Source organism: Paracoccaceae bacterium (genome assembly GCA_012103375.1).
Taxonomy (GTDB): domain Bacteria; phylum Pseudomonadota; class Alphaproteobacteria; order Rhodobacterales; family Rhodobacteraceae; genus WLWX01.
In genome coordinates this window covers 954670-1012340 of record WLWX01000001.1, presented here as the reverse complement: position 1 = coordinate 1012340, position 57671 = coordinate 954670, and the positions used below count along the sequence as shown (strand labels likewise).

General features: G+C 61.5%; 50 protein-coding genes and 10 pseudogenes (2 of these 60 only partly in view). 32 read left to right on the top strand and 28 right to left on the bottom strand.

What is annotated here, in order from left to right:
• Positions 1 to 118 (top strand): annotated as a pseudogene (locus tag GKR99_05315) (MFS transporter); it begins 1026 nt to the left of the window's first position.
• Between the two features lie 52 nt (positions 119 to 170).
• Here the strand turns inward: GKR99_05315 and GKR99_05310 are convergent.
• The 3 genes and pseudogenes from GKR99_05310 to GKR99_05300 form a co-directional block, all read right to left on the bottom strand.
• Entirely contained in the window at positions 171 to 404 is a 234-nt protein-coding gene (locus GKR99_05310) for a DUF2798 domain-containing protein (GenBank protein NKB26991.1), read from the bottom strand.
• Positions 405 to 539: 135 nt separating this feature from the next.
• A pseudogene (locus GKR99_05305) lies at positions 540 to 1201 on the bottom strand (WYL domain-containing protein).
• Positions 1202 to 1206: 5 nt separating this feature from the next.
• Positions 1207 to 1515, bottom strand: a pseudogene (locus GKR99_05300) (VOC family protein).
• 373 nt (positions 1516 to 1888) lie between these two features.
• Between GKR99_05300 and GKR99_05295 the strand changes: the two are divergent.
• From GKR99_05295 to GKR99_05280, 4 genes are all read left to right on the top strand, one after another.
• Positions 1889 to 2560 carry a 50S ribosomal protein L25/general stress protein Ctc gene (locus tag GKR99_05295; protein ID NKB26990.1) on the top strand — a complete coding sequence of 224 codons (672 nt, stop codon included), beginning with the start codon at positions 1889 to 1891 and terminating at the stop codon, positions 2558 to 2560.
• 132 nt (positions 2561 to 2692) lie between these two features.
• Positions 2693 to 3379 carry an aminoacyl-tRNA hydrolase gene (locus GKR99_05290; protein NKB26989.1) on the top strand — a complete coding sequence of 229 codons (687 nt, stop codon included), beginning with the start codon at positions 2693 to 2695 and terminating at the stop codon, positions 3377 to 3379.
• Positions 3376 to 4386, top strand: coding sequence for a DUF2332 family protein (locus GKR99_05285; protein ID NKB26988.1), 1011 nt, complete (start codon positions 3376 to 3378; stop codon positions 4384 to 4386). The genes GKR99_05290 and GKR99_05285 overlap by 4 nt, the downstream gene beginning before the upstream one ends.
• Entirely contained in the window at positions 4383 to 4751 is a 369-nt protein-coding gene (locus GKR99_05280) for a DUF2237 family protein (protein NKB26987.1), read from the top strand. The genes GKR99_05285 and GKR99_05280 overlap by 4 nt, the downstream gene beginning before the upstream one ends.
• A 55-nt stretch (positions 4752 to 4806) precedes the next feature.
• Here the strand turns inward: GKR99_05280 and GKR99_05275 are convergent, their stop codons facing one another.
• From GKR99_05275 to GKR99_05250, 6 genes are all read right to left on the bottom strand, one after another.
• Complete coding sequence (locus GKR99_05275) at positions 4807 to 5496, bottom strand: ATP phosphoribosyltransferase (GenBank protein NKB26986.1); 690 nt, start codon at positions 5494 to 5496, stop codon at positions 4807 to 4809.
• Positions 5493 to 6569 (bottom strand): ATP phosphoribosyltransferase regulatory subunit, encoded by a 1077-nt coding sequence (locus GKR99_05270; GenBank protein NKB26985.1) that lies wholly within the window; start codon positions 6567 to 6569, stop codon positions 5493 to 5495. The genes GKR99_05275 and GKR99_05270 overlap by 4 nt, the downstream gene beginning before the upstream one ends.
• 98 nt (positions 6570 to 6667) lie before the next feature.
• Positions 6668 to 8272: a histidine--tRNA ligase gene (locus GKR99_05265; GenBank protein ID NKB26984.1), complete on the bottom strand. Its 1605-nt coding sequence runs from the start codon at positions 8270 to 8272 to the stop codon at positions 6668 to 6670.
• An 89-nt stretch (positions 8273 to 8361) separates the two neighbouring features.
• A complete protein-coding gene (locus tag GKR99_05260; protein NKB26983.1) occupies positions 8362 to 9192 on the bottom strand; it encodes a hypothetical protein in 831 nt (276 codons plus the stop codon).
• Between the two features lie 37 nt (positions 9193 to 9229).
• Positions 9230 to 10063, bottom strand: coding sequence for a hypothetical protein (locus GKR99_05255; GenBank protein NKB26982.1), 834 nt, complete (start codon positions 10061 to 10063; stop codon positions 9230 to 9232).
• Between the two features lie 72 nt (positions 10064 to 10135).
• Positions 10136 to 10930 (bottom strand): hypothetical protein, encoded by a 795-nt coding sequence (locus GKR99_05250; protein NKB26981.1) that lies wholly within the window; start codon positions 10928 to 10930, stop codon positions 10136 to 10138.
• Between the two features lie 117 nt (positions 10931 to 11047).
• Here GKR99_05250 and GKR99_05245 point away from each other — a divergent pair, with 117 nt between their 5' ends.
• A complete protein-coding gene (locus GKR99_05245) occupies positions 11048 to 11251 on the top strand; it encodes a SlyX protein (protein NKB26980.1) in 204 nt (67 codons plus the stop codon).
• Between the two features lie 133 nt (positions 11252 to 11384).
• On the opposite strand, the gene dnaE is transcribed toward GKR99_05245, so the two are convergent.
• Complete coding sequence (gene dnaE / locus GKR99_05240; protein ID NKB26979.1) at positions 11385 to 14858, bottom strand: DNA polymerase III subunit alpha; 3474 nt, start codon at positions 14856 to 14858, stop codon at positions 11385 to 11387.
• A 343-nt stretch (positions 14859 to 15201) separates the two neighbouring features.
• Positions 15202 to 15573, bottom strand: a complete 372-nt coding sequence (locus GKR99_05235) for a glyoxalase (protein ID NKB26978.1) — start codon at positions 15571 to 15573, stop codon at positions 15202 to 15204.
• A gap of 165 nt (positions 15574 to 15738) precedes the next feature.
• Between GKR99_05235 and xdhA the strand changes: the two genes are divergently transcribed.
• The 6 genes from xdhA to GKR99_05205 all read left to right on the top strand — a co-directional run bounded on the left by xdhA (position 15739) and on the right by GKR99_05205 (position 23977).
• Positions 15739 to 17859, top strand: a complete 2121-nt coding sequence (gene xdhA / locus GKR99_05230; GenBank protein ID NKB26977.1) for a xanthine dehydrogenase small subunit — start codon at positions 15739 to 15741, stop codon at positions 17857 to 17859.
• Positions 17856 to 20279 (top strand): xanthine dehydrogenase molybdopterin binding subunit, encoded by a 2424-nt coding sequence (xdhB, locus tag GKR99_05225; GenBank protein NKB26976.1) that lies wholly within the window; start codon positions 17856 to 17858, stop codon positions 20277 to 20279. Before xdhA ends, xdhB begins: the two co-directional genes overlap by 4 nt.
• Entirely contained in the window at positions 20276 to 21031 is a 756-nt protein-coding gene (gene xdhC, locus GKR99_05220; protein ID NKB26975.1) for a xanthine dehydrogenase accessory protein XdhC, read from the top strand. The genes xdhB and xdhC overlap by 4 nt, the downstream gene beginning before the upstream one ends.
• Before the next feature lie 292 nt (positions 21032 to 21323).
• The gene (locus tag GKR99_05215; protein ID NKB26974.1) at positions 21324 to 22259 is read left to right on the top strand and encodes an aldo/keto reductase; all 936 of its coding nucleotides are present in this window, start codon (positions 21324 to 21326) and stop codon (positions 22257 to 22259) included.
• Between the two features lie 3 nt (positions 22260 to 22262).
• Positions 22263 to 23333 (top strand): FAD-dependent oxidoreductase, encoded by a 1071-nt coding sequence (locus GKR99_05210; protein NKB26973.1) that lies wholly within the window; start codon positions 22263 to 22265, stop codon positions 23331 to 23333.
• A gap of 5 nt (positions 23334 to 23338) precedes the next feature.
• Positions 23339 to 23977 carry a DUF938 domain-containing protein gene (locus GKR99_05205; GenBank protein NKB26972.1) on the top strand — a complete coding sequence of 213 codons (639 nt, stop codon included), beginning with the start codon at positions 23339 to 23341 and terminating at the stop codon, positions 23975 to 23977.
• Between the two features lie 132 nt (positions 23978 to 24109).
• Here GKR99_05205 and dacB read toward each other — a convergent pair whose 3' ends face one another.
• Positions 24110 to 25588, bottom strand: a complete 1479-nt coding sequence (gene dacB, locus GKR99_05200) for a D-alanyl-D-alanine carboxypeptidase/D-alanyl-D-alanine-endopeptidase (protein ID NKB26971.1) — start codon at positions 25586 to 25588, stop codon at positions 24110 to 24112.
• A 158-nt stretch (positions 25589 to 25746) separates the two neighbouring features.
• On the bottom strand, positions 25747 to 26397 hold the full coding sequence (locus GKR99_05195) for a nicotinate-nucleotide adenylyltransferase (protein NKB26970.1): 651 nt from the start codon (positions 26395 to 26397) through the stop codon (positions 25747 to 25749).
• A gap of 83 nt (positions 26398 to 26480) precedes the next feature.
• On the opposite strand from GKR99_05195, the gene GKR99_05190 reads away from it, so the two are divergent.
• The 7 genes and pseudogenes from GKR99_05190 (at position 26481) to GKR99_05160 (ending at position 33528) form a co-directional block, all read left to right on the top strand.
• The gene (locus GKR99_05190) at positions 26481 to 28493 is read left to right on the top strand and encodes an EAL domain-containing protein (GenBank protein ID NKB26969.1); all 2013 of its coding nucleotides are present in this window, start codon (positions 26481 to 26483) and stop codon (positions 28491 to 28493) included.
• 51 nt (positions 28494 to 28544) lie between these two features.
• Positions 28545 to 29183, top strand: coding sequence for a nitrile hydratase subunit alpha (gene nthA / locus GKR99_05185; GenBank protein NKB26968.1), 639 nt, complete (start codon positions 28545 to 28547; stop codon positions 29181 to 29183).
• Entirely contained in the window at positions 29183 to 29827 is a 645-nt protein-coding gene (gene nthB / locus GKR99_05180) for a nitrile hydratase subunit beta (protein ID NKB26967.1), read from the top strand. Before nthA ends, nthB begins: the two co-directional genes overlap by 1 nt.
• Positions 29814 to 30134, top strand: coding sequence for a hypothetical protein (locus GKR99_05175; GenBank protein ID NKB26966.1), 321 nt, complete (start codon positions 29814 to 29816; stop codon positions 30132 to 30134). The genes nthB and GKR99_05175 overlap by 14 nt, the downstream gene beginning before the upstream one ends.
• Positions 30135 to 30285: 151 nt before the next feature.
• Positions 30286 to 30846 (top strand): hypothetical protein, encoded by a 561-nt coding sequence (locus GKR99_05170; GenBank protein ID NKB26965.1) that lies wholly within the window; start codon positions 30286 to 30288, stop codon positions 30844 to 30846.
• A 134-nt stretch (positions 30847 to 30980) separates the two neighbouring features.
• On the top strand, positions 30981 to 32474 hold the full coding sequence (ettA, locus tag GKR99_05165) for an energy-dependent translational throttle protein EttA (GenBank protein NKB26964.1): 1494 nt from the start codon (positions 30981 to 30983) through the stop codon (positions 32472 to 32474).
• 95 nt (positions 32475 to 32569) lie between these two features.
• Positions 32570 to 33528: pseudogene (locus GKR99_05160) on the top strand (IS630 family transposase).
• A gap of 88 nt (positions 33529 to 33616) precedes the next feature.
• On the opposite strand, the gene GKR99_05155 reads toward GKR99_05160, so the two are convergent.
• A complete protein-coding gene (locus tag GKR99_05155) occupies positions 33617 to 33802 on the bottom strand; it encodes a hypothetical protein (protein ID NKB26963.1) in 186 nt (61 codons plus the stop codon).
• Here GKR99_05155 and GKR99_05150 point away from each other — a divergent pair.
• Together GKR99_05150 and GKR99_05145 are read left to right on the top strand one after the other, a co-directional pair.
• Positions 33734 to 33913: pseudogene (locus GKR99_05150) on the top strand (energy-dependent translational throttle protein EttA). The gene GKR99_05155 and the pseudogene GKR99_05150 sit on opposite strands and share 69 nt — an antisense overlap.
• A 380-nt stretch (positions 33914 to 34293) precedes the next feature.
• Positions 34294 to 35130 (top strand): hypothetical protein, encoded by an 837-nt coding sequence (locus tag GKR99_05145; GenBank protein ID NKB26962.1) that lies wholly within the window; start codon positions 34294 to 34296, stop codon positions 35128 to 35130.
• Positions 35131 to 35289: 159 nt separating this feature from the next.
• Here GKR99_05145 and GKR99_05140 read toward each other — a convergent pair whose 3' ends face one another.
• On the bottom strand, positions 35290 to 35736 hold the full coding sequence (locus GKR99_05140; GenBank protein NKB26961.1) for a hypothetical protein: 447 nt from the start codon (positions 35734 to 35736) through the stop codon (positions 35290 to 35292).
• 196 nt (positions 35737 to 35932) lie between these two features.
• On the opposite strand from GKR99_05140, the gene GKR99_05135 reads away from it, so the two are divergent.
• The 3 genes from GKR99_05135 (at position 35933) to GKR99_05125 (ending at position 36892) form a co-directional block, all read left to right on the top strand.
• The gene (locus tag GKR99_05135; protein ID NKB26960.1) at positions 35933 to 36142 is read left to right on the top strand and encodes a cold-shock protein; all 210 of its coding nucleotides are present in this window, start codon (positions 35933 to 35935) and stop codon (positions 36140 to 36142) included.
• A 96-nt stretch (positions 36143 to 36238) separates the two neighbouring features.
• Complete coding sequence (locus GKR99_05130; protein ID NKB26959.1) at positions 36239 to 36484, top strand: hypothetical protein; 246 nt, start codon at positions 36239 to 36241, stop codon at positions 36482 to 36484.
• A 111-nt stretch (positions 36485 to 36595) separates the two neighbouring features.
• Entirely contained in the window at positions 36596 to 36892 is a 297-nt protein-coding gene (locus GKR99_05125) for a hypothetical protein (GenBank protein NKB26958.1), read from the top strand.
• Positions 36893 to 36920: 28 nt separating this feature from the next.
• On the opposite strand, the gene GKR99_05120 is transcribed toward GKR99_05125, so the two are convergent.
• On the bottom strand, positions 36921 to 37541 hold the full coding sequence (locus tag GKR99_05120; protein NKB26957.1) for an SOS response-associated peptidase: 621 nt from the start codon (positions 37539 to 37541) through the stop codon (positions 36921 to 36923).
• Between the two features lie 93 nt (positions 37542 to 37634).
• On the opposite strand from GKR99_05120, the gene GKR99_05115 reads away from it, so the two are divergent.
• Both GKR99_05115 and GKR99_05110 read left to right on the top strand, forming a co-directional pair.
• Positions 37635 to 38966, top strand: a complete 1332-nt coding sequence (locus tag GKR99_05115; GenBank protein ID NKB26956.1) for a nucleotide sugar dehydrogenase — start codon at positions 37635 to 37637, stop codon at positions 38964 to 38966.
• A gap of 108 nt (positions 38967 to 39074) precedes the next feature.
• Positions 39075 to 40033: pseudogene (locus tag GKR99_05110) on the top strand (IS630 family transposase).
• A gap of 417 nt (positions 40034 to 40450) precedes the next feature.
• Here GKR99_05110 and galE read toward each other — a convergent pair.
• The 9 genes and pseudogenes from galE to GKR99_05065 all read right to left on the bottom strand — a co-directional run bounded on the left by galE (position 40451) and on the right by GKR99_05065 (position 49899).
• On the bottom strand, positions 40451 to 41461 hold the full coding sequence (gene galE / locus GKR99_05105; GenBank protein NKB26955.1) for a UDP-glucose 4-epimerase GalE: 1011 nt from the start codon (positions 41459 to 41461) through the stop codon (positions 40451 to 40453).
• Between the two features lie 65 nt (positions 41462 to 41526).
• Positions 41527 to 42854: pseudogene (locus GKR99_05100) on the bottom strand (FAD-dependent oxidoreductase).
• Positions 42855 to 42861: 7 nt separating this feature from the next.
• Positions 42862 to 43092: a hypothetical protein gene (locus tag GKR99_05095; GenBank protein NKB26954.1), complete on the bottom strand. Its 231-nt coding sequence runs from the start codon at positions 43090 to 43092 to the stop codon at positions 42862 to 42864.
• A gap of 20 nt (positions 43093 to 43112) precedes the next feature.
• On the bottom strand, positions 43113 to 44264 hold the full coding sequence (locus GKR99_05090) for a Rieske 2Fe-2S domain-containing protein (GenBank protein NKB26953.1): 1152 nt from the start codon (positions 44262 to 44264) through the stop codon (positions 43113 to 43115).
• Between the two features lie 185 nt (positions 44265 to 44449).
• The gene (locus GKR99_05085; protein NKB26952.1) at positions 44450 to 45175 is read right to left on the bottom strand and encodes an SDR family NAD(P)-dependent oxidoreductase; all 726 of its coding nucleotides are present in this window, start codon (positions 45173 to 45175) and stop codon (positions 44450 to 44452) included.
• A complete protein-coding gene (locus tag GKR99_05080) occupies positions 45172 to 46707 on the bottom strand; it encodes an AAA family ATPase (GenBank protein NKB26951.1) in 1536 nt (511 codons plus the stop codon). Before GKR99_05080 ends, GKR99_05085 begins: the two co-directional genes overlap by 4 nt.
• A gap of 41 nt (positions 46708 to 46748) precedes the next feature.
• Complete coding sequence (locus GKR99_05075) at positions 46749 to 46919, bottom strand: hypothetical protein (protein NKB26950.1); 171 nt, start codon at positions 46917 to 46919, stop codon at positions 46749 to 46751.
• Positions 46920 to 47074: 155 nt separating this feature from the next.
• Positions 47075 to 48349 (bottom strand): crotonyl-CoA carboxylase/reductase, encoded by a 1275-nt coding sequence (ccrA, locus tag GKR99_05070; GenBank protein NKB26949.1) that lies wholly within the window; start codon positions 48347 to 48349, stop codon positions 47075 to 47077.
• A 185-nt stretch (positions 48350 to 48534) separates the two neighbouring features.
• The gene (locus tag GKR99_05065; GenBank protein NKB26948.1) at positions 48535 to 49899 is read right to left on the bottom strand and encodes a glycerol-3-phosphate acyltransferase; all 1365 of its coding nucleotides are present in this window, start codon (positions 49897 to 49899) and stop codon (positions 48535 to 48537) included.
• Positions 49900 to 50073: 174 nt separating this feature from the next.
• Between GKR99_05065 and GKR99_05060 the strand changes: the two are divergent.
• The 4 genes and pseudogenes from GKR99_05060 to deoD all read left to right on the top strand — a co-directional run bounded on the left by GKR99_05060 (position 50074) and on the right by deoD (position 53699).
• Positions 50074 to 51111 (top strand): annotated as a pseudogene (locus GKR99_05060) (protein meaA).
• Positions 51112 to 51372: 261 nt separating this feature from the next.
• A pseudogene (locus GKR99_05055) lies at positions 51373 to 52479 on the top strand (hypothetical protein).
• Positions 52480 to 52592: 113 nt separating this feature from the next.
• Positions 52593 to 52979 carry an H-NS histone family protein gene (locus GKR99_05050; GenBank protein NKB26947.1) on the top strand — a complete coding sequence of 129 codons (387 nt, stop codon included), beginning with the start codon at positions 52593 to 52595 and terminating at the stop codon, positions 52977 to 52979.
• A 15-nt stretch (positions 52980 to 52994) separates the two neighbouring features.
• The gene (gene deoD / locus GKR99_05045; GenBank protein ID NKB26946.1) at positions 52995 to 53699 is read left to right on the top strand and encodes a purine-nucleoside phosphorylase; all 705 of its coding nucleotides are present in this window, start codon (positions 52995 to 52997) and stop codon (positions 53697 to 53699) included.
• Between the two features lie 58 nt (positions 53700 to 53757).
• On the opposite strand, the gene GKR99_05040 is transcribed toward deoD, so the two are convergent.
• The 3 genes from GKR99_05040 to GKR99_05030 are packed head-to-tail and all read right to left on the bottom strand — an operon-like array spanning position 53758 to position 56818.
• Complete coding sequence (locus GKR99_05040) at positions 53758 to 54600, bottom strand: DUF1989 domain-containing protein (GenBank protein ID NKB26945.1); 843 nt, start codon at positions 54598 to 54600, stop codon at positions 53758 to 53760.
• Between the two features lie 12 nt (positions 54601 to 54612).
• Positions 54613 to 55392 (bottom strand): succinate dehydrogenase iron-sulfur subunit, encoded by a 780-nt coding sequence (sdhB, locus tag GKR99_05035; GenBank protein ID NKB26944.1) that lies wholly within the window; start codon positions 55390 to 55392, stop codon positions 54613 to 54615.
• A 28-nt stretch (positions 55393 to 55420) separates the two neighbouring features.
• The gene (locus GKR99_05030; GenBank protein ID NKB26943.1) at positions 55421 to 56818 is read right to left on the bottom strand and encodes a glycosyltransferase; all 1398 of its coding nucleotides are present in this window, start codon (positions 56816 to 56818) and stop codon (positions 55421 to 55423) included.
• 319 nt (positions 56819 to 57137) lie between these two features.
• Between GKR99_05030 and GKR99_05025 the strand changes: the two are divergent.
• Together GKR99_05025 and GKR99_05020 are read left to right on the top strand one after the other, a co-directional pair.
• Positions 57138 to 57617: pseudogene (locus GKR99_05025) on the top strand (IS5/IS1182 family transposase).
• A gap of 32 nt (positions 57618 to 57649) precedes the next feature.
• Positions 57650 to 57671 carry the 5' portion of an integrase gene (locus tag GKR99_05020; GenBank protein ID NKB26942.1) on the top strand. The gene runs 116 nt beyond the window's last position, so 22 of the gene's 138 nt are visible here — the first part of the coding sequence; the start codon lies at positions 57650 to 57652; the stop codon falls past the right edge of the window.

The following is a 57671-nucleotide window of genomic DNA, read 5'->3' as shown; positions in this document are numbered from 1 at the left end:
GCTGCTGGGGCTGACGGCCGAACTGTTTTCGCTGCGGCTTTCGTTTCTGATCGTAGCCGCGATCCTGCTGTCGTGCATCGTCTGGTCCGGGCGACTGGGGCGATCAGGGCGCGCATAATTTTCCGCCCGCACCCCGTGCATGCCCCATGCGCCGCTGACCAGCTTGCCTGCTACTCGGACCGCGTACAGGACATAACACCCTGGGTCACGATCGGCCGCAGCACGACCAATGCAGGAAACGCGATCAGCCAGGCCCAAAGCCAGGTGGTCACCCAGATGCCACCGAAACCGTCGACAAATCCCAATGCCCGCCAGGTGGCGAACCCCGACACCAGCAATGACATCCCGCCCGAGACCAGAAACGCCACCACATAGGGTGCGCACCATTTTGGAATAAATCGCATCAACCGTCCTGACCTGCTGGTGCCATACATTTTGCATACGTTGTGCCGACGCTTTGCCGACAAGGTCAACCACCATGTCTTTTCGCCAAAAATACTCCCGCCGGAGGCTCCGCTGGTTGACCCAAAGCGCGGTCGTCAGCCGTGGTCCTTGGAGTCATAAAAGTCGCTCAGCCGCTTGCCACGTTCGGGCCGGAACTTGCCGACCGCCTCCATCGCGGCGATCCGGTCCACGCGGAATATGCGGAAGTCGTCGCGCAGCTCGCACCAGCCGACCAGCGTCCAGACCTTGCCCCAGAACCACAGGCCCAGCGGGCGGATGATGCGCGTCGTCTCGGCCCCTTCCAAGGCGTCGTATCGGATTGACAGCCGGTCCAGCGCCTCAACCGCGGTATCGAGGGCATCCAAGCGCGCGCGCGTCGTGTCATCCATCGCGTTCCAGGTAAATGCATGGATCTGCACGGTTTTCGCCTGATTGCGCACGGCGTCGGGCAGCACCGCGTCAAACTTGATCAGCGCCTCCTCCGCCGCTTTGGCCATATCCAGCCCGCCCAGGCCTTGATCAGCCGCGCGCCCGCCACCAGCGAGGTGATCTCGGCCCGTGTAAACATCAGCGGTGGCATCTCATAGCCCGAGCGCAGCAGGTATCCCACGCCAGCCTCCCCCTCGACCGGGACGCCGGAACCGATCAGGTCGGCCATGTCGCGATAAATCGTGCGTTCGGACACCTCGAGGTCTTCGGACAGGCGCCGCGCGGTGACCAGCCGCCCGCCCCGAAGGGCCTGAACGATCTGGAACAGGCGATCCGCCCCGGCGGGATGGTGATCGGGTCGGACAGAACTTTGCCGCCGGCGGTGGTCAAGCGGTCCATCGTGGCCTCCAGAGTATCGGGCACCAGCAAATGGATGGTCGGGCCGTCCGACGACGGTTTGCCGGGATAAAGATGGCCTGCCGTGCCGCTGTCATCGCTGGGCAGGAACGAGATCGGGTTCGGGCCCGTGTCGTCGATTGTCAGCTCATAAGTGAAGACATCGCTGTAAAACGCCATGGCGCGATCCATGTCGGTAACGGGAATTTCCGTCCAGACAACGGCACTTGCGGGTTTGAAAGACATCGGATGGTTCCTTTTGATTCGGTTTCGATGCCCTGTCTTCGCACAGGCCCCCTGACAGCATTCTGTCAGGAGGATTGGCCAAAGTGCAAATTTGGACCAAAGCGCTGTCAGCCCCGCACCCCGGTGCCGTGAACGCGCGGCACATTGTCGGATCCCCCGATCGGCCAAGATTGCGCCTGTGGTCAATCCGACACGACGGACGCGTCCTTGATCGCTTCTCTGCGGGGCATTTCCTTGGCTTGCGCAATCGGTTCATTCCGATCCTGCGGCCTGCTGCGATTCCCCCTTCCCATCACGGCGATTCCCCCGTATAGCCGCCGCTTCATCGGGGCACACACCCTTGGAGGGTGCCCCTTCATCAAGGAGACGACCCATGGCCGGAAAGATCCCGGATCTTAACGCCACGGTACGCACGGGGACAGGCAAGGGGGCCGCCCGGCAAGCCAGACGCGAAGGCTTGGTACCTGGTATCATCTATGGCGGCGGAGCTGATCCGCAGCCGATCAATATTCCCTTCAACTACCTGCTGAACCACCTGCGCAAGGGCCGCTTTCTGGCCACGCTGTGGAACATGAAGGTCGAAGGTCAGGACGACGTGCGCGTCATCTGCCGCAACGTCGAACGTGACGTGGTCAAGGACCTGCCGACGCATATCGACTTCATGCGCCTGCGCCAGACCTCGCGCGTGAACATCTTCGTTCAGGTCGAATTCATCAACCACGAAGAATGCCCCGGCCTGAAAAAAGGCGGCGTGTTGGTTGTCGTACGCTCGGAAGTCGAGCTGAACGTTCAGGCCAACAATATCCCCGAAAACATCACCGTCGATCTGACGGGTATGGACTTCGGCGATGTTGCCACAATCTCGAACGTGGATCTGACCGAGGGCGTGAAGCCGGTGATCGACCGCGACTTTGCCATCGCCAACGTTTCGGCACCGTCGGTCGTGCTGTCTGACGACGATGAAGACGGCGAAGAGGGTGGTGAGGACGCTGACGGCGAAGCCACCGAAGACTCCGGTGACGACGCAGGCGGCGCGGACGAATAAGTCCGCCATATTCGCAGCAAAGCTGGGGGGCTGTCGGCCCCCCAGACCCCCCCGAGAGTATTTTTGGCGAAAAGACGGGCCGGGGATCCGGCCTGCTGGTTTGTTGCGCCGAAATATCCTATCTGATGCCTCATGAGACTTTTCGTTGGCCTTGGGAATCCCGGGGCAAAATACGCCCAGAACCGTCATAACATCGGCTTCATGGCCGTTGATCGGATCGCTGCGGATCACGGGTTTGCGCCCTGGCGCGGGAAGTTTCAGGGCAGCCTGTGCGAAGGTGTTCTGGCAGGCGAGAAGGTTCTGTTGCTGAAGCCTGAAACATTCATGAATGTGTCCGGGCAATCGGTGGGCGAGGCGATGCGGTTTTACAAGCTGACCGCCGCCGACATCACCGTGTTTCACGACGAGCTTGACCTTGCGCCCGGCAAATGCCGCGTCAAGACCGGCGGCGGGCATGCGGGGCACAACGGATTACGCTCGCTCCACCAGCATATCGGGCCTGACTACAATCGGGTGCGGCTGGGCATCGGTCATCCGGGTCACAAGGATCGCGTGGCTGCTTATGTGCTGCATGATTTCGCCCGCGCTGATCAGGATTGGCTGGATGATCTGTTGCGTGGGATTTCGGACGGTGCGGCGGCGCTGGCGTCGGGCGATACGGGGCGATTCCAGAACGCGGTGGCCTTGCGTGTTGCGCCACCGCGGTCGTCGACCTCACCCAAATCCGCGACAACCCCGGCAAAGCCGGCAACACAAACCGAGGCCCCTGCCCCGGACACCCGCAACCCGCTGCAAAAGCTGGCGGACCTGTTCCGGTGAGCATTCTGCCCGAAGCATTCGAGGCGCAAGCGCAGGCATGTGCCGAACTCGGCTCTCCATTCATGGCGCGGCTGTGTGGCGTGCTGCCTGATCTGCTTGAGGGGACGGCGCTGGGGGCGCGGCTGCGGGTGTGGCCGGGCGATGTAGGGCCGGGCGGAGACTCGCTGCCGTTGCGGGTGGCGGGCGCGCTGCATGCGCTGAAACTGGACGGTGATGCGGGGCTTGGGGCGATTTATCCGCCCCAGAATCCCGGCGATACGGGCTTCGCGGACGGAATTGCGACGGCGCTGGAGGTTCACGCAGAGGCAATTAACGTTTTCATCGACCGTCCACCGCAAACCAACGAGGTGCGCCGGTCCGCATTTCTGATCGCGGCGGCCAGCGTGGTCACGTCTCGATTTGGATTGCCACTGCGGCTGTCGGAACTTGGGGCCAGCGCGGGGCTGAACCTGAACTTTGATCGTTACGGGCTGGCCGCCAATGGCTGGGCGCGCGGCGCGTCCGACCCTGTCGTGACGCTGACGCCGGATTGGACGGGCGGGCCGCCGCCCGAGGCCAAGATCGCGGTGGCCGAGCGGCGCGGCGCGGATCTGACGCCGCTTGATCCCGTGGCCGACCGGCAGCGGTTGCTGGCTTATCTGTGGCCGGATCAGCCGGAACGCCTGTCGCTGACCCGTGCAGCACTGGCGCTGCCGCCTGCCCCGGTGGATGCGGCAGATGCGGGCGACTGGCTGGGGGCGCGGCTGGACGCTGTGCCGGGGCGGGCGCACCTGATTTTTCACACGGTTGCCTGGCAGTATTTCCCAGCAGCGGTGCAGGCGCGCCTGACCACAGCGATTGAAGCGGCAGGGGCGCAGGCAACTGCGGATGCGCCACTGGCGGTTGCGTCGATGGAAAACGATGGCGGTGACGGGGCCGCGCTGAACCTGCGTCTGTGGCCGGGGGATGAGGCATTGCACCTTGGCCGGGGCGATTTTCACGGGCGCTGGATCAGGTGGGCGCTGTGAAACCTGACCCGTCATTGAATGTTCTGGGCGACGCCTTGCAGCCCTGTTCAACCGCGCCGCTGACCGGGTTCTTTCGCGATGGCAGTTGCAATACCTGCGCCGAGGATCAGGGGTCGCATACATTCTGTGCGGTGATGACGGCCGAGTTTCTGGCCTTTTCCAAATATGTCGGCAACGACCTGTCGACGCCGCGCCCCGAATTCGGCTTTGCGGGCCTGAACCCCGGCGATCAGTGGTGCCTTTGCGCCGCGCGGTTTGCCCAGGCGGCGGATGAGGGTTGCGCGCCGAAAGTATCGCTGGAGGTGACGCACCAGCGCGCGTTGGAGGTGGTTCCGTTGGCAGTTCTGCGCGCGCACGCGCATTAAGGCCAACCCCGATTGATCCCGCACAGTCCGGTGCGGGATAACCAAGGCCCTCCCCTCAGACGTTCAGCCCGCTGCGCACCTTGGTCCATGTGGCCGTAATGTCGTCCGGCCATGGGGCAATCCCTGATCGGAACAGCGTCGCCTGGCTGCGCAGGATCGGCGCGTCGGACAGGATTTTCAGGTGGTTGGCGCGCAGCGTTTCACCGGTTGAGGTGATATCGGCCACCGCCTCGGCGGTTTCGTTTGCGATGGTGCCTTCGGTCGCCCCCTGGCTGTCCACAAGGCGATAGTCGGCGACGCCGGCAAGGCTGAGGTACTCACGCACCAACCGGTGGTATTTGGTCGCGATCCGCAGGCGGTGGCCGTGGGCGGCGCGGAAGGCGGCGGCGGCAGCGTCCAAATCGTCCAGCGTGTCAACATCGACCCAGGCACCGGGCACCGCGATGATCAGGTCTGCCTGTCCGAACCCAAGAGGCGCGACCTCCTCAACCATCCGGGCCCAGCCTGCCAGCTTTTCGCGCACCATGTCGGTGCCGGTGACGCCCAGTTGGATGCGGCCTGCGGCAAGCTCTCGTGGGATTTCCCCGGCGCTGAGCAGGACCGGTTCGATCCCGTCGGCATCTGCACGCGCGGCATATTCGCGGTCGCTGCCGCTGCGGCCCATGTCCAGACCACGGGCCGAGAACCAGTCGAAGGATTTCTCCATCAACCGGCCCTTGGACGGGATGCCGATCTTCAGGCTCATGGCGCGACCTCCAGCACCTGAGCGGGGCGGATGACGCCGCCGACGGCGGGAATGGTGCCTCCCTGGCCCAGCGCGCGGGTCAGCGCGTCATAGCGTCCGCCTGACGCTATGGGCGGCAGATCGGGGCGGGTTGTGGCGTAGAAGCCAAAGACGAATCCGTCGTAATATTCCAGGCTGGTGCGGCCATAGCTGCCTTCAAAATCAATGTCCGACAGATCCAGCCCCCGGTTGCCCAGCGCTGTCAGGCGGGCCTGAAACTGGTCCAGCGTCGGCTGGATCGCGGGCAGGTCAACGGCAATGTCACGCAGCGGGTCCAGCGCATCCGCCAGCGGCACGCGGATTTCCAGCAGGGCGTTCAGCAGATCAACCTCGGACCCCAGCGGAGGGATGTTGGCGTCTTCGCGCAGGGCGTCGATGCGGGCCAAAACCTCGGCCCGGCTGCGCAACCCGATATCAGGTGGCGCACCGGCAAATGGGTCAGCGGCGGCCAGCAGCGCGGCGCGGGCGGGCGGGACCGGGGTTTTCCCGGCATAGCGGTTCAGCAGGGCGCGGAACCGGGCCGGGCGCCAGATGTGGCGCAGCAGGGCGGCCTTGCGCCGGTCGGTGGTTTTCAGCCCGCGCACGGCAGCGTTCAGAAGCCCGATGTCGCCGGTTGCGGCGCGCAGGGACAGTGGGGAAAGGATCTCGGCGAACAGGGCAAAAACCTCGGCATCTGCCGCCGCCGGATCGGCGCGGTCGAACAGCTCGAACCCGGCCTGAATGAATTCGGCGGGGCGGTCGGGGTCATCTTCCTGACGGCGAAATACCTCGCCCGCGTAGGTGTATCGTGCCGGTTCCGCGCCGCCTGCCATGTGGCGCTGCACGACCGGGACGGTGAAGTCGGGGCGCAGCATCACCTCGCCCCGGAACGGGTCGGCGGTTGTGAAGGCGCGGGCGCGGATGTCTTCGCCGTAAAGGTCCAGCAACGTGTCAGCAGGTTGCAGGATCTCCGCCTCGACCGGGACGGCGCCTGCGGCTTCGAACCGCGCGCGCAGGCGGGCGGCTTCAGCGAGGATTTCGGCCTTGGAGGTCATAAGACGGCGCGTTCAGCGCGCAACTTTGGCCAAGCGCGGCACGCGACCTGCCCGAGGGGTGGGTCGGTCGCGTGTCGCGCGTTGCGCGCTCCGGTCTGTCATTCTCCCAGCATCTTTCGTACCGCTGGAACCAGATCGGCGCGCGGCACCTCGATCTGCGCGGGCTGGTCTTTCCATTCTTCGTGCGTCGCAGTCTCGGCGATCTTCGCGCCCAGGATCAGGTCTTTCAGTTGCACGACGTCGCGGTCCGCCTCATCCCCGCCCTGGATGATGGCAATGGGCGAGGCGCGTTTGTCAGCGTATTTCAACTGGTTACCGAAGTTCTTGGGGTTGCCGAGGTAAACTTCGGCGCGGATGCCCGCGCCGCGCAAATCCGAAGCCATAGCCTGATAATCCGCCATCCGGTCGCGATCCATGACGGTGATGACAACCGGGCCAGTTGCCACCGTGTCGAGGCGCCCTTTCGCATCAAGCGCGGCCAGCAGCCGGTCAACGCCGATGGAGACGCCGGTGGCCGGAACCGCCTGCCCGGTGAACCGCTTGACGAGGTCGTCATAACGCCCCCCGCCCGCGACCGAGCCGAACTGACGCGGGCGACCCTTTTCGTCGGTGATCTCGAAGGTGAGCTCGGCTTCGTAGACCGGGCCGGTGTAATAGCCGAGGCCGCGCACGACGGAGGGGTCGATGACGATGCGGTCGGGGCCGTAACCTTGGGCTGCGAGGAGGTCGGCGATTTGTTCGAGTTCGTTGACGCCTTCTAGGCCCACTGAGTTCTGGTCCACCAAGTTTCTTAACGATGCACAAATATGTTTGTTGTAAGCGCGTCCTGACTCTTGGTCAGAAATGCTGCCAGATGCAAAAGCACCAACTCTTCTTAGCTCCATATCCCACTCTGCTGGGGTTTTCCCCTCGTACCCTTCGAGAGTGAACATTGATGAGCTAACAATTCCTTCCTTAGCGCCAACGAATGCTAGAATTCGATTGACTTGTTCGGGCGCCAAGTTGGCTCCCTCTGTGTAATCACCGCTTTCATCCTTACGACCTTTTCGTAGTAGGGCCATTACACCCTCCGGCCCCAGCCGATCCAGCTTATCAATCGCGCGCAGGACGATGCCGCGTTTTTCGGCGAACTCCTCGGTGTCCGGCAGGCCCGCGACCTCCATCACTCCGTTCAGAACCTTCCGGTTGTTTACCCGGATGATGTAATCGCCGCGCTCGATCCCGACCGCTTCCAGCGTGTCGGCCATCATGGCGCAGATCTCGGCGTCCGCTGCCACGGTCGGGGTGCCCACCGTATCCGCATCACATTGATAGAACTGGCGGAACCTGCCCGGGCCGGGTTTCTCGTTGCGCCAGACAGGGCCCATCGCATAGCGGCGATAGGGGGTCGGCAATTCATTTCTGTGCTGGGCATAGACGCGGGCCAGCGGCGCGGTCAGATCATAGCGCAGCGCCAGCCAGTCGGCATCCTCTTGCCAGGCGAACACCCCCTCATTCGGGCGGTCCACATCGGGCAGGAATTTGCCCAACGCCTCGACCGTTTCAACAGCCGAACTTTCCAGCGCGTCGAAGCCATAGCGGTGATACACCTCGGCGATTTTGGCCAGCATCGCGTTGCGGGCCGCAACCTCGGGGCCGAAATAATCGCGGAACCCTTTGGGCGGGGCGGCCTTGGGGCGGGGCTGTTTCTTGTCTTTGGCCATGGGGCGCCTCCGGGCGGTCGGGTCGGGCGGATGGGTCGCGCGGGGGATAGCGGATGGGGTGAAAGGGGGCAAGCGCGCAGCGATGTCGGTCAGCCGAACGGCACCGGGTTCTTTTCCAGCCCTATCAGACGCCGCAGGCCCAGACGCATTCGGCGGCGCAGCGGCACCGGCCCGTCCGGGCCTTCAGGTCCGCCGCCAAGCATCCGGGGGACTGGTGCATCTTTCAGTTCGGGAAAGGCATCCAGCCGATCGTGCCGGATCGAACTCTGCGCCCAGTCGGCGGTGTGTTCCTGCGCCACCAGATGCCCCTGAATGGCGGGCGCGGGCGTTACCTGCAACGGTGCAAGCCGTCTGAACAACGCGGATTTCGGGTTGAACAACAGCTGATCGACCGGATCCACAAACGTTGGCGAATGCGCAACCAGCATCCGCGCGGCGGCTTGCGTCAGGATGTAGGCGGCCGCCCCGGTGTGGCGCGTGCGCAGACGGGCCAGCCTGCGATTGCCGACGCCAAGTGGCTTGGGCTGCGACAGCCAGGCCGGTCGCAACACGGTTTCCAATTTGATGACAAGGGCGTCGGCAGGCATCCAGACGGGCGGCATCACCTCGGCAAAAGTATCGGACAGAACGACGTCATCTTCCAAAAACAGGGCCGAGGGGTGCCCCGCGTCCAGCATCATCTGCCAGGCCTTGCGATGCGACAGGCTGCAGGCCAGATCGCCCTTCAGGATCATCCCGCCAATGGCCGGTCCCGGGCCGGGCACGGGATCAGGGCAAAAATCCGGGGCGGATGCATCAATCGCATCAACCCGGATCAGTGTCAGCCCCGCAGCCGCCGCGCTGTTTTGCACATGCGCCCACCGATCCGGGCGGCGCGCAAGATTGATGCAATACACCGGATAGTCCGCAGACCCGGTCATGCCCGGACCTTCATGGGCAGGGTTCCATTGCGCCGCGTCATCCGAACTCCACCGAAACCTTTCGGCGCCCCGTCAGCCGCTGCCACACTCTGCGCAGATTGCGCGCCAGACGACGCCGCAGCGTGTTCGGCCTGTCCCGCGATACCGCCTTTTGATCGTCACCACGTGCCTTCCATTCCCGCGCGTTCCTGACGCGGTCCACCTTCAATGTGCTCCGCGACCAGCTGCCAGTCTCGGAATCCGGCAGCAACCCGCCCTGAGTGACCGGTGCCGGGATCATCTGCCAGATCGAAAGTCTGCGAAACCAGGGCGAGCGGCGGCTGAACAGGATCCAGTCAATGGGTCTGGTGATCCGGCTGTCGTCGGCCAGCAGACGCTCGGCAGCCTTGCGGGTGATGACATAACCCCCGGTTCCCGATTGCGATGACTTCAGGCGCCCGATCTGCCGGTTATGGCCCGGCAGGCGGCGCATTTTTTCAAGCATGGCTGTGGAATTGAACACCTCGATGCGGATGACATCGGCGAAGGATGGCACCCAATCGGCGTGCAACACGTCGGTAAAGCCCGGGGCGAACACCACGTCATCCTCTAGGACCACGCCAGCGGGCGCACCGGATTCGAGCAATTGTCGCCATGCCTGTCGGTGCGACATGGTGCAGGCAACTTCGGCAGGATGGATCACCGGGCGGGTATGGTCTGGCGCCTCGTGAACCTCGGGCTGAAACGCCTGCGCGTCATCCACATTGCATGCCTCGATCCGGATCAGCGGGACGCCGCAGTCACCAGCGGCGGCAACCATATGTTCCCAGCGATCCGTCCGCTCGGCCAGGTTAATGCAATAGACCGGCATCCGGGCAGCACCGTCCGTCATGGGAACACCCCGCGGCGATTGCAGCGCGTTTCTGCGCGCCGATCACGATCCTGTTCGTGATCTGCGCAAGATCTAACCAAAGCGAAGCTCGGTCTTGACGCGTCCACGTAGCCGCCGCACCACGGCGCGGGCGCGACGCCCAATATCTTTGGAGGCGCGCCTTGCAATTGGCGACGCGTCGTCCTGGCCAGCGGCCATATGTTTCTGAATGAACTCCTCATCCAGCGAGCTTTGGGCCCAATCTGCCGCGGCATGTTCGCGCATCAGGCACCCCTGTTGCACTGGCGCCGGGGTGACCTGATAGACGGTCAATCCACGCGGCACAAAGGATTGCGGCGTGAACAGGTACAGATCGACCGCAACTTGAATGCCGTTCATGTCCGCCACCAGGTTTTCAGCGGCCTTGCGGGTCAGCACATAACCGCCAGACCCGTTTTGCGGCGACAACAGACGCCCGATCTTGCGCTGACCGGGCATGAACGGTTCGATGCGATCAAGCGTGGCGAATTGCGTCGCAACCTCGATCCGTATCAGATCAGCATCCGCAGGCCATTGCGCCTTGTTCAAAAAGTCGGCGAAACCATCGGCCAAGACCACGTCATCTTCCAGAACCACGGCCCATGGCGCATCCGAGGCCAGCAACGCGCGCCAGCACGCCAGATGTGACAGCGCGCAGCCGATCCGTTCGGGGCCCATCGTGCCGAAATCCCCCGAAACATCCGGGTGGCCGTCTGCGGTCATCCGCGCGATATCCTGTGGCCCCAATGCGCTGATTCGGTTGAGGGTGACCCCGGCCCGATCAGCAACGTCCAGCATCCGCGCCCAACGTTCGGGTCGGTCGTCCAGATTGATACAATAAATTTCCATCAAACACGCCACCTGCGCCGGACGAAGCCAGAATGCCCGGATAGCATGCTCAAATCATTTCTGGCGATCGAGGGCAACTGGATTGGTGTCGCCCGACGCCTGTGTTAGGCGGACAGCATGACCAATACCGCCCCCATCGAAGAACGCATCGCGCATCTTGAACGCGCGCTGGAAGACCTGTCCGCCATCGTCGCCATGCAGGTGGCCGATATCGACCGCCTGAAAGCGCGGGTGCGCATGCTGATGGAGCGTGAAGCAGGCCGCGAAGCGGACTCCGGTGGCGGCGTGGTATTCGGAGATGAGCGCCCGCCGCATTATTGAGCGCGGGCAGGTACCGGAAAGGTCCGCCCGCAGGTTCGGGCGGGGAACCATTCAGACGCTGCGGACATCCGAAAGCAACACCTGATCCTTGGGTGAATGATCCGGGGCGTTTCGTGGCGAATACTCTGTGCGTTTATATATCCTCCACATGCACCACGCCCGGCAGGCTTTTGAACGCGCTTTTTATCTGCGGGGTCAGCGGAAATTCCTGATTGGGGGTCACGTCGACTTCCTGACCCGTGTCCCGGTCCGCGATGCAGAAGGTGATCTGCCCCTTGCCGCGCGCACCTTTGCCGTCGGCCATGCGTTGCAGCACCGACTGGACTGAGGTGACGGCCGAGACCTCATCAATGTGGATTTTCAGCGCCAGCCCCCCTGCCCCGGCGGCGATGGTATCAATCGGTACGATGGCACGGGCCAACAATTTCAGCTGATCGGCCTCCATGTTCGCCTCAACCGTCAGGACGACGTTGGTGCCGGGTTCGATATGCTCGCGTGCGGCCTCCAGCGTGTCCGAGAAGACCGTGACCTCGTACAGACCCGTGGGGTCCGACAGTTGCACAAAGGCAAACCGGTTGCCGCGCGCCGATTTGCGTTCCTGCTTGCCCGAGATTGATCCGGCCAGTTTCGCGACCAGCGGCGCGCGCTCGGCTTTTGCCGTCACCTCGGCCAGTGTTATCACGTCTTTGCGCTTCAGCGGCCCCATGTAATCGTCCAGCGGGTGCCCTGACAGATAGAACCCGATGGCCTTGTGTTCTTCGGTCAGGCGTTCGTTCGGCAGCCAGTCGTCGGTGGGTGACAGGCGCGGTTCGGGCAGGTCGTCGCCCGCCTCGCCAAACAGCGACACCTGGTTGGATGCCCGCTGGTCGTGGATCGCCGCCGAATATCCCGCCAGCGCATCAAGACTGCGGAACACCCGCGCCCGGTTCGGGTCAAGCTGATCAAACGCTCCGGCACGGGCCAGCATCTCCAACGGGCGCTTGCCGACGCGTTTCAGATCCACCCGGCGGGCCAGATCGAACAGGGTGGCGAAGGGCTTGTCAGCGCCGGTTTGATCGTCCGGGTTCGCCCGTGCCTCAACAATCAGCTTCATCGCCTCGACGCCGACGTTCTTCAGCGCGCCCAGCGCATAGACGACTTTGCCGTCATCAACCGAGAATGTCGCCTGAGAGCGGTTGACACAGGGCGGCACAATCTCAATCTCCAGCCCGCGCCGAACCTCCTCCGCGTAAACGGCCAGCTTGTCGGTCAGGTGCAGATCGCAATTCATCACCCCGGCCATGAATTCGACCGGATGGTTCGCTTTCAGCCAGGCGGTCTGATAGCTGACGACCGCATAGGCCGCCGCGTGGGATTTGTTGAAGCCATAGTTGGCGAACTTATCCAGCAGGTTCCAGACCTCGTTCGCCTTGGATTTATCCACCCCGTTATCGGCCGCCCCTTTCAGGAATTTCGGTTTTTCCTTGTCCATCTCGGCCTGGATCTTCTTGCCCATAGCGCGGCGCAGCAAGTCGGCGCCGCCAAGGCTGTACCCGGCCATTTCCTGCGCGATCTGCATCACCTGTTCCTGGTAGACGATGATGCCTTGGGTTTCGTCTAGGATGTGGTCGATGCTGGGGTGCATCAGTTCGCGTTCGCGCAGCCCGTTCTTCACCTCGCAGAAGGCCGGGATGTTTTCCATCGGGCCGGGCCGGTAGAGGGCGACCAGCGCGATGATATCCTCGATACAGGTCGGTTTCATGCGCCTGAGCGCGTCCATCATGCCGCTGGATTCCACCTGAAAAACAGCCACCGTCTTGGCCGAAGCATAGAGGTCATAGGATTTTTCGTCGTCCAGCGGGATCGCGTTGATGTCGACCTCGCCCCCGCGTTCCTTGAGCAAATTCAATGCGTTCTGGATCACGGTCAGGGTTTTCAGGCCCAGGAAATCGTATTTCACCAGCCCCGCCTGTTCGACCCATTTCATGTTGAACTGGGTCGCTGGCATGTCGGATCGCGGATCCTGATAAAGCGGCACCAACTGGTCCAGGGGGCGGTCGCCGATCACCACCCCGGCGGCGTGGGTCGAGGCATTCCTCAGCAACCCCTCAACCTGTTGGCCGTAATCCAACAGGCGCTGCACGACCTCCTCTGCCTTGGCCTCGGCACGCAGGCGTTCTTCGGTGGCCAGCGCCTTTTCGATGCTGACAGGCTTGACGCCTTCGACCGGGATCATCTTGGACAGGCGATCCACCTGCCCGTAAGGCATCTGCAACACCCGCCCGATGTCGCGCACGGCGGCCTTGGACAGCAGCGCGCCGAAGGTGATGATCTGGCCCACCATGTCGCGGCCGTATTTGTCCTGAACATAGCGGATCACCTCCTCCCGCCGGTCCATGCAGAAGTCGATGTCGAAGTCGGGCATGCTGACCCGTTCAGGGTTCAGGAACCGTTCGAACAGCAGGTTATAGCGCAGCGGATCAAGGTCGGTGATCGTCAGCGCATAGGAAACCAGCGATCCCGCGCCGGACCCTCGCCCCGGACCCACCGGAATGTCATGATCCTTGGCCCATTTGATGAAATCGGCAACGATCAGGAAGTATCCGGGAAAGCCCATCCCCTCGATCACGCCCAGTTCGAAGTCGAGGCGTTTTTCATACTCCTCGACCGACACCGCATGGTCGATCACGGCCAGACGTTCCTTCAACCCCGCCTCGGCCTGGCGGCGCAGTTCCTCAACCTCATCATCGGCGAATTTGGGCAGGATCGGGTCGCGGCGGGATGCGGCAAAAGCGCAGCGGCGGGCGATTTCAACCGTGTTCTCAAGCGCTTCGGGAAGATCGGCGAACAGGGCTGCCATCTCGGACGGGGTTTTGAAGTAATGCTGCGGCGTCAGGCGGCGGCGGGGCTCCTGTTGATCAACATACGCGCCATCGGCAATGCAGATCAGGGCGTCATGCGCCTCGTACATGTCCGATTTCGGGAAATAGACATCGTTGGTCGCGACCAGAGGCAGCTCCATCGCATAGGCCATTTCGACGAAGGGGCGTTCGGTCAGGCGTTCCGCTTCGGGCTGTGTGGCGTCGTCGCGCGGGTGGCGTTGCAGCTCGACATAAAGGCGGTCGCCGAAGGCATCCTTCAGCCGGTCCATCAGCGCCTGCGCCTTTGGGCGCTGACCGGCCTGCAACAATTGCCCGACCGCGCCTTCCGGCCCGCCAGTCAGACAGATCAGCCCGTCGGCATGGGCCAGAAGTTCTTCGACCGAGACCTGCGGCAGCGCGCCGTTCTGATCCAAGTACAGCGCCGAGTTCAGCTTGAGCAGGTTCATATACCCCGCCTCGTCCTTCGCCAGCAGGACCAGCGGCGCGGGCGGGCGCGCGGCCTCTCCGCGTGCGCCCGGATCGAAGGTCAGGTCGACCTGACAGCCGATGATCGGCTGAATGCCCTCACCCTGCGCGGCGACGGAAAATTCCAGTGCCGCGAACATGTTGTTGGTGTCGGTCACCGCAACCGCCGGCATCCCCGCCTTTGCGGCCAGGCCAGGCAGTTTTTTCAGCCGCACGGCCCCTTCCAGCAGAGAATATTCGGTGTGCAGACGCAGGTGGATGTATTTGACAGAGTCGCTCATGCCCGCGACCCTAGATCAGGATGTGGGGGCATGGAAACGGATAAGGCGAAGAACCGGGATGGGCGGGCGTTTGGGGGATGCTCAGCAAACAGATGGTCTGAGGACCAGTATATTGGCGACGCACCACACAAGCCGTGCACTCGTCAGCCCGGGGGTTGGCGAACCGACAGAAGTTCGGGGCACTTGGATGGTTCAGAAATCCCGTCAACTATGAAGGAGGCGCCCACATCACCCATCGCCAACCCGCCCGGACGGGCTGGCGAGTGCACGGCGCCTTCGGCTCGATTCCGTGCACAGAGTGACTCTCACGCTGCGTTCGCGGGAATGCCACGGACGGGCTCTTCTATTGGCCGCCCACAGCTTCCATCAACTCGATCCGGTTGCCGAAGGGGTCATCGACATAGGCCCGCTGAAATCCCGGCAGATCCTCGTCCGGGCGCACGTCGACCCCGGCATCGGCCAGCCGGCCCAGTAATGCGGCCAGGTCATCCACCAGAAACCCCGGATGCGCCTTTCGCGCGGGGGCAAACCCTGCTTCAACGCCCAGATGAGCCCGGACATCGCCCGCCTCGAACCATGCACCGCCGCGGCCCGCCAGGACCGGCGGCTTAGGCACCTCACTTAGCCCCAGCAATCCTTCATAAAATTCACGCGCCCGGGCCTCGGCCCCCTCGGGCATCGCCAGTTGGATATGGTGGATCGCACGCAGGCTCATGCCTGCCGGATACCCGAAATGTCGCCCGCCAACCAGAGTCCGCTTGCCAAACGCCCCAAACACGGCAATCCTGACCGGCAGATCAAGGGCTGTGGGCCTCGCTTTACGCCGCATCGGGCGACCCCACATTATGCCAAAGTGTCAAAGAAAGCGGCGGAATACCTGATGTCCGAAATTGCCTTTCTGCTGAACGGAGAGGTCACGCGCGTTGCCGACGCCGCCCCGACGCGGACCCTGCTTGACTGGTTGCGCGAAGACCGCGCGCTGACCGGCACCAAAGAGGGCTGTAACGAGGGCGACTGCGGCGCCTGTTCCGTGATCGTCACCGATAAATCGGGCAGCCGGTCGATGAATGCCTGCATCCTGTTTCTGCCACAACTGCACGGCTGTGCGGTGCGCACCGTCGAAGGCATCAGCGGCCCGAAAGGCGAATTGCATCCCGTACAGCAAGCGATGATCGACCATCACGGCAGCCAATGCGGGTTTTGCACGCCGGGCTTCATCACCGCGATGGCAGCGGCGCATAAGAACGGGCGCACCGATCACAACGATCAGCTGGCCGGAAACCTCTGCCGGTGCACCGGCTATGCGCCGATCATTCGCGCCGCTGAGGCTGCGGAAGACAAACCCGTGCCAGCCTGGATGGAAGAGGATCTGAGCCGCCTTAGCGGGATCACCGAAACGCGCGACGACTGGGCGCGCCCGGAGACCACGGTCGAACTGGCGAAATGGTATCTGGATCACCCGAATGGAACGCTGATCGGCGGGGCAACAGATGTCGGGCTGTGGGTGACCAAGAACCTCAAAGACCTCGGCCCAGTCGCTTTCCTGAACAATATCGACGACATGTCCGATATCCGCATCACCGATGATCTGGTGCGGATCGGCGCGGCGGCGACGATTGCAGACGTGATGGAGGCAATTACGCCGATCTATCCGGATTTCGCCGAACTGCTGCGACGCTATGGCTCGGCGCAGGTCCGCAACGCGGCAACCATCGGCGGCAATATCGCCAATGCCTCGCCCATCGGCGACACGCCGCCCGCGCTGATCGCACTGGGGGCAACGCTGCATCTGCGACGCGGGGTGGAACGGCGCGACGTCCTGCTCGAGAATTATTTCATCGACTACGGCAAACAGGATCGGGTGCCCGGTGAGTTTATCGAGGCTGTCAGCTTTCCACGCAGCGCCGACCGCCTGAAATGCTATAAGCTGTCCAAACGGTTCGATCAGGATATCTCGGCCGTGTGCGGGTGCTTCAACGTCCGGGTGATCCACGGCGTCGTCACCTCGGCGCGGATCGCATTTGGCGGCATGGCGGGTATCCCCAAGCGCGCGCGCGCGGTGGAAACCAGCCTGATCGGCAAGTCATGGGATGCGAATGCCGCAGATCGGTCGTGGGATGCGTTCAAGCGTGATTTCACACCCCTGTCGGACATGCGCGCCAGTGCCGAGTATCGGCTTGAGGCAGCGCGCGGCATGTTGATGCGCTATCTGCTGGAGGATCTGGGCGCCGACACGCGGGTGTTGGATGTGTCGCCCCCGGTGATTGTCGAACGATCAGCCTCTGACGCAGCGCGTGCCAAACCTGCCACGAAAACCGATGACCCTGAGTTGAGCGCGGTCGCAGCCGCAGCCGCTCTTGCCGCAAGCGCTGCCGCAGAAGAAGTGGCCGCCAAGGCGACGCCAGCGGATGCGCCGGTGTCGCGCGCAGATACCAAGTCCGAAAACACGGCGGCGGCGACGGATGCCAGAAAAACCGACCCTGCTGAAGCGGCTGAATCGGCTGAAAAAACCGAGACGGCTGATGAGGGTTCCAAGGCGGCGGCACCGGCGTCTGATACACCGGAAACCTCGTCCGACGATGCCAAGGGCACCGAAGCTAGCGCAAGCGACGCATCAGACGCCGCACCCGAAACCGGCGGCGATAAATCAGATGCCGCAGACAAAAGCGCCCCCAAGACTGCCGATGACAGCAAGTCAGACGCGGCGAGCAACGGCGATGACACCTCTGACCCGACGCAAAAGCCTCAAACAACCGAGGTGACCGACGCGGCGAAGGAAGCGGCGAAAGACGGGGCCCCGGAAAACAGCGCGCCGCAGGATACTGCCGCCACACCGGACGACAAGACAACCGACGTTGAACCGGCGCCCAAGGCCGACGCCTCCGCAACCGACACGGCCGAATACCCGGCTAAGCCCGACGATGCCGGGGAAACCCCGCCCGATCAGGTCGCGATCATCCTGCCGCCCCCCGCCAAGGACACGCCAGAGGACAAGTCATGAGCGTCGCCAAGCCCCTGCCCCATGACGCCGCGCGCCTGCATGTCACCGGCGCGGCGCGCTATGTCGATGATATCCCGACGCCTGCGGGCTGCCTGTCGCTGGCTTTTGGTCTGTCCGACACCGCCTGCGGCACGATCACCGCGATCAACCTCAACGCCGTGCGCGCGGCCCCCGGTGTTGTCGCGGTCCTGACCGCGGACGATCTGCCGGGCGCGAACGATGTCTCGCCTTCGATCCATGACGAACCGATGCTGGCCACGGGCGAGGTGCACTACCTCGGCCAGCCGATCTTTCTGGTCGTCGCCGAAACCCATCTGGCCGCTCGCAAAGCGGCGCGATTGGGCAAGATCATCATCACCCCGACCGACCCGATCCTGACAATTGATCAGGCGCTAAAGGCCGACAGCCGGTTCGAGGGCGGTCCCGTGATCTGGACCAAGGGCGATATCAACGCCGGTTTCCGCACCGCGCCCAAAACCATCGAAGGCACGATCGAGATTGGCGGGCAGGAGCATTTCTATCTTGAAGGGCAGGTCGCGCTGGCGATCCCGGGTGAGGATGGCGACATGCTGGTGCATTCCTCGACCCAGCACCCGACCGAGATCCAGCACAAAGTGGCCGAGGCGCTTGGCGCGCCGATGCACAGCGTCCGGGTTGAAACGCGGCGCATGGGCGGCGGGTTTGGCGGCAAGGAAAGCCAGGGCAACGCGCTGGCCGTGGCCTGCGCTGTGGCTGCCGCGCAAACCGGGCGGCCCTGCAAGATGCGCTATGACCGCGATGACGACATGACCATCACCGGCAAGCGTCACGACTTCCGGATTGCCTATAAGGCCGGATATGGTGCGGGCGGGCGCATCGTGGCGGTCGAGTTCAAGCAATACGCCCGCTGCGGCTGGTCACAGGACCTGAGCCTGCCGGTTGCCGACCGCGCCATGCTGCATGCCGATAACGCATATGACCTGCCCGCCGTGCGCATCGAAAGCCACCGTTTGAAGACCAACACCCAGTCGGCCACTGCCTTCCGGGGGTTTGGCGGCCCGCAGGGGATGGTCGGGATCGAACGGGTGATGGACCACATCGCGCACGAACTTGGCAAGGATCCGCTGGACGTGCGGCGCATCAATTTCTACGCCGACGCAGATGGCGAGGGCGGAGCCTCCGGCGGGGATATTTCCGACAAAAAGACGAAAGCGGCAGCACCAGCCCCGGCCAAGGCGCGCTGGCGGGACCGTCGCAAGGCCAAGAAGGCCGCGACAGAGCCTGAGGTTACCCGTGGTCCCGAGACGCAGATGACGCCCTATGGCATGAAGGTCGAAGACTTCGTGCTGAACCAGATCGTCGATGATCTGGCCGAAACGGCCCACTATACCGCGCGGCGCAAGGAAATCGCCGAATGGAACGCGAACAACCCGATCCTGAAGCGCGGCATTGCCCTGACGCCGGTGAAATTCGGCATCAGCTTCACGCTGACCCACCTCAACCAGGCGGGCGCGCTGGTGCATGTCTATACCGATGGCTCGGTGCATCTGAACCACGGCGGGACCGAGATGGGTCAGGGCCTGTTCCAGAAGGTCGCTCAGGTCGCCGCCGACCGCTTCGGGATCCCGACCGATATGGTGAAGATCACCGCGACCGACACCGCCAAGGTGCCCAACACCAGTGCCACGGCGGCCTCCAGCGGATCAGACCTGAACGGCATGGCCGTCAAGGCCGCCTGCGACGAGATTCGCGACCGGATCGTTGCCTGCCTGGCCGAACTGCATCAGGCACAGCCCTCGGATGTGTGGTTCGAGGATGGCTTTGTGCAGGTGGCGGGCAATCGGATCCCCTTCGCCGAGGCCGCAAAAACCGCTTATGAAAACCGCGTCAGCCTGTCGGCGACCGGGTTCTACAAGACACCCAAGGTCGAATGGGACCGGGTGGCGGGCAAGGGCCGTCCGTTCCTGTATTTCGCCTATGGTGCCGCGATCAGCGAAGTGGTGATCGACACGCTGACCGGCGAAAACCGCATTCTGCGCGCGGACATCCTGCATGACGCCGGCGCCTCGCTGAACCCGGCGATTGACCTGGGGCAGGTCGAAGGCGGCTATGTTCAGGGCGCGGGCTGGCTGACGACCGAGGAACTGGTCTGGGACGACAAGGGGCGGCTGACGACGCATGCGCCTTCGACCTACAAGATCCCCGCAGCCTCGGACCGGCCCGAGGTGTTCAACGTCGCCCTGTGGGAAAAGGGCCTGAACCATGAAAATACGATCTTCCGCTCCAAAGCTGTCGGGGAACCACCGCTGATGCTGGGAATCTCGGCACTGATGGCGCTGAGTGACGCAGTCGCCGCAAACGGCAAGGTCTATCCCCAGCTGAACGCCCCCGCCACGAGTGAGCAGGTGATGAACGCCATCATCCGTGTGCGCGACAAATGAGGGCCGTCTATGTCGTGATCGAGGCCGTGCGCGGTTCGGCCCCGCGCGATGCGGGGACGGCCATGAAAGTGACCGCTGACACGATTGAGGGGACGATCGGGGGTGGCGCGCTCGAATTCCGTGCGATCGCTTTGGCGCGCGAGATGCTGGCCAGCGACGGCGAGGAATTCACCCGCAAGATACCGCTGGGGCCCGGGTTGGGCCAGTGCTGCGGTGGTGCGGTGACATTGCGGTTTACGCGCGAAGAACATGCCGTCGACGCCATCCAAAACAATGTTCATCCGAACAGCGATATGCGCGCCGATCCGCAACCTTTGTGGCTTTGGGGGGCGGGCCATGTCGGGCGCGCTGTTGTCAACGCTGCCGGACCGGAGGCGTTCAGGATCACCTGGGTGGACGATGCGGCGGATCGATTTCCCAAACGCATTGCGCCCCATGTCAAAGCCCTGCCCGCCGCCGATATGCCCCTGCTGGCCGCCCGCGCGCCGGTATATGCGCATCACCTGATTTTCACCTATTCCCATGACATAGATTTCGCGCTCTGCGCGGCCCTGTTGCAGCGTGGTGCGGCCTCTATCGGGTTGATCGGATCGCAGACCAAGCGCACGCGCTTTTTCAAGCGGCTGCGCGCGCTTGACCTTGACCCGGCGCAAATCACCTGCCCGATTGGCGACCCCAGCCTGGGCAAGGCGCCGCAGGATATCGCGCGCGGATGTATTGCTGCATTCACGGCAATGGAAGACGCCGCATGAGCACGCTGTTGACCCGCAAGGTCTGACCAAAGCCTGTCCCGACATTACCGCCAATTCGGACGCGTCCTTCGATATCGGCGCGGGTGCAGTTCACGCACTACTGGGCGAAAACGGTGTGGGCAAAGCGTTTTCGCGGCACGGATTAAAGAGAGGCAAACGACGAAAATCTCTTACGTACCAATATCCTCATCCGTTCCTCTCACGACAAAACACCGACAATGCTTGCGCATCTGTTGCCAACCCAGTGCGCTGGCGCGATACCAAGGGCACCGGACCTCATAAGGACAGCGCCATGCCACTGATCACAGCCGCCGACGGCTCGCCGATGTCCTCGCTCTGCTTTGGCACCATGCAATTTGGCGGCAATGCGGACCAATCCGCCGCCGCCGCAATGTACGCTGCCTGTCGCGAGGCTGGCGTGAACTTCTTTGATACCGCCCACACCTACTCCGGCGGGCGGTCTGAAACGATCCTGGGCCAGCTGGCGGCAGATGAACGCGACGCGTTGATCATCGCCACCAAGGTCAATTTCGAAGACGGCATGTCGGCCCCTGTCGTCCACCGCTCGGTCGAGGAAAGCCGCCAGCGGCTGGGGATGGACACACTGGATATCCTCTATCTGCATCGCTGGGACGATGATGTCCCGCTGGAAGAAAGCTTCGAGGCGCTGGCGACCTATGTCGACAACGGCACGGTGCGCCACATCGGCGTGTCAAATTATGCCGCCTGGCAGGTCGTCAAGGCGCAGCAGGTCGCCGCCGGTTTCGGCGTCCAGATTGCCATCCTGCAACCGATGTACAACCTGGTGAAACGTCAGGCCGAGGTTGAAATTCTGCCGATGGCGCAATCCGAAGGCCTTGCCGTCGCGCCCTATTCGCCGCTGGGCGGGGGGCTGCTGACGGGCAAGTATTCTGCCGGGGAAACCGGGCGGCTGACCGACAATTCCGGCTATGCCGTCCGCTATGGCCCGCGCTGGATGCATGATGCCGCAGCCGGGCTTGCCGAAATCGGGGCCGAGCTTTGCGTGCCCGCCGCCACCCTTGCCGTGGCGTGGTGCGCGCGCCACCCCGGGATCACGGCACCGATTGTCAGCGCACGCTCGGCCAAGCAACTCGCCCCATCACTTGCGGCCGCGTCGTTTGAGATGGACGCCGCCCTTTACGCCCGGATCAGCGCCCTGTCCCCGACACCCCCACCTGCCACCGACCGGCTGGAAGAGGCGCTCTGAGCGGTGCCAGGCGCGATTGTCATTGGCGGCAGTGTGGCCGGGCTGACCGCCGGGGCAGAACTGGCCGAAGGCGGCGTTCAGGTCACCCTGCTGGAACGCGAAACGGCGCTGGGCTATCACGCCTCGGGCCGGTCTGCCGCGATGTTCGAGATGGGGTATGGCCCCGCCGCCGTGCAACGCCTGACCGAGGCGTCCGAGGCGGAATACGTCGCCAACGACATTCTGTCGCCGCGCGGATTGATTCTGGTTGGCCGCGCCGATCAGGCAACAGCGTTTGACGCCGATGTGGCCGCCCTTGGCCTTATCCGGATATCAACCGATCAGGCTCTCGGGCGGGTGCCGATTCTGAATCCCGATGCCCTGGCCTTTGCCGCCCTCAGCCCCACAGCCCGCGACCTTGATACGGACCGTGTTTTGCAGGGCGCCGCCAAACGCCTTCGCGCGGCGGGCGGGCGTATCGTCACCGGGGCCGAGGTTCACGCAATTCGCCAAAACGCCGGTGGGTGGACCGTTTCGGCGGGGGATGAGCATGCCGCCGACCTGCTGATCAACGCCGCAGGGGCCTGGGCGGATCAGGTCGCGACCCTGGCCCATGTCGCTCCGATCGGTCTGCAACCCAAACGCCGATCCATGGCGCGGCTGCCGGCACCCGGCGGCCACGATGTCACCGGCTGGCCGATGCTGATGGGTGTGGACGAAAGCTGGTACGCCAAGCCCGACGCGGGCGGCTGGATCGTCTCTCCGTCCGAGGCGCATCCGATCGACCCCTGCGACGCCTGGCCCGACGATATGGTCCTGGCCGAGGGGATCGCGCGGTACGAGGCGATGGTCAGCGAACCGGTCACGCGGCTTGAGACCAGTTGGGCGGGCCTCAGAACCTTTCCGCCCGATGGCGTTCCCGCGATTGGTCCTGACCCGGATCACCCCGGTTTCATCTGGTGCGCGGGGCAAGGCGGATATGGCTTTCAGACTGCGCCCGCCGCCGGGCGGCTGACCGCTGCACTGGCACTTGGAGCCGCGCCCCAGCTTGACGCCGCAACCGTCGCCGCCCTGAACCCGGCGCGCTTCAGATGACGGGGATGGACGCGTCACCGGACACGCCGCATATCGTCGCGGATGCCGCCGGGCGCATGACCGCGCCGAGTGCTGCACGCAATATCGACGCGATTCTGCGCGAACTGGTGCCGCGCGCGCCTGCCACCGGATCAGCACTGGAAATCGCCAGCGGCACCGGGCAGCAGGTGGTGCGTTTTGCCAAAGCCCTGCCCGGTTTGCACTGGCAGCCAAGCGATATCGACGCGGCGCGCCTGCGCTCGATCACCGCCTGGAGCGCGGCTGAGGAGGCAATCGCCCCGCCGATCCAACTGGATATCGCCAGCGCCGGATGGGGCCAGCGCCTTGGCCCGCGTGACCTGATCATAACGGTGAATCTGTTGCACCTGATCCCGGAAACGGCTGCCCGCGCCTGTCTGGATCAGGCGGGCAAGGCCCTTGGTCGGGGCGGGCTGTTCGCCATCTATGGCCCATTCCTGCGCAATGGTCAGCCAACCAGCGACGGCGACGCCGCGTTCCACCAGCGCTTGCAAGCCGCCGACCCGACAACAGGGTACAAGGATGTCGCCTGGGTGGCGGACCGCCTGACCGAAGCTGGCCTGACCCCGCCCGAGGTGGTCGCGATGCCGTCAAACAACCTGATGCTGTTTGCGCAGAAGGGCTGAACGTGACGGGGCTGTGGGCTGGTTGCGGGAAATCGACCAAGTGACACAGTGGCCGTGCACGACGTTCCGAGCGATCCGCGTCCCCTTCAGGCCACCCACAGCCAATCAGCATCGGAGTCCCATTCCCGCGCGTCAGCTTCCGTAGGCAACCGCCCAGCGCCCGATCAACTCGCGCTGCAACAGCTTGGCGCGGCTGTTCCAGGCCGCGGCGCCTTCCGGGTTGTCGCGCTGGGCGCGCGTCAGCTTTTCCCGCCTTGGGACATCGGCGGCAAATGTTGCGAATGCCACCCGCCGACCGCCCGGCAGATCGGCATAGCCCGCCAGCCCACTGACGAAATGCAGCGTGCCGGTCTTGGCGCGCACCGTGACACCCCCGGTCCCTGCTGTGTCTTTCAGCGACACCTCTTTCATGATCGGGGCCAGCGCCCCCTCTGGCCCCAGTTGCACCAGCGCCTTGACCATATCCGTCGCCGTCACCCGACTGTCATCGTTCAGGCCCGAATGATCCTTCAGCGCGGTTTTGCGCGTCTGCGCACTGCGATCCAGCCAGTCCATCATGCGCCGGGCCGAAGCATCGAGGTTGCGCGCCCCGCTGCCAAGCCTGCGCGACGCTGTAAGGCCCAGAACCTCGGCCGTCAGATTTGTCGAAAACTTCAGCATATCCGCCGCAATGTCGCGCAAAGGCGCACTGTGCATTTGCACCACCGTCATGCCCGAAACGTTGCGCGCCTCAGTCCCGTCACCGTTCAATACGATACCGTAGGAGCGTGCCAGGCTCATGAAAACTTCGGCTGTGTACAGCCCCGGGCGGCGCACCGGAAGCCAGCGTGACCCCGCCTTGCCCAGCGCCGCGCGCGCCACAGTCCATTCATCTGCCATGCCACTATCGGCATAGGTGTAAATCGGAACCTTGCGGTTCTGCACCTGCATCTTGGCGACCGTGACGGCAGGGCGAAACCGGTCGCCGCGCGCCTCCATCTTCACCGCATAGCCCTTGTTCGCCCTCTCCCACGAAAAATGCACCCGGTTGAAATTCAGGTTCAGCCCCCCGACCGAGGGGTTGTATCCGACATGGGCGGGTTGTTCCGGGTCGATCTGACGGATCGCGGGAAGCGCGCTGGTCTGAACGCGGAACCGTCCTGTCACCTCACGGATACCGGCCTCTTTCAGCATGCGGGCCATTTCGCCCAGACGGTCGGTGTCCAGCGTCGGATCGCCGCCGCCGACCATGACCAGATCGCCGTCTAAGCGGCCGTCCCGGATCGGCCCCGTCGCGACCAGACGCGTCGCAAAGCGATACCCCGCACCCAATGTGTCCAGCGCATAAAGCGCGGTGATCGCCTTGGCGGTGCTGGCGGGCGGCATCGGCAGTATGGGGTTTGCAACCTCCAACAATTTTCCGGTTTTCACGTCCGCGATCGCAAAGCTGATCTTGCCACCCAGTTTCGCGCGGCGCACGATATCGTCGACCGGCGGCGCAAGTACGACGCGCCCGCCCGGCGGACGCGGCAAAGGCCGGGGCGAGCGTTTCGGCGGTGCCGCGCCAGCGGCGCTACCAATGCTGGATGCAAGACCTGCAATCACGGCCCGCCGGGTCATTGAAATAGACATACCAGCAGGTTACCGCCTGCCCGATTGCCCCGCAAGTCGCACAAGCGCTGCCGTGGTCACGTTTTCGCGTCAGGCAACCGCCGCATCATCCGCGCTGCTGGTGCCGCGCACCCAGATATGGATGCCGGTACAGCATCGCCCCCACAATCTATGCGCGATCAGCCGGGTTTTCGCGCAACGCCCTTTTCGCGCTTTTTCCCCGCAGACGTTGCATTCCAGTCACCCTGCGCGCGGATAGCGGTCGACGATACATCGCTAAGCGGCAGGTTCACATAACACCACGCCGGCGCATCTGCGCGCGCCAAAAGTTGCGAGGCTCGCCCCGGCAGCCGCGCCGCCTGAAACAGCCGCGCTGCCAGTGAGGTACGCGCCGCAATGCCAGTTCCGGGCCGCGCCAGCACGCCGACCGGCACCCGGTACATGATCTCGCGCCAACGCTCCCACCGGTGGAAATCGGCCAGATTGTCGGCACCCATCAGCCAGACGAAACGCACCTCGGGATAATGCGCTTGCAGCGCGGAAAGGGTTTCGGCGGTATAGCGTGTGCCCAATTGTTCTTCGATGCCGCAAACCTCCACCCGCGGGTGGGTCATCAGGGCCCGTCCGGCGGCGATCCGCTTGGCCAATGGGGCGGGCGCGCGCGCCTTCAGCGGGTTACCGGGCGACACCAGCCACCAGACCCGGTCCAGCCCGAACCGCTTCAACGCGGTGCGCGTGATATGCACATGCCCCGCATGCGGCGGATCAAACGACCCACCAAGCACCCCGACCGATTGCCCCGGTGCGGCCTTTGGAAACCCGCTGCGCATTGGTTGCCACTAAAGGCGTAATCGCTGCGGCCTTGCAAGCCTTGGCAGCCTGGAAATGCCATGCCTTCCGAATTCGTACAAAAATGTCTGCATTTGCCTTCTCGTTGCCCAGTTTCCTTCACGCGCCCGTAGGTCCGGCCTGTCAGACAGGGCAGGCGCGACCAGTCAGTTCCGAAAGGAAGGAGAATTATTTGATGCCTGCCCCCGATCCACAAACATGGGGATTTGTACTTTTGCTGGTGCTTGCGTCTTTGGCCCTGCGCCTGTTGATCATCAACCGCAGAACCGGGGGCGCCTATGCTGACGACGACGAGTCCGGTCCGGCGCGGATCAGCTCTCGGATATTTCGCATTGCGGCGGAGCGGTCGACCGACGGGATCGCCTTGGAGGATATGAACGCGCGCGTGATCTGGGCGAACCCGGCATATTTTCGGATCATGGAGCGGCCGCCGGAACAGATCCTGGGCAGATGCGCGGCGGAATTCGCGTTTCATCCCGACGACATGCCAAGCGCGCAAGAGATCGCGGACTTCCGCTACGACCCCAGCTCGGAAGAATTCTTCAAGCCGACTCTGATTCGCAATTACCGGCCCGGCGGCAAGGTATTCTGGGCGCAGCTGACCATGTCGCTTGTGGACATGGAAGACACCAATCTTGGCGGCGATACCGCCGTACTGGTTACCTGCCGGGATGTCAGCGAACAAATCGAGCGTGAAGCCCGCCTCAAAGATGCCTCTCAGGCGCTCGAGCATTCGGCCATGCATGATCCGCTGACCGGGCTGGCCAACCGCACCGCTGTCGTTGGTTTTGGGGAATCCGCGCTGCAACAAGGCAAGATCTCAGGGCAACGCACAGGCATGCTGCACCTGGATCTGGATCGCTTCAAAGAGATTAACGACCAATACGGGCATGCGGCGGGCGATGCGCTGTTGCAGCATGTTGCTGACATCCTGACCAAAACGGTCCGGCGCGGCGATCTTGTCGGCCGGATCGGCGGCGACGAATTCGTCGTGGTTTGCCCGGGCGTGACCACGCTGGATGATCTGAACTGGCTGGGCAAGAAGGTCATCACCGCGCTGAACAAACCGATGCCATGGTGCGACGGAACGATCCAATGCGGTGCCAGCGTCGGCGCCGCAATCTCGACCCCGCAGATGGAGGACCCGCGCGTCCTGATCGCCATGGCGGATTCCGCCCTTTACGAGGTCAAGCGTTCAGGTCGTGGCAACGTCGCCGCCTATGATGAGGGTCTGCACCGGCGTCAGCTGGCGCGTCAGGCGCTGCAGGCCGATTTCTCGGCGATGCTGGCCGAAAACCGGATGGAGTTTCAGTTCGAGCCTTTGATTGATTACGACAATATGAACCTGCTGGGATTCGAAGCCACCGCCAAGTGGACGCATCCAACCCGCGGCGAAATTCCCGCGGATGTGTTTCTGACAATGGCGCTGGAATTGAACCTGATGTACGAACTTGATCTGGCTGCGATGCACGCCTGCACCCGCACCCTTGCCGATCTGCGCGCCCATGGTTTCGATACGCTGGTGGTCAGCTTCAATGCCTCGTCCCAGACCCTGATGCAGGAGTGTTTCGTCAACCGCCTGGCCTGGGAGATGGACCGGCTGGACCTGCCGTTTGGCAACATCGCTGTCGAGGCACACGAAAACTCCATCTTGGCAAGCAGCGGAGCCATTCACGAATCCCAGGAAGCCATCGCGCGCCTGAATGCGCTTGGCGTTCGCGTGGCGCTGGATGACTTCGGCGTCGGTTATGCGGGCCTTTCGCATCTGGCGCAGCTTAAATTCAACGGCGTCAAGACCGACCCGATGCTAATCGAGGACCTCGCCGGCAACCCTTCGCGCCGCACCATCTTCAAATCCATTGTCCAACTTTGTGAAACACTCAATATCCGCATGATCGTCAAAGGCGTCGAAACTGACGACCAGGCAAAGACGGTGAAGAGTCTTGGCTGCAACCTGATGCAGGGCCAGGTGGCCGCCACCCCCATGGCTGCCGATAGCCTGATCGACTGGATCGCGTCCAGCCGCTTCAGCCCGCTTGAAACAGACGTTTCCGCCATATCGCGCCGCGCGTCGTAATCCACTTGACCACATCCGCCACGCCACGCACCCTGCATGGCGGAGGCGCGCATGAGTATTTTCGACAGCGACAAGGCGGCACAGACCCACCGGCATCTGCACAGCCACCTGCCCAGCGATCCCGCACTGCGGGTCAAGGCGCTGGAATCACTGGTGGTGGAAAAGGGCCTGGTGGCGCCGGAAACCCTGGATGCCTGGGTCGAGGCTTACTCGGATCACATCGGTCCAAAACGTGGCGCCGAAGTTGTGGCGCGGGCCTGGGTCGATCCGGGTTTTCGCGACCGCCTGCTGGCCGATGCAACGGACGCAATTGCCGACTTTGGCTATGACGGCCATGCCACCGGGCACCTGAAAGCCATTGAAAACACGCGCGAAACCCACAACCTTGTGGTGTGTACCTTATGTTCCTGCTATCCATTCTCACTGCTGGGAATGTCGCCCGCCTGGTATAAATCCAGCGCCTACCGCGCCCGCGCCGTGCGCGAACCCCGCGCGGTTCTGGCCGAATTCGGCGTCGACCTGCCCGCCGAAACCGGGGTGAAAGTCTGGGACAGCACCGCCGAGTTGCGCTATCTCGTCGTCCCGCAACGCCCCGAAGGAACCGACGGCTGGGACGAAGCGCGCCTTGCATCCATCGTGACGCGCGACTCGATGATCGGCACCGACCGAGATCTGAAAGTCGGTGCCTGATGGACGGTGTGCATGATCTTGGCGGCAAGGAAGGCTTTGGCTCCATCGACGTCGACAGCCCGCCGTTTGCCCATGAGTGGGAGCGTCGCCAATGGGCAATCTCGACCAACGCCTGGCTGGGCGGCAATATCGACCGGGGGCGGCATATTCTGGAGCTGCTGCCGCCGGGGTTTTACCTGACGGCCAGCTATTTCGAAAAATGGTGCCTGCGCGACCTGACCAAAATGGTCGCCGGGGGGATCGCCACTGCGGAAGAGGTTCTGGCCGGTCATGCCGACACAGCCCAACCTGCGCCCGAAGCGCGCGACCTTGACGCCGCAATCGCGCGGGTGCGTGCAGCGCGCGCAGATTTCTCGCGCCCGATTGATGCCGCGCCCGCCTTCGCAATCGGTGCAACGATCACCACCCTGCCCCACGGCCATGCCGGTCACACCCGCCTGCCCGCCTATGCCCGTGGGCGCATCGGCACCGTCACCGCGCATCACGGCGCGCTTCTTTATCCCGACGATGTGTCCGAGAATACCGAGACGGCGCATCACCTCTATACCGTCGAATTCACCGCGCCCGCGCTTTGGGGCGAAGCGGCAGATCCACGCGATACCGTCCTGCTTGACCTGTGGGAGCCTTACTTTGTTCGCGCCTGACGATCCGCTGGCCCCCGCCGCCCCGGTTTTCGCCGAACCCTGGCACGCGCAGGTGCTGGCCATGGCCGACACGCTGATAGTCGCCGGGCATATCGACGCGACCGACTGGGCCGATGCGCTGGGGGCCGCGCTTCGCCATCGGGCGGATCAGCCCGACACGCCCGACACCTATTATGCGGCGGCCCTTGCAGCGCTGGAACGGCTTGCCACATCCGTTGGTATCGGGCCGCACGAACAGGCCGACCGCAAGGCCGCGTGGGAAGCCGCCTATATGCGCACGCCCCATGGATCGCCTGTCGCGCTGTGAGCTGCCGGAATGACCCGGAGGGCGCACATCTGTGCCGATAGAAACGCAAGCCGGGCGACAGGGCGCCACGGCGCAAACTCTGCTTTCGCCGCTGTTGCAGACATTCGCGCCCCCGCGCTAGGCTGATCGCGACCCTCATGAAAGCCGCCCGATGCGCCACCTTGCCCTTGCCGCCCTTCTGATCCTGCTGCCCGGGTTTGCCAGCGCGCAATCCTGGTGCGGTGCCGCGAACCTGAACCAGACCGAGGCGACGATCTGCAGTGTTCCCCAGTTGGGCGGTCTGGATACCCAGATGACGGTGATTTACGACCGGGTGAAAGATCGCCAGACGAACCTGCGCGGTGATCAGTCTGCATGGCTTGCCGCGCGCAATTTCTGCCGCACGGATATGCTCTGTATCGAAACGGCCTACCGCGAAAGACTGTCGGTTCTGCGCCAGATCCCAGGGCGCCGCCCGGTCTGGTGCAGTGCCACCACCCTTGGCCCGACCGAGGCGACGATCTGCGCCACGCCCCTGCTGGGGCATCTGGATGCCGAACTTGGCGCGCTCTATCAACGCGCCGGGCCAAGCCTGCAGGCCGTGCAACGCCAATGGCTGCGCCAGGAACGCGACACCTGCGGCGCCGGTCCGGCGTGCGCGCCCTGCGCCTGCGGCGCGCACCGGGCGCAGATCAGTTCTTTCGCGATTCAGATAATTGGGATGGCGATTTAGCCGCCGCAGCGCGCGTAACCTCTGCCGGATCATCTGTTCGCGAGGACGCATATACGCACGCTGAGGCCGATTGCCCCGGCCCGCCGCCGCCCGTAAAAGGGCGCGGACAATCATTTCTCGGCAGGAGCATCCCCATGGCAGCCTATCAATACGTCTATCACATGGACGGCGTCTCCAAAACCTATCCGGGCGGCAAGAAGCTGTTCGAAAACATCCGCCTGTCCTTCCTACCCGGCGTCAAAATCGGTGTCGTCGGCGTCAACGGCGCGGGTAAATCAACGCTGCTGAAGATCATGGCGGGGCTCGACAAAGATTTCTCGGGCGAGGCATGGGCCGCCGAGGGTGCGCGCGTCGGATACCTGCCCCAGGAACCGACGTTGGACGAGTCGCTGAACGTGCGCGAAAACGTCATGCTGGGCGTCGCTGGCAAAAAGGCGAAACTCGACCGGTTCAATGAACTCGCCATGAACTATTCCGACGACACGGCGGACGAAATGGCCGCCCTTCAGGATGAGATTGACAGCGCCAACCTCTGGGATCTTGACGCGCAGATCGACGTCGCGATGGAGGCACTGCGCTGCCCCCCCGATGACGCCGCCGTCGACACGCTGTCGGGCGGTGAAAAACGCCGTGTCGCGCTGTGCCAACTATTGCTGGACGCGCCCGACATGCTGCTGCTGGACGAACCGACCAACCACCTGGACGCTGAAACCATTGCCTGGCTGCAGAACCATCTGATTGATTACAAAGGCACAATCCTGGTCGTCACCCACGACCGCTATTTCCTGGATGACATCACCGGCTGGATCCTGGAACTCGACCGGGGCCGCGGTATTCCTTATGAGGGCAATTATTCCGCCTGGCTGGAACAGAAAGCAAAACGGCTGGAACAGGAAGCGCGTGAGGATAAATCCAAGCAGAAAACGCTGGAACGCGAGCTTGCCTGGATGCGCCAGGGTGCCAAGGCCCGGCAGGCGAAATCCAAGGCCCGGATCACCGCCTATAACGACCTGGCCAACCAGTCCGAGCGTGAAAAACTCGGCCGCGCACAGATCGTCATCCCCAATGGCGAACGCCTCGGCAGCAAGGTGATCGAGGTTGAGGGCCTGAAAAAGGCCATGGGCGACAAGCTGTTGATCGAAGATCTGACATTCAGCCTGCCCCCCGGCGGCATCGTCGGCGTCATCGGCCCGAACGGCGCGGGTAAATCCACCCTGTTCCGCATGCTGACCGGGCAGGACCAGCCCGACGAGGGCGCGGTCACCTATGGCGACACCGTGCAGCTGTCCTACGTCGACCAGTCCCGCGAAGCGCTGGACGCAGGCGCAACGGTTTGGGAGGAAATCACGGGCGGGGCCGAGGTCATCGAGCTTGGCGACGCCTCCATGAATTCCCGCGCCTATTGCAGTTCGTTCAACTTCAAAGGCGGCGACCAGCAGAAGAAGGTCGGCCAGCTGTCGGGGGGTGAACGTAACCGCGTCCACATGGCCAAACTACTGAAATCAGGCGGCAATGTCCTGCTGCTCGACGAACCGACCAACGACTTGGACGTTGAAACCCTCCGCGCTCTGGAAGACGCCCTGGTCGATTTCGCCGGCTGCGCCGTCGTCATCAGCCGATTGTGTTGAAAAACTCCGTTTTAAAGCGTTTCGGCTTGAACCTGAATCGCGAGGGATTCCCTTGAGACCTGATCTGTGATTCATCCTGTTTGGGAGGATGGATCATGTCAGCACCTTTGCCATCTGCGCTTCGGATACGGTTTCAGAGATACATTGAAGAAGGGTTGAGCGGGCGCGCGGCGGCGTTGCGGTTGAAGCTGTCGCCTGCCACAGGCGCGCGGTGGGCGCGTCAGGTGAGGATGAAGGGTCATGCGGAACCTGCCCGGCAGGGACCGCCGCGCGGCAAGGGAAAGCTGGCTCCGCATCGGGAATTCTTTGAGGAGTTGATCGCACAAGACCCTGACATCACGCTCTTTGAGTTGCGTAATGCGCTGGCCGATGCAGAGGGTGTGCGGGTGCATCACTCCTCCATCGCCAACCTTCTGTCCCGGCTCGGCTTCACGTACAAAAAAAGTCGCTGGTCGCAACCGAGCGCCGCCGCGCCAAGGTAAGGCAGCAACGGGCCGACTGGTTCAGATACCGCTCGCCAGCCATTGCGACCTTTCCTGAGCGCGTTGTCTTTATTGACGAAACCGCAGTGAAGACAAACCTCACGCGCCTACGCGGCAGAGCCAAGCGCGGTAAGCGCCTGACGATGGATGCGCCCTTCGGAAGCTGGGGAACCCAAACCTTGATCGCGGGCCTGACCCAAGGCGCGCTGATCGCACCTTGGGTCATCAAGGGAGCGATAGATGGCCCCGCCTTCGCGGCCTACATCCGCGAAGTGCTGGTCCCCGAGATCAACCCCGGCACTGTCGTCATTCTCGACAACCTGGCAACCCACCGGAATAAGGAGGCGACGCAGGCTTTACGCAATCACGGCTGCTGGTTCCTTTACCTGCCACCGTACTCGCCCGACCTGAATCCCATCGAGCAGGCCTTCTCTAAACTGAAAGCCCATTTGCGACGGATCGGGGCCAGGTCCTTTACCCAGGTCTTCGAAGCAATCGGAGCAATCTGCGATCTCTACGACCCAGTAGAATGCTGGAACTACTTTAAGGCCGCCGGATATGTCTCAGGTTAATGTCGAAACGCTTTAGGGCCTGAACGATGATTTTTCTTTCCATGCAGCCCGATCCTAAATTTTTGGCGCGGGGGTCGGCCCAAATCGCCTACATGCGCTCACGCGCAGCCATGCGCTGTCTCGTGGTCAAAGCTTTCCGACTATTTCGCTTCATAGGTTTTCGCAAGAAATCCGCGACGCTCTGATTTCGGAGTTTTTCAACACAATCAGCCACGACCGGTTTTTCCTGGACCGCATCTGCACCCACATCCTCGCGTTCGAGGGCGATGCGCATGTGGAGTGGTTCGAGGGGAACTTTGAGGATTATGAGGAAGACAAGAAGCGGCGTTTGGGGGAAGATGCGATGGAACCGAAGCGGATACGGTTTAAGAAGTTCGTGCGGTAGGGCGCATTTCTTGAAACTCCCGTTTGGGTTCAACGCGTGCGCGAAAGCGGTTTTGCACCGCAAAACTGCGTGCGCACTCGGTGCAGGTTGTGTGCTACGATCGATTTACGAAACGGATTCGGTTTAAGAAATTTGTTACATAGATTCTTCGGAAATCGGCGAACACATCAAAAGGTAAAAATTGATCGATGCATCTGAATATCAAACTCCCCAGACAACTGACATCTTTATCAAGCGTTTTTCGCACTGGAATCAATGAGCATGATTTTCGGGAAGTCGAGCAAGTTAATGTCGATTCTAGCGAATGTCGATTTGCCGAACCATTTCCACTAATGTATTTTGGCTTTAGGATAAACGAATTGAGATTGTAGCATCCGTCAATTGACTGGAGACATCATGGCGGCCTTACTGCATTCAACGGTTACGCGAACCACATTGGCTTCTTCGACTATACCGGGCTACCAAACCCGTTTGCAAAGGAAGTAGGTGAAGCCGTTGGATCAAGTAGATCCTCACCTATAGAAGTCTGGTCGATCCCTGAACTCATTTCAGAAGCTGCTGGAAAGCCAGTGGGGGAACTGCTGAACGAACGAGCAATTAATCTTGCTCGAATTCTTTTGCAAGACGATCACGGTGAAACATTTGATACAGTTCAATATGCCATTCGAGAAATAGTAAGAAACGCGGCAGAACATAGTGACGGCAATCAAATTGCTTTTTTAGCGCAATACTGGCCCGCGTCAAACTCTGCTGAAATTTCCGTGTTTGACGATGGTGTAGGCATAGCCGCAAACATCTATGATAATGAGTTTGTTGATGTTGCAAATAATCTTGCCGCAATCAAAGCCGCCCTACTTCCCGGAATTACGGGCGTCTCACGAAGCGATCGCATTGCACAAGACAGTGAATGGCATAATTCTGGATTCGGACTTTATGTAGTTAGCAGGTTAGCTGGGCGTTTCGGAAAGTTCTGCGTGGTTTCAACAAGTGACTATTTGGAGCTAAATCATCGCAACCAGTATACAAAACCATACTCATTAAAAGGTACTGGGGTTGCGATCAAGTTGGATTTGTCCCAGATGAAGGACTCCCAGTCTTTCATTCGCAGGACTATTGAACAGGGTGAGAAAATGCAGTCAGAAATTCTCAAAGATTTCCCAATCAAAGCGTCAGTAGCTTCCAAGATGCTTCTTTCCGATTTTAGGCGAAAAATCTAGCATACATGTTTTAGACTCGAATTTATTCGAGCTTCAATGCGCCGTCACGACTATTGTAGACTTAGATTTTGCCCGGCACAAACCGAGACACTACTAGGGCGCCACCTTTTCGACACTGAAACCGCCCACAGGACGGTTTTCAGGTCGGGCCTGAGCCCCTCACATCCCCACAAACCCACCCTCATCCCCGTCCTCCGTCGCCTTCAACAACTTCGCGATCCGCAGCTGCGCATAGGTCGCCAGGACATCGTTCACCAACGCCTGATACCCCTGCCCATAGCCGCGGTAGAATTTCGCGACCGACGGTTCCAGCAGCAGCGTCACCCGCACCTTCTTGGGTTTCGCCGGGTGCGCGTCCGGCAGTTCAGTCCAGGCCTTCGGGACGTGCAGCATCTCCAGCTCGCGCGCATTGATCTCGGCGTGCAGCGAATTCAGACGGCGCATGCCGGCGGCGATGGCGATGCGGGTGCTGCGGCCGATTTTCCCGTTCTTTGCGGGCGGTGGTTCAAACAGATGTTCGATGCTCATGGGGGCCTCCTGACTATGCGGCGACACGTCTGAGGGGCAGCCGTTAACGCCGCCGCAACCCATCGCACGGCGCCTCATACGTCGGTCATATGCCGCTCATATGCGCCTCACACCCCCGAATTCCCTTGCAATTTTCCCACACAGGTCCCATATGCACCCCGCGACGTTACCGACCATCGACCCCTGTTTCCTACCAAGGCTTCAGCTTCGATCATGCGCTGACTAGCCAGGCCGCCACACAATGTGGGCGGTAAAAGTAAAAGGAAACAACACGATGGCCAATGGCACCGTGAAATGGTTCAACCCCACCAAAGGCTTCGGCTTTATCGCTCCTGAGGGCGGAAGCCGCGACGTTTTTGTACACATCTCTGCGCTTGAGCGTGCTGGCATCAACCAGCTTGACGACGGCCAGAAAGTGACCTTCGACGTCGAAGCCGGCCGCGACGGTCGCGAAAGCGCGACCAACCTCGCACTGGCTGACTGAAGCCCGTCAAGGGATTGAAAACAAGGGCTTTCCCGCGAATTGCGGGACAGCCCCTCCGCCCTTGCAGGGCCGGGGTTTTGGCCCCAGACTGACCCCATGGACATGACCCTGATTGACTGGATCGGCGTTGCCGGATCGCTGATCATTGCGGGCGCTTACCTTGCTGTTTCGCAAGCCTGGGTCGATCCGCGCGCGCCGCGTTTCCATCTGCTTAACCTGATCGGTGCTCTGATGATCCTTGCGTCACTCTGGTATCGTCCCAACGCCGGGGCGATCCTGATCGAGGTTTTGTGGGTCACGATTGCCCTGATCGGGCTGATCAACTGGCTGCGCCGGGGTTAGCGGCCTGCCAGCCGTCATGAAATCGACACACTTCGGTCACAAATTTACCGAAAAACAACCACTGGTTGCGCAATGTGTATCAACACACAACACGACCAGAGGGACAAAATCATGTTGAAGACAATAGCTGTGGCGACGGCCTTGACGAGCTTTGCTTTTGCCGCGCAGGCCAAGCCGACGAATGTGAATACTCCGGCGGATACAATCCACCCGAATATTCACAGCAAGGTCGGAACCGGCGCGAATGCAAACCCCAACGGGGCCAACGCGAATGGCGGCAATATTCACGGCATTGCCAACAATCCGGGTCAGTCGGGTGCCGATCCATCCGATGGCGCACCGGGGTTTGCCGACCAGTTGGAAACCGTGCACGGCGGCATCGGTTCCAAAAACAAAAACGCGGATTGATCTACACGCGTAGGGCGGACAGTCTGCCCTACGCAGCCCCCCAATCAACATCACTGGCCGCCGCAACGCCGAGCGCTCCGTCAGGGTAAGGGACGCAAAGTGCCGCAGCGTCCGCTTGGGCTCCATTTAGCCAAACAGAATAATCTGCCGGGTGCCGCAGAACGCCCATCCGGTGATGGATATCGCGGACATCCGCCGAAGGTTCACATGTTACGGTCGCGACCTGGGCCACCTGGATGCCGCCCGGTCCGTTCCAGACATCCCAGACAGCCGCGAAAGCCAGCAGACCGCCGGATTTGGGTTTGATCCTCCAGGCCGTTTTGCGCCGCGCCTTGCCGGTCCATTCATACCAGCCATCGGCCGGAACAATGCAGCGGCGCAGCCCTTCAAACGCCGACTTGTCGAACAGCGTCTCACTGCGCGCGTTGATCAGTGTTTCCATCACTGGACGGCCCCGCGCATTGACCCGCCCTACCGGGATCAGCCCCCAGCGCATGCGAACCAGTGCGCCGTCATCGCGCAGCACCAGAACCTCTTGCCCTGGCGCGATATTGCGGCGCGGCGGCTCATCGGCGACCGCACCCACAGGGGTGCCAAGCGCGGCTGCAACTTCGGCCACCGGAGTCTCCAAAAACAGCCGTCCCGGCATCGCGTCCTCCCGTCCTTTCGTGTCATTCCCGTTGACAGCCCGCTGGCCTTGTCGCATCCAACGGGCAACTCACCCTATCCTGTAAGAGGTTCCATGCGTATCGCAATGATTGGCACCGGCTATGTTGGCTTGGTTTCTGGTGTCTGTTTTTCGGATTTCGGGCACGAAGTGATCTGTGTCGACAAATCGGCTGAGAAGATCAAGCTTCTGAACGACGGGCAGGTTCCGATCTATGAACCCGGTCTTGATGATCTGATGACCAAGAACGTGGCCGCCGGGCGGTTGTCGTTCACCACAGATCTGGCTCAGGCCGTGGATGGGGCGGACGCGGTGTTTATCGCCGTCGGCACCCCGGCGCGGCGCGGCGACGGTCATGCCGACCTGACGTTCGTCTTCGCCGCAGCAGAAGAAATTGCCGCAGCGCTGACCGGATACGCCGTTGTCGTCACGAAATCGACGGTGCCGGTCGGCACCAATCGGCAGGTCAAGCAGGTGATCCGCAAGGCGGCACCTGATGCGGATTTCGATGTCGCCTCGAACCCGGAGTTCCTGCGCGAAGGGGCGGCGATCGACGATTTCATGCGCCCGGACCGCGTCGTCGTCGGCGTACAAAGCGAACGCGCGGGCGAGGTGATGGCCGAGGTGTACCGCCCGCTATTCCTGCGCGATTTCCCGGTGGTCACGACAGATCTGGAATCCGCCGAAATGGTGAAATACGCCGCCAACGCGTTTCTGGCGACCAAAATCACCTTCATCAACGAGATTGCTCAGCTGTGCGAAAAGACCGGTGCGGACATCAAGTCGGTCGCCAACGGTGTCGGGCTGGATGGGCGGATCGGCAACAAATTCCTGCACGCCGGGCCGGGGTATGGCGGCTCGTGTTTTCCAAAGGACACGCGCGCACTGGCCCGGATCGGGCAGGAGCATGCTGTGCCGATGCGGATCACCGAAACGGTGATTGAGGTTAACGACGCCATCATCCGGCGCATGTCGGGCAAGATCATGGACCTGTGCGGAGGCTCGGTCACCGGCAAGACAATCGCGGTGTTGGGTGTGACATTCAAACCGAACACAGACGATATGCGCGAAGCCCCCTCGCTGACCATCGTTCCGGCGTTGGTCGGGGCGGGCGCCAAGGTGCGCGTGGTCGACCCGCAGGGCCGGCGCGAGGGCGAGGCGATGCTGGCTGGCGTCAACTGGATCGATGATGCCTACAAGGCAGCCCGGAACGCCGATACCGTGGTGATCCTGACGGAATGGAATGAGTTCCGCGCGCTGGATCTGAAGCGTCTTGCCCGGCGAATGGAAACGCCACGAATGGCGGATCTGAGGAACGTCTATTCCCCCAAAGAGGCAAAGAAAGCCGGATTTGTCGGCTATGTCGGGATCGGTCGTGCGGATTTGGTGATCGAAGACCCCTCGTAGGGCAGGCAATTGTTATCGGGCGACCTAAAGCGTTTCGGCTTGAACCTGAATCGCGAGGGATTCCCTTGAGACCTGATCTGTGATTCATCCTGTTTGGGAGGATGGATCATGTCAGCACCTTTGCCATCTGCGCTTCGGATACGGTTTCAGAGATACATTGAAGAAGGGTTGAGCGGGCGCGCGGCGGCGTTGCGGTTGAAGCTGTCGCCTGCCACAGGCGCGCGGTGGGCGCGTCAGGTGAGGATGAAGGGTCATGCGGAACCTGCCCGGCAGGGACCGCCGCGCGGCAAGGGAAAGCTGGCTCCGCATCGGGAATTCTTTGAGGAGTTGATCGCACAAGACCCTGACATCACGCTCTTTGAGTTGCGTAATGCGCTGGCCGATGCAGAGGGTGTGCGGGTGCATCACTCCTCCATCGCCAACCTTCTGTCCCGGCTCGGCTTCACGTACAAAAAAAGTCGCTGGTCGCAACCGAGCGCCGCCGCGCCAAGGTAAGGCAGCAACGGGCCGACTGGTTCAGATACCGCTCGCCAGCCATTGCGACCTTTCCTGAGCGCGTTGTCTTTATTGACGAAACCGCAGTGAAGACAAACCTCACGCGCCTACGCGGCAGAGCCAAGCGCGGTAAGCGCCTGACGATGGATGCGCTCTTCGGAAGCTGGGGAACCCAAACCTTGATCGCGGGCCTGACCCAAGGCGCGCTGATCGCACCTTGGGTCATCAAGGGAGCGATAGATGGCCCCGCCTTCGCGGCCTACATCCGCGAAGTGCTGGTCCCCGAGATCAACCCCGGCACTGTCGTCATTCTCGACAACCTGGCAACCCACCGGAATAAGGAGGCGACGCAGGCTTTACGCAATCACGGCTGCTGGTTCCTTTACCTGCCACCGTACTCGCCCGACCTGAATCCCATCGAGCAGGCCTTCTCTAAACTGAAAGCCCATTTGCGACGGATCGGGGCCAGGTCCTTTACCCAGGTCTTCGAAGCAATCGGAGCAATCTGCGATCTCTACGACCCAGTAGAATGCTGGAACTACTTTAAGGCCGCCGGATATGTCTCAGGTTAATGTCGAAACGCTTTAAAGGCCAAGGTTAGAAATGATCTATTTGATCTGCAACGAGGCCCGAAGACGAACCCCAAAAGCAGGGCGCGCGCCGGACCGGCGGGCTGGCGTAGCAACAGTGCGTGGGCACGATTTATGGCGCTGGGTTAGCCGTCAAATCTGACCGGAGTGCCCACCTCAAACCGACGCCAGACCGGTGGAGCCGGTCCGGCGTGCGCCCTGCGCCTTTGGCGCGCACCGGGCGCAGGCAAATCCCATAGCGATTCAATTGATCTGAATTGCGCTACAGAATTTCGCGACGGTCTTGGCGGGCACTTTTATGGCTCACAGATCCCGTCAGTCTGAAACAGGTGGCTGCCCTCACAATGTCGACAACGGCCCAGACCGAACGTAATTCTCAGCCGTTGCGCCGCAACCGCCTTATCGGCTGTTCCGCGTCACCCAGCGCCACGAGCTTTCGCACATTTCATCCACTGTTCTTCGGGTCCGAAAGCCCAAAACCTTGCTGGCAAGCGTCGGATCGGCAACCAGCATGTCCGCATCTCCGGCACGGCGCGGCGCCTGTTTCCACGCCAATTCACGCCCGCAGGCGCGGCTGTAGCTGGCGAGCATCTCCATGACCGAAACACCCGTGCCCGTGCCGACATTGACGGTATGGCCTTCGGCTCTGCGCAACAGGGCCGCCAGTGAGGCGACATGCGCCTCGGCCAGGTCCATGACGTGAATATAGTCGCGCACGCCTGTGCCGTCCGGGGTATTGAAATCATTGCCAAAAACACTGAGGTGCGGCAACTCTCCCGAAGCGACCTTTGCCATATAGGGCATCAAGTTGTTGGGGATGCCCTCCGGTTCTTCACCGATCAGTCCAGACTCATGTGCGCCAGCCGGGTTGAAATACCGCAGGATGCCGAAAACCCAGCCTGGATCGGCGGCGGCCATCGCCTGGAGCAGGTATTCCGACGTCAGTTTGGTCAGCCCATAAGGATTTGTGTGGCGCAATTCGGCCGTTTCCGGGATCGGCACGACCTCAGGCGCGCCATAAACAGTGGCGGTCGAGGAAAACACCAGATGGCGGGTTCCGGCCCCCTCCATCGCGCGCAACAGGGCGGTCAACCCGCCGCAATTCGTCTCAAAATAATCCAGTGGTCGGGACACGGATTCGCCGACTGCCTTGCGCGCCGCAAAGTGAATCACCGCGCTGATATCGTGGCGCGCGAAAACATCATCCAGAAACACGCGATCCAGCACGTCACCGCGTTCAAGGGGCACAGCCCCGCCCAATATCATCTCCACCCGGTCCAGCACGCCCGGCTTCGCATTGGAAAAATTGTCGAGGATGACCGGCGTGTACACCGCCTCGGCCAGGGCCACGGCGGTGTGCGATCCGATGTATCCGGCACCGCCCGTCAGAAGAATTTTGCTACCGCTCACTGCAACCCCCAAGTGACTGAACGCCTGCTATCATGCCGAGGCACGGTGCGAAATGCCTGGGCGCTCTAAGTACCTCGTCCGGCGCGGGTTTCGCGAGGGTCGACCCCGTGGCGATACCAAAGATCGGCAGCGCGCAGGAAATGCGGGCGCGGTGTCGGGTGCAGCCAACTGCGCCTTAGCCGGGTCGCGCGATAGGCCGTCGCCCCGCCCGGATCGCCCAGCGCGCCCAGCGCCGCTTTGGCCCCCAGATAGGGCGCCATGACAGTGCCGGATCCTGAAAACCCCATGGCCCAATGCAGCGCGCCGTCGCTGCCGACATTGGGCATATGACCAAAGCTGTAGCCGGTATTCCCCGACCAGACGTGGCTGAGGCGCGCCTCGGACAACTCGGGCCAGATTTCCAGCATCGTCGCGCGCAGGCGTCGCGCGGCAAGGTCCGGCGCAATCGGGCGCATCGCGGCCCGCCCGCCAAACAGGATACGGGCGCCATCGGGCGACAGGCGGAAATAAGAGTGTCTGGCGCGGGTTTCCACCATCATCCGACGCCCTGGTGCGACCCGCTCGATCAGGTCCGTCGGCAGCGGTTCGGTGGCGATCAGGAAACTCGGCAACGGGAAGACCCGTGCGCGGTGCCAGTGGAATGCGCCGCTGGTATAGCCGCCCGTGGCAAGCAGCGCCTGATCGGCGCGGATCGGTCCCCGGGCCGTCATCGCCCGCAAACCGCTGTGCGTGCGTTCCAGCGACGTAACGGCGCAATTGACGACGACAGGAATGCCGCGTCGCTGCACACAGCGGCCATCAGCCCATCGTGGAACTGCCGCGGATTGATCGCGCAATGCTGCGGAAACAGGATGCCACCGAAATATTGTGCGGTCCGAATGTGATCCGCCAGTCCATCACGCCCGATCACCTGAATCGCAACATCGCTTTTGGCCTGCACCACTTTGGCCATGCGCTGTTGCGCGTCAAAATGCGCAGGGGTCCAGGCAAGCTGTATGCGGCCGGTTTGTTGCAGGGAACAATCGATACCCTCCTGCGTGATCAGCGTTTTGACCCAGTCCATCGCCGGACCCGCCTCGGCGAACAGATCGTCTGCGACGTCTGATCCATAGGTCCGCGCCAGCGCATCCCAGCCCAGACGCGGGTGCGCGCCGAACATGCCGCCATTGCGGGTGGACGCGCCCTGACCCGGCGTTCCGGCATCGACCACAACGACCGATGCCCCGGCATCGTGCGCTGCAATCGCGCCGGACAGGCCGGTGTATCCGGCCCCGATAATCAGCAGATCGGCACGCTCCGGCAGAGGGTGCGGCGCTTCGTCAGCGGCGCCTGCCCCGTCCCACCAATAGGGTTGGCCCGGTCGCGCGCCCTTGGCCCAGCGCAGCGGTGGCATGGTCACCTCAGCCCCCACTGGGCAGCGGAGCTTCGCGGCCCAGCGCCACCAGCCGCGCATTCAAAACGGCACGTTCCGGCGCATCGGTTTGCAGGGCAAAAACATAGGCGTGGGTAAGGTAGAAACATGCAGCCTCGGTCTCTCCGCCCGCCTGCGCCATATCCGCAGCCTCGGTATACAGTGCCACAAGGGCCGTGTGATCCCCGGCAGCATGCGCGCCCAAAAGCCGGGCGTCCAGATCATCGCGCCGGGACGTGATCAGCCCCGAGCCTCGGCCAGTTTCGCCGCGATCCAATGATGAAACAGATGCGTCGGCCCGTCCATCGCCGGTGAGAATTTGCCACCGTCGAACATCACCCCGTGGCGGCCTTTTTGCATGCCTTCGACGACGAAAATATCCTCCTCGAAAATCTCGCGCCATTGCTGGGCGTTCTTGTCGCGCAGGGCCTCCAGCTCGGGCGTATCTTCGGGCGGGGCGGCATAGTAAATCTCGACATGCTCAACAGTTTCGCTGGTGTTGATCGGTTCCAGCAGGATGGCGAACGCGTGGTCACGCTGCACTCCGAACAGGACATTTGGAAACAGCGAAACCCACTCTCCAGCCTGATCCCACTTGCTGCCCAACTCTGGGAAGTCAGGAAAAACTTCACCATTCTCGCCTTTGATCTGAGTATAAACGTGCGATCCCTGACCCGAATATTCGCCCGGAACTTCGATGTGATAGTGATCTTCCAGCCGCGAATAGACGTTTAAGCCGGGATGAACCCACGGCAGGTGATAGCTTTCGCAGTAATTCTCGACCGCGAGCTTCCAGTTTGATTTCACCGTCAGCTCAAAGGACGAATCTGGTCCGCCGTGGTACAATGGTTTGTCGAATTCGGCCCAGCGCGCGATAAGATCAGCGTGCACTTCTGCAAACTCCGGCGCGTCGCCCGAGATGTTTACGAAGACGACGTCGCGCCAAACATAGCTGCGGATGCGGATCAGGCCCAACTCGTCGCGCTTGATGTCATCGTGAATGTTGTTGCCCGGCCCGCCCACATGGGGCGTGGCCCGCAGATCGCCATTCAGCGCGTAGCACCAGCTGTGATAGGGGCAGCGGATTGCGCCTTCGATCTTCTTCGCCTCTTCTATCAGGATCATGCCGCGATGGCGGCAGGTGTTCTGAAACACCCCCAACGCGCCCGTTTTGTCGCGGATCATCACCAGCGGCATTCCAAGAAAATTGATCGGTTTTGCATCGCCCGGTTCCGGGACGTCCTTGGCGAACCCGATACCCGACCAGCTTTTGAACAGCACCGCATCGCGTTCTTCGGCGAAGATTTCGTCCGAAACATAATGCGCATTGGGCAGGCCGCGTGCCGTGGCGACCGGGGCCATGACGGCATCTAGATCACTGTGGGCACCCATGACGAAACCTCCCCCTTGTCACCGCAGTCTGTGGCAGAACCGAGGCGTTGCGCAAGAACGCGCAGGGACATCGAAGGGGTCAAAAACGACACCAGCCGGTGGACCTGACCTGCGCAGGATCTGAAACCGGCATCGCCCGCCACTGCACGCGGGGCGGCACGCCGGGGCTGGCGGCCAGGCCGCGCCTATCCGCGCCCGATATAGGGCATCTTGGTCGCCATCACGGTCATGAACTGCACATTGGCCGACAACGGCAGGCTGGACATATGCAGCACCGAGGATGCGGCGTCCGCGACATCCATCGTCTCAACACCGAGCCCGGCGGCCTGTTCACGATCCTTGAGCGAGGACACCATGGGCGTTTCCGCATTGCCGATATCCACTTGCCCGCAAGCGATATCGAACGGACGGCCATCGAGGCTGAGTTGCCGGGTCATTCCGGTGATCGCGTGTTTGGTCGTCGTGTAACACAGCGCCCCTTCGCGCGGCATATGGGCCGAGATTGATCCGTTGTTGATGATCCGCCCGCCTTGCGGCTTTTGCGCGCGCATCTGTGCGAAACCCGCCCGCGCGGTGTGGAACATGCCCGTCAGGTTCACCCCCAGCGCGGCGTGCCAGTCTTCCAACGCGATTTCGTCGATGGTGCCGGGCGGCGTGAATATCCCGGCGTTGTTAAAGACGACATCCAGACGACCCCAGGCCTCGGCAATCCGGGTCACCGCGCCTTCAACCGCGCCCAGATCGGTCACGTCGCCGGGCAGCACCAGCGCCTCGCCCGATTTGGCGACCTCCTCCAGCTTGTCTGCACTGCGCGCAAACAACCCGACACGCCAGCCTTTGGCCATCGCCTGAAGCGCAACCTCGCGCCCGATGCCCGAGCTTGCGCCAGTGATCAGCATCGTCATTGTCATGCGTCTTCTCCGGTAAGTTCCAGTGGCGCGGGCGGCGGCGCCAGATCGTCAACCATTAGCGCGGTTTCGGGCCGGGCCAGCCGGTTGCGCACCACCCACAACAGCCGGTTTTCCGCCCGTGTGATCGCCACATAGGCCAGGCGTTTCCACAGCGCGATACCCGCCTCGACCCGCCCCGCACGGCTGGCGGCCCAAAGGTCAGGCGCGAAGACCTGCACCGTATCCCATTGCGATCCCTGTGCCTTGTGAATCGTCACCGCCGCGCCATGCAGGAAGGCCGCACCCATGCGGGCGGCGTAGGGGATAAAGGGTTCCTCTTCGCCCGGTGCCTCGATCTTGATGATCGACGCGGCCGAGACTTGCGGCTCTTCCGCGCCAAAAACATGCAGGCGCGAAAATCCGGGCTTGCGACCCGGCCCGAGGTAGACTGCCTGGGTGCCTTTGATCAGGCCGCGTGCCTCAAGATCAATGCGCTTCTTTCGGTGCTTCAGGGGCAATTCGATTCCGTCGCAGATCAGCGGTTCACCGGGTAGAAGGGCGTCAATCGGGGCTCCGTAAGCTGCGCGGAACGCCTGGATCAGCCGCACCCGCGTGGCGTTGCGCCAGACCAGCACTGGGGACCGCGCCATCAATGCCGCCTCCACCCGGCCCGCGACGACCACGCGATCATCGGTTTCGGCGGCCTTGCGGATCATGTCTTCAAAGCCTTCAAACGTCAGATCATCGTCGCCCAGCGCATGCGCCAGATCCAGAATCGGATTGCCCTTGTCCTGCCGGTGAACCCGGCTGAGCACCAGTTTGCGCGGCTCGGGCAGACCATCGAAGATCATCGCGCCGGACTGGTTTACCGGGGCCAGCTGAGCGGGATCGCCAAACAGGACGAGGGTCGGAAAAATCTCTTTCAAATCCTCAAACTGCTTGTCGTCCAGCATCGAACTTTCGTCGACAAAGCCGATATCCAACGGATCGTCGCGCCGTTTCCAGCCCTGAATGAAATCGGATCCGCGCAGGCCTGCGGCGGCCAAAGCTCCGGGGATGGACCGGTGCTGACGATAGAATTCCTGCGCGCGCTCCAGCGCGGCATCGGTCAGGCCTTCAACCTCTGGTCGTTCCGCGCCTTGGGTTCCGACCAGCCATTCGGCGATGCGTTCGTATTCGGGGTCGTAAACCGGGGTATAAATAATGCGGTGGATCGTGGTTGCGGGCACCCCGTGGGCGCGCAGCACGCTGGCGGCCTTGTTCGTGGGCGCAAGGATCGCAAGCGTCCGCTTGGTCTTGCTGCGCCGACCTTCGTAATCGCCCGATATCGTTTCGACCCCGGCGTCATCCAGCGCTTCGGCCAGCTTGGCCAGCAGCATGGTTTTGCCCGATCCGGCCTTGCCGACAACGGCCAGAACCTGCGTCTTCTGATCCTCGATCGGTGGCTTGGTCAGGCTTTCTTCGACGTCCACGCCAGCGCCACGCAGCAGTTCGGATATCGCGTCAAAGGCCTCGGCCTGATCGTCAGAGAATTGATGTATCGGCAGGGCCATGGGCGCAGCTTATCCGTGCGTGCTTCAACCCGCCAGCCGCGTTACTTGTCAGTACCGATTTTCTGCAATTCCTTCGCAGCCGTTGGCGACCCAAGTTCTTTCAAGGCCACTTCGCGGCATTTGCTGAGTTGCTCTGCAAGTTGAAGCAAGCCGTTCTGCGCCGAAAATTTCTCAAGATCGGCCAGGACTTCCAGAATCCAAAAATGTGTCATGAATAATCCGCATCACACATGTGCGGCCCCGCTAAATCGATTTCCCCCAATTGGTGTATTATTGCGGACCAGATGCAGCGAAGCAAACACTCATCGTCAGCATTTCATAATTAACGTAGGGTAAACCCGAGATTATCCGCCAGTTATCTGAACAATCAGCCAATTTGCCCCGCTTCGATCACATCCTCAATCGTTCTGAGGCCGGTAAGCGGTGATTGGACCAGCACGGCCATATTGCCCGGCAGATGCTGGTTCTTGCGCATCTTGATGTGCGCCGCTGGAACATCGGCCCATGCAAAAACCTCGGACATGCAGGGATCGAGGCGGCGTTCGACCATCAGCTTATTGGCCGCGCTGGCCTGTTTGAGGTTGGCGAAATGGCTGCCCTGAACGCGCTTCTGGTGCATCCACAGATAGCGCGCGTCCAGCGTCAGATTATAGCCTGTCGTCCCGGCACAGATCACCACCATGCCGCCCTTTTTGACCACAAGGGTCGACACCGGGAACGTCGCTTCTCCGGGGTGTTCGAAAACCATGTCAACGCTGATGCCTTTGCCGGTGATTTCCCAGATGGCTTTGCCGAAGCGGCGCGCCTCTTTCAGCCAGCTGCTGTATTCGGGGCTGTTCACAACGGGCATCTGGCCCCAGCAGGAAAAATCCTTGCGGTTGATGACGCCCTTGGCGCCCAGCCCCATGACGAAGTCGCGTTTGTCTTCGTCCGAGATTACGCCGATTGCGTTGCCGCCTGCCGCGTTGACCAGTTGGATTGCGAAGGATCCAAGGCCGCCGGATGCCCCCCAGACCAGTACGTTCTGGCCCGGTTTCAATTCATGCGGGTGGTGGCCAAACAGCATCCGGTAAGCTGTGGCGAGTGTCAGGGTATAGCAGGCCGATTCCTCCCACGTCAGGTGGCGCGGGCGCGGCATCAGTTGCTGGGCCTGAACGCGGGTGAATTGCGCGAAGGACCCGTCGGGGGTTTCGTACCCCCAGATCCGCTGACTGGGGCTGAACATCGGGTCGCCGCCGTTGCATTCTTCGTCATCGCCGTCGTCCTGGTTGCAGTGAATCACAACCTCGTCCCCGACTTTCCAGCGGCTGACCTTTTCGCCGACGGCCCAGACCACACCCGCCGCATCCGACCCGGCGATGTGATAGTCGGCCTTGTGCACATCAAACATACTGATCGGAATGCCCAGACCGGCCCAGATGCCGTTGTAATTGACACCTGCGGCCATCACCATCACCAGAACCTCGTGGCTGTCGATGGCGGGGGTGTCGACGACCTCCAGCTGCATTGCCTGATCAGGTTCGCCCTGCCGATCACGCCGAATCGCCCAGGCGTGCATCTGCGCCGGAACATGGCCCAGCGGCGGCAGTTCACCCATGTCATAAAGGTCTTTCTTTTCTGCAATGTTGGTGTCGAGTGCCATTGGAATCCTCGCGGTGCTGCAGCGCGGCGGTGCGCCGTGTTTACCGCGTGCTATCGCTCATCACGCAAGATTACAATCCGAAAATGCCAATTCTTGTAATTTTGTGTCTTCTTGAATTTCTGCATGTGCAGTATCGGCACGGCGATCTTGCCAGCGGCCTTCATGCCGTTCGTGCCAGTTTCGGGTCAGCTCAGGTGATGGGAAATGCTGGCAGCGTAGAAATCGAGCAACGGTGCCTCATCCGGAACCACCGTCAGCAGGCCCGCACCGGATTCACTAACGATTTTGCGCAGTGTCAAAACCTTCAGCCCGGCATCGACTGCCGCGCTGGCGTCCTTGCCTGGCAATTGCATATGCGCACCGGCAGTGCGCAGTCGCCCAAGCAATTCGTCAACCCGCGCGGTCAGTGCGGTTTTCGATATCGGCCCGGACTGCTGCAACAGCGCGCTCGCCACCAGCGGGACGGGCAGCACCGGCACAACCGAGCGGATGCGCCGAAACAGTTCGGCCGCGACAAAGCGTGTCGGGTCGCCGGTATGTTCATCTAGAACCCCCTTCAACGATAGCGGAGAACCAAAGCTGACGGCGGCAAAGCCAAAGCGGCGGGCCTTGCCGCGCATCCGACGCCAGGCCCAGCGGGCTGCGAAACGCAGCCCTGTCGGGATCGAGGCGCGGAACCTGCGGTCGCCCGAAGCTGCGGCTTCGGTCAGAATACGGTCTTCGATCACCCGGTCATAATTCAGGCCAACGGGCACGAACACGACGTCACGCGCATCGGGGTCGGATCCGGCAATCACATAGCTCAGCAGCCCCAGTTTCGGCGCTGCGACCTTGCCGTCCAGACTAAGGCTTCCTTCGGGAAAGACCGCCTGCGTCACGCCCGCCGCCGTCGCCAGCTGCACATAGCGCGCCAGAACCCTGCGATAGAGCGGGTTGCGGGATTTTCGCCGAATGAAGTAGGCGCCCATCGAGCGGATCAGGAAACTCAGCGGCCAGACCCGCGCCCATTCACCCACCGCGTAAGACAATGCTGAACGTTGCGCCGCCAGCCATGTGACCAGGACATAGTCCATGTTGGATCGGTGATTGATCACGAAGATGACGGTGGCGTTCGGATCAATCTCTTCCAGCGCATCGTCATAGGCCCCCAACCGGACCCGGAACAGGCGCGTTGACAGCCACCGTGCCAGCCGGATCGCGATGCCAAAATAGACACTGGCACTGAACGACGGCACGATTTCACGCGCATAGCGTTGCGCCTTTTCGAAGGCGACGTTTTCGGGGATACCTTCTTCGCGCGCGTGTTCTTCGACAGCCGCCATGACCTGAGCGTCATAGCTGAGGCGCTGGATCATATCGTGGCGGCGCGCCAGCTTGAACGGTTCAATCGGGCGTTGCAGGCGCTGGTTGACCAGCGCGACGACCCGTTCGGCCCGGCGGCGGAAAAACCAGCGGACAGATGGAAACAGCAGATGGGACGCTGCCGTCACGGCCGCAAAGCCGAGGATCAGAAGCAGCAGCCAAAGGGGCAGGACGACGGGTTGGGTCATGAAATCCGATCGGATTGGGCAGCCCCGATCCTTTAATACCAACACGTCAAGGCAGCAATGCAGCAGTGCAAAATAGGCAGCGCCCCAGCATTGCGGCGGCGCAGCATCTGGACGCGCAAGAAAATTCCGTCTATCGCATAATCTACGAAACTATCGCAAAGCGAGATCTGAACAATGCCCGACAAATCCCGCCCCTGGCTGATCCGCACCTATGCGGGACATTCAACTGCCGCAGCCTCGAACGCGCTTTACCGGGCAAATCTGGCGAAGGGGCAAACGGGTCTAAGCGTGGCCTTCGATCTTCCGACGCAGACCGGATACGACAGCGATCACATTCTGGCGCGCGGCGAGGTTGGCAAGGTTGGTGTCCCAATCTGCCATCTGGGCGACATGCGGGCGCTGTTTGATGCGATCCCGGTTGAACGGATGAATACCTCGATGACGATCAACGCGACCGCACCGTGGCTACTGGCGCTGTATGTCGCAGTGGCCGAAGAACAGGGGGCCGATATCTCGGCTTTGCAGGGAACGGTGCAAAACGACATCGTCAAGGAATACCTTAGCCGGGGGACGCATATCTGCCCGCCCGAACCCTCACTTCGGCTGATCACCGATGTCGCCGCCTGGACCCGGGCCAACATGCCGCGCTGGAACCCGATGAATGTGTGCTCCTATCATTTGCAGGAAGCCGGAGCGACGCCAGAGGAAGAGCTTGCATTCGCATTGGCCACGGCCATTGCAGTGCTCGATGGCCTTCGCGACAAGGTCCCCCCCGAGGATTTCCCGGAAATGGTCGGGCGGATTTCATTTTCCGTGAATGCGGGAATTCGGTTCGTAACCGAGATCTGCAAGATGCGCGCGTTTGTGGACCTCTGGGATGAGGTTTGCAGCGAGCGCTACAAGATTGCCGATGCGAAATTCCGCCGGTTCCGCTATGGCGTTCAGGTCAACTCGCTCGGGTTGACCGAACAGCAGCCAGAAAACAACGTGCCGCGCATTCTGCTGGAAATGCTGGCTGTGACGCTGTCCAAGAATGCGCGGGCACGGGCGGTGCAGTTGCCCGCCTGGAACGAGGCGCTTGGATTGCCGCGCCCCTGGGATCAGCAATGGTCAATGCGGATGCAGCAAATCCTCGCCTATGAAACGGACCTGTTGGAATTCGACGATCTGTTCGATGGAAATCCGGCAATTGATGCAAAAACCGAGGCGCTGATTGTGTTGAAAAACTCCGTTTTAGGGCCTGAACGATGATTTTTCTTTCCATGCAGCCCGATCCTAAATTTTTGGCGCGGGGGTCGGCCCAAATCGCCTACATGCGCTCACGCGCAGCCATGCGCTGTCTCGTGGTCAAAGCTTTCCGACTATTTCGCTTCATAGGTTTTCGCAAGAAATCCGCGACGCTCTGATTTCGGAGTTTTTCAACACAATCCGCTGAAAACCGCCGCCCGGGCGGAATTGGCGCAGATCGAGGCGATGGGCGGCGCGATGTCTGCCATTGGTCACATGAAATCGCGGCTGGTCGAAAGCAATGCGGCCCGGATTGCAAAGATCGAATCCGGGGAAACTGTTGTCGTCGGTGTCAACAAATGGACCGAGGGCGAAGAAAGCCCCCTGACCGCCGGATCAAATACAATCATGGAAGCCAATCCCGAGGCCGAGCGTGACCAGATCGCAGCGCTGGATAGCTGGCGCGAAACGCGCGACGCAAACGCGGTAAAATCGGCGCTCGACTCGCTGCGCAATGCTGCCGCGACTGGCGACAATATCATGCCGCCGTCAATTGCCGCCGCCAAGGCAGGCGCCACAACCGGCGAATGGGGCGAGGCAATGCGCAGCGTCTTTGGCCGATTGTGTTGAAAAACTCCGAAATCAGAGCGTCGCGGATTTCTTGCGAAAACCTATGAAGCGAAATAGTCGGAAAGCTTTGACCACGAGACAGCGCATGGCTGCGCGTGAGCGCATGTAGGCGATTTGGGCCGACCCCCGCGCCAAAAATTTAGGATCGGGCTGCATGGAAAGAAAAATCATCGTTCAGGCCCTAAAACGGAGTTTTTCAACACAATCGGCCTTTACCGTGCACCGACAGGAATATCCGCAACGCCATCAAATCAAACCGAAGGCCTGGATCATTTGCGCGCTCGTGTGGATGCGATTTCGGATCGGATGGGTCAGCGGCTGAAACTGCTGGTGGGCAAACCCGGATTGGACGGTCATTCCAATGGTGCCGAACAAATTGCGCTGCGTGCGCAGGCCTGCGGGATGGAAATTGATTATCAGGGCATCCGCCTGACCCCCGATGAAATTGTGACCTCGGCGCGGGACGGACGCGCGCATGTCATTGGCCTGTCGATCCTGTCGGGTTCTCATTTGCCATTGGTCGAAGAAACGATCCGCCAGTTGGTCGCGAATGGATTAGGTCACATTCCCATTGTCGTTGGCGGAATTATTCCGCCAGAGGACGCAAAGAAACTAATGAGTATGGGTGTTGCGCGCGTCTATTCACCGCGTGATTTCAATGTCAGCAAGATTATTGCCGAAATACTCGATATTGTGGACTCTCCTTATGTTGCCGCAGAGTAAGCGTGCCGTTTGACCATTGTGGTCAATGCAATTTGGCGAATTGTCTTGCTGGTGTTTGACATTCCCGTTAGGAGAATTGCCAATATTTATCATCAACGATGGAACCCACACAGATGGCGCTTGTAAGTAAAAAAGACCTGAAGAACGCTTCCAAATCTGATTTGGAAAAACTGGCAAAGGACGTTGCGACCGCAATCGCGAACAAATCCAAAGAAACATTGGCCGATGCGCGCAAAGCCGCCGAAAAGGCCGCCGCTGAATTCGGCTTCTCGCTGGCGGATCTTTCAGGCGGCGCCAAGCGCGGCCCGGGCCGTCCGCCAAAAGGCAGCAAACCTGGCCCCAAGCCCGGTCGCAAACCTGCAAAGAAAAAAGCCGCGGCACCTGCCAAATATCGCAATCCGGATGATGCCAAGCAGACCTGGAGCGGTCGTGGTCGGCAGCCTGCCTGGTACAAATCCGGAATTGAAGCGGGCAAGAAGCCCGAAGACTTCGCAATCTGATCAGGAGCGGCGCTGATGACAATTCATATTGGCGCCAAGCCCGGCGACATTGCTGAAACAGTTTTGTTGCCGGGCGATCCTTATCGTGCGAAATGGGCCGCCGAAAAATTCCTCAAGGGTGTTCGGCTGGTCAATGAAACCCGGGGAATGCTGGGTTTCACAGGCACTTGGAATGGCAATCCGGTGACAATTCAGGGCTCGGGCATGGGCATGCCGTCCCTGTCGATCTACGTCAATGAATTGATCCGGGACTTCGGGGCCAAAACCCTGATCCGAATTGGCTCGGCCGGGGCAATGCAGGAACACGTTAAACTGCGCGACGTTGTCATCGCCATGACCTCGTCCACGATGGGAACACCGTCACGCGGTTTCTTCAAGGAAATGAGTTTTGCGCCCTCGGCAAACTATGAATTGCTGCAAGCGGCCCACGGGGCGGCGGCGGCGAAATCGATTCCGGTGCATGTGGGCGGCATTTACTCGTCGGATGTGTTCTATGACGAACGCGACGATCTGACAGACCAGCTGATGCGCCACGGCGTTCTGGCTGTCGAAATGGAGGCGGCGGAACTTTACACGCTTGCCGCGCGTTACGGGTGCCGGGCACTGGCGATCCTGACGATCTCAGATCATCTGATTACAAAAGAAGAACAGCCCTCCGACCAGAGAGAGCGTAGTTTTGGCGATATGGTTGAAATGGCGCTGTCAGCTGCCTTCGCCTGACGTCTGCCCAATCAATTGAATATTGCGGGCCGCCCAAATACCGGCGGCCCAATTCGTTTCAATTGCCGTGTGTGCGATCATAGGCATTGATCGGCGGGATGGCCCAACCTTCGGGCGGCATCTCGGGCGCAAAAACCTCGACCAGCAGCGGATAACAGGCGGCGACATTCGACGAATGGGTGCTGCTGCAATCCCCACCCGGACAAGCGCTGAGCGCGCCGAGAAGTGGGATTTCGGCAAAGAACTCGACATAATCGCCGGGGCGGACCGGGCTGGCCTTCATGAAATACTGGCCGGTGTCGCGGGTGAAGCCTGTGCACATGAAGACGTTCATCACGTCGTGGACATGGGGTTCCGCCTGGCCCCGCGACAATCCCGTTTCGTCCGCCAATGCGCGGGTCAGATTGGAATGGCAGCAATGGTGATAATCGTCGCCCGCCAGCAATCTGTGAGTATAAGGATCGCAACGCGTGCCGATCACGTCATGCACCGACCCGCCGAAGTCGTCGATACCGTACCAGTCCAGCGTATCCTCGGTAATCGTCGCCATCGGGCGCAGCGTGGGAAATGACGACCAGAGGCGGTCGCCGGTTGTCACATGGCTGCCGTGCAGGGCGCGGGTTTTACCAGAGTAAAACCGCTCGGACAGGTCATTTGAATTCCACAGGTTCAGGTCGCCGACCTGTGGCCCCTCGACCGAGGTGATGCGGAAGAAATGCCCGGCGGGAACGTGAAACGTCGCGGCCTCACGCGGGGCGGCCAGTGCCTCGTCCGACTTCGTGGCTGTCGCGCGCGCCGCGCGATACCCGGCAAGATCGGGCCGTGGCAGAGTATCGTCCGGGTAACAGATGACGGGCGCAACCGCGCGGCGACTGTCAGCATCAGCGGGCCGTTCAGACATTCCGCCCTCCGTTCAGACCATCCGCTCGACCATCATGCCCTTGATTTCGGCAATGGCCTTGGCAGGGTTCAGACCCTTGGGGCAGGTCTTGGTGCAGTTCATGATCGTGTGGCAACGGTAGAGTTTGAATGGATCTTCCAGATCATCCAACCGCTCACCCGTCGCCTCATCTCGACTGTCGACGATCCAGCGATGCGCATGCAGCAGGGCCGCGGGGCCGAGGTATCGGTCGCCGTTCCACCAATAGCTTGGGCAAGAGGTTGAGCAGCAGGCACACATGACGCATTCATAATCGCCGTCCAGCTTTTCGCGGTCTGCGATCGATTGCTTCCATTCTTTCGCGGGCGTGTTCGACTTGGTTTCCAGCCACGGCATGATGCTGGCGTGTTGGGCGTAGAAATGCGTCAGGTCCGGGATCAGATCCTTGACCACCGGCATATGCGGCAGCGGATAGATTTTCACGTCGCCCTTGATATCATCCAGCCCCCAAATGCAGGCCAGCGTGTTGGCCCCGTCGATGTTCATCGCGCAGGATCCGCAAATCCCTTCGCGGCAGGAGCGGCGGAACGTCAGGGTCGGATCAACCTCATTCTTGATCTTGATCAACGCGTCCAGAACCATCGGGCCGCAGCTGTCCATATCGACGAAATATGTATCGACCCTTGGGTTTTCGCCATCATCCGGATTCCAGCGATAAATCCGGAACGTCCGCAGGTTGGTCGCGCCATCAGGCTTGGGCCAGGTCTTGCCCTTGGTGATGCGGCTGTTCTTGGGAAGCGTCAGTTGAACCATGGGGGATCTCTTTAATTGATATTCGACATTAAGCCAATAACTCATCCGCTTTGCTAATTATTGCTTCGGCCCGCGCGTCGAAACTGTGTCTGGCCACCATCTGTCTTGCGAATGCCCTACGGGCCGATTTCTTTTTCGCCGTCTCCGCGCGAATGGCGTCCATCGCTAGGCTGAATTCTTCCGGCGACCCGGCGATAGATACGTATTTTGCAATGTCGTCGGGCATCCATGCTACAGGATCCGAAATTACCGGTGTCGCGCAAGCAAGGGCATCGAAGATCCTGTTCGAAGTCAAACCGTTTGCCGCCATCGCGGGGGTGTGATCATTCAGGATTATTTCCGCGTTGCCATAACAAGCCCCAAGATCCTCGTTGGCGATCCGGGTGCCCTTTAGGAACTTCGCCGCCTCAGAATCGGCCCAACCGCCACCCCAAATCGCAATATCTGTGTTTGTTGCTAGCGCATGCGCAACCATGGGGCGACCGAATCGTCGGGATATTCCTACAAAAACAATGCCGGAGCGCTTGGTCTGGGCTTTGGGTGCAAACATACGTTCGCTGTCAAAACATTGCGGCAGAAGCGAGAATTTTTTATCGCCGTATTTGTTCGCCAGAGATTTCATCGCCGGCAACCCAGCAACGAAAACATGATCAACCGCCCCAAGCTCTTCTTCTGGAACGTCGAGGCCGGCGGAGATGAGCCAATAGAGCGTCAAATGACCAAACCGGCGGCGATACTTGGCGCGACCACGTATGACGATATCAACTTCGTCGCTTTCCTGTTCGATCGCCCAATGCTTGCGGGTTTGCACGCGTGCCGCGTGACCTTTGCGCTGGAGCGCTTCGGCCAGACCTACCCCAAAGTGATAGTCGCCCCAGTTTTGCCGCACCCGCGGGCGCGGCACGGGCAACTGAATCGCAAAACAGTGCTTTGCTGCAGCCCGCTTTTTGACACGCGTGGCCCAAGGGCTGCGTGTCGTAGACGCGATGTCGAACCTGCCGGCAATCTCTTCCACGTCCGAAATATTGTCGTATGTCTTGATAATCGCATCATAATTGTCCGAAAGAGCCCGGTTTTCTGGATCCAGGTTACTGACGACGACCAAGCCTGTCGGTGCGACATCGAACAGCTGGAACTTCAGATCGGGGCGATGCTCTTTCAGCAACGGCACAATCTTCCAGACATCGCCTGTCCATGCGCGGGTTTTGGCTTTTTGGCGATCCCTTTCGGCCATGCTAGCCTCCCAAGGCATGCAGTCGTGCATCGTGATAATGCCACCTGGTGCCATTGCTCGTTCGGCATTTATAAAGTCGCGCAGCAAATATTCGTAGAGGTGCATTCCATCGAGAAATGCCAGATCGAATTTTCCGCCCAACCAAGACGCCAGATCGCTTTCGAAGAATGCGTCGCTGGTGCTTTGGATCAAGTGAAGTTCCGGTTTTGGCCGATTGTGTTGAAAAACTCCGAAATCAGAGCGTCGCGGATTTCTTGCGAAAACCTATGAAGCGAAATAGTCGGAAAGCTTTGACCACGAGACAGCGCATGGCTGCGCGTGAGCGCATGTAGGCGATTTGGGCCGACCCCCGCGCCAAAAATTTAGGATCGGGCTGCATGGAAAGAAAAATCATCGTTCAGGCCCTAAAACGGAGTTTTTCAACACAATCGGCTAATTTTGTTGAAAAACTCCTGCTTGATCGAGGGCTATGGCGCTGATTCAATCCTCTCAACAAGCGGGAGGATCAGCCATGATGGGACCGAGGCAGGAAGCACAGGCGGCGCTGTTCTATGAGTTCTCGCTGGAAGACCATGTCCCGCAAGATCACCTGCTGCGATCGATTGATCGTTTCGTCGATCTGAGCAGCATCCGCGCCCATCTTGCCGATTTCTACAGCCACACCGGTCGTCCTTCGATCGATCCTGAACTGCTGATCCGGATGCTGATCGTCGGTTACTGCTTCGGCATCCGGTCCGAGCGGCGGCTCTGTGAAGAGGTACACTTGAACCTCGCGTACAGGTGGTTTTGTCGGCTCGACCTGGCCGATCGGGTGCCGGATCACTCGACCTTTTCAAAGAACCGGCATGGTCGGTTCCGCGAGAGTGAGCTGCTGCGCCATCTCTTCGAGACCACGGTCGCGCGATGCATCGCCGAAGGTCTCGTCAGCGGTCAGCGCCTGGCCGTCGATGCCAGCTTGATCGAGGCGGATGCCAACAAGCAGTACTCCTCATCACGATCTCTCCAGATTTGAAGAGCATCGCGATGCCCAAGGTTACGACAATAC

Bases quoted from the DNA above. Each gene is read 5' to 3' on its own strand.
- GKR99_05310 (NKB26991.1), bottom strand. From the start codon at position 404: ATGCGATTTATTCCAAAATGGTGCGCACCCTATGTGGTGGCGTTTCTG.
- GKR99_05295 (NKB26990.1), top strand. From the start codon at position 1,889: ATGGCCGGAAAGATCCCGGATCTTAACGCCACGGTACGCACGGGGACA.
- GKR99_05290 (NKB26989.1), top strand. From the start codon at position 2,693: ATGAGACTTTTCGTTGGCCTTGGGAATCCCGGGGCAAAATACGCCCAG.
- GKR99_05275 (NKB26986.1), bottom strand. From the start codon at position 5,496: ATGAGCCTGAAGATCGGCATCCCGTCCAAGGGCCGGTTGATGGAGAAA.
- GKR99_05270 (NKB26985.1), bottom strand. From the start codon at position 6,569: ATGACCTCCAAGGCCGAAATCCTCGCTGAAGCCGCCCGCCTGCGCGCG.
- GKR99_05265 (NKB26984.1), bottom strand. From the start codon at position 8,272: ATGGCCAAAGACAAGAAACAGCCCCGCCCCAAGGCCGCCCCGCCCAAA.
- GKR99_05260 (NKB26983.1), bottom strand. From the start codon at position 9,192: ATGACCGGGTCTGCGGACTATCCGGTGTATTGCATCAATCTTGCGCGC.
- GKR99_05255 (NKB26982.1), bottom strand. From the start codon at position 10,063: ATGACGGACGGTGCTGCCCGGATGCCGGTCTATTGCATTAACCTGGCC.
- GKR99_05250 (NKB26981.1), bottom strand. From the start codon at position 10,930: ATGGAAATTTATTGTATCAATCTGGACGACCGACCCGAACGTTGGGCG.
- GKR99_05245 (NKB26980.1), top strand. From the start codon at position 11,048: ATGACCAATACCGCCCCCATCGAAGAACGCATCGCGCATCTTGAACGC.
- dnaE (NKB26979.1), bottom strand. From the start codon at position 14,858: ATGAGCGACTCTGTCAAATACATCCACCTGCGTCTGCACACCGAATAT.
- GKR99_05235 (NKB26978.1), bottom strand. From the start codon at position 15,573: ATGAGCCTGCGTGCGATCCACCATATCCAACTGGCGATGCCCGAGGGG.
- xdhA (NKB26977.1), top strand. From the start codon at position 15,739: ATGTCCGAAATTGCCTTTCTGCTGAACGGAGAGGTCACGCGCGTTGCC.
- xdhB (NKB26976.1), top strand. From the start codon at position 17,856: ATGAGCGTCGCCAAGCCCCTGCCCCATGACGCCGCGCGCCTGCATGTC.
- xdhC (NKB26975.1), top strand. From the start codon at position 20,276: ATGAGGGCCGTCTATGTCGTGATCGAGGCCGTGCGCGGTTCGGCCCCG.
- GKR99_05215 (NKB26974.1), top strand. From the start codon at position 21,324: ATGCCACTGATCACAGCCGCCGACGGCTCGCCGATGTCCTCGCTCTGC.
- GKR99_05205 (NKB26972.1), top strand. From the start codon at position 23,339: ATGGACGCGTCACCGGACACGCCGCATATCGTCGCGGATGCCGCCGGG.
- dacB (NKB26971.1), bottom strand. From the start codon at position 25,588: ATGTCTATTTCAATGACCCGGCGGGCCGTGATTGCAGGTCTTGCATCC.
- GKR99_05195 (NKB26970.1), bottom strand. From the start codon at position 26,397: ATGCGCAGCGGGTTTCCAAAGGCCGCACCGGGGCAATCGGTCGGGGTG.
- GKR99_05190 (NKB26969.1), top strand. From the start codon at position 26,481: ATGTCTGCATTTGCCTTCTCGTTGCCCAGTTTCCTTCACGCGCCCGTA.
- nthA (NKB26968.1), top strand. From the start codon at position 28,545: ATGAGTATTTTCGACAGCGACAAGGCGGCACAGACCCACCGGCATCTG.
- nthB (NKB26967.1), top strand. From the start codon at position 29,183: ATGGACGGTGTGCATGATCTTGGCGGCAAGGAAGGCTTTGGCTCCATC.
- GKR99_05170 (NKB26965.1), top strand. From the start codon at position 30,286: ATGCGCCACCTTGCCCTTGCCGCCCTTCTGATCCTGCTGCCCGGGTTT.
- ettA (NKB26964.1), top strand. From the start codon at position 30,981: ATGGCAGCCTATCAATACGTCTATCACATGGACGGCGTCTCCAAAACC.
- GKR99_05155 (NKB26963.1), bottom strand. From the start codon at position 33,802: ATGCGCATCGCCCTCGAACGCGAGGATGTGGGTGCAGATGCGGTCCAG.
- GKR99_05140 (NKB26961.1), bottom strand. From the start codon at position 35,736: ATGAGGCGCCGTGCGATGGGTTGCGGCGGCGTTAACGGCTGCCCCTCA.
- GKR99_05135 (NKB26960.1), top strand. From the start codon at position 35,933: ATGGCCAATGGCACCGTGAAATGGTTCAACCCCACCAAAGGCTTCGGC.
- GKR99_05130 (NKB26959.1), top strand. From the start codon at position 36,239: ATGGACATGACCCTGATTGACTGGATCGGCGTTGCCGGATCGCTGATC.
- GKR99_05125 (NKB26958.1), top strand. From the start codon at position 36,596: ATGTTGAAGACAATAGCTGTGGCGACGGCCTTGACGAGCTTTGCTTTT.
- GKR99_05120 (NKB26957.1), bottom strand. From the start codon at position 37,541: ATGCCGGGACGGCTGTTTTTGGAGACTCCGGTGGCCGAAGTTGCAGCC.
- GKR99_05115 (NKB26956.1), top strand. From the start codon at position 37,635: ATGCGTATCGCAATGATTGGCACCGGCTATGTTGGCTTGGTTTCTGGT.
- GKR99_05090 (NKB26953.1), bottom strand. From the start codon at position 44,264: ATGGGTGCCCACAGTGATCTAGATGCCGTCATGGCCCCGGTCGCCACG.
- GKR99_05085 (NKB26952.1), bottom strand. From the start codon at position 45,175: ATGACAATGACGATGCTGATCACTGGCGCAAGCTCGGGCATCGGGCGC.
- GKR99_05080 (NKB26951.1), bottom strand. From the start codon at position 46,707: ATGGCCCTGCCGATACATCAATTCTCTGACGATCAGGCCGAGGCCTTT.
- GKR99_05075 (NKB26950.1), bottom strand. From the start codon at position 46,919: ATGACACATTTTTGGATTCTGGAAGTCCTGGCCGATCTTGAGAAATTT.
- ccrA (NKB26949.1), bottom strand. From the start codon at position 48,349: ATGGCACTCGACACCAACATTGCAGAAAAGAAAGACCTTTATGACATG.
- GKR99_05065 (NKB26948.1), bottom strand. From the start codon at position 49,899: ATGACCCAACCCGTCGTCCTGCCCCTTTGGCTGCTGCTTCTGATCCTC.
- GKR99_05050 (NKB26947.1), top strand. From the start codon at position 52,593: ATGGCGCTTGTAAGTAAAAAAGACCTGAAGAACGCTTCCAAATCTGAT.
- deoD (NKB26946.1), top strand. From the start codon at position 52,995: ATGACAATTCATATTGGCGCCAAGCCCGGCGACATTGCTGAAACAGTT.
- GKR99_05040 (NKB26945.1), bottom strand. From the start codon at position 54,600: ATGTCTGAACGGCCCGCTGATGCTGACAGTCGCCGCGCGGTTGCGCCC.
- sdhB (NKB26944.1), bottom strand. From the start codon at position 55,392: ATGGTTCAACTGACGCTTCCCAAGAACAGCCGCATCACCAAGGGCAAG.